At 36.5% G+C, this 57,671-nt stretch carries 45 protein-coding genes and 1 tRNA gene (2 of these 46 only partly in view); 27 read left to right on the top strand and 19 right to left on the bottom strand.

All coding sequences use genetic code 11. The features are described from left to right. On the top strand, positions 1 to 2,801 hold the 3' portion of the coding sequence (locus AO058_RS04280) for a phosphodiester glycosidase family protein (protein ID WP_075325398.1). It extends 994 nt beyond the left edge of the window; the window shows 2,801 of its 3,795 coding nt (coding positions 995-3,795); its start codon lies off the left edge, out of view; the stop codon is at positions 2,799 to 2,801. Positions 2,802 to 2,911: 110 nt separating this feature from the next. Here the strand turns inward: AO058_RS04280 and AO058_RS04275 are convergent, their stop codons facing one another. The 6 genes from AO058_RS04275 to AO058_RS04250 form a co-directional block, all read right to left on the bottom strand. After that, positions 2,912 to 4,138, bottom strand: coding sequence for a C40 family peptidase (locus AO058_RS04275; RefSeq protein ID WP_075325397.1), 1,227 nt, complete (start codon positions 4,136 to 4,138; stop codon positions 2,912 to 2,914). Positions 4,139 to 4,252: 114 nt separating this feature from the next. After that, positions 4,253 to 5,269: a dipeptide epimerase gene (locus AO058_RS04270; RefSeq protein WP_075325396.1), complete on the bottom strand. Its 1,017-nt coding sequence runs from the start codon at positions 5,267 to 5,269 to the stop codon at positions 4,253 to 4,255. A 12-nt stretch (positions 5,270 to 5,281) separates the two neighbouring features. Further along, on the bottom strand, positions 5,282 to 6,739 hold the full coding sequence (locus tag AO058_RS04265) for a sodium:solute symporter (protein ID WP_075325395.1): 1,458 nt from the start codon (positions 6,737 to 6,739) through the stop codon (positions 5,282 to 5,284). 6 nt (positions 6,740 to 6,745) lie between these two features. Next, complete coding sequence (locus AO058_RS04260) at positions 6,746 to 8,344, bottom strand: glycoside hydrolase family 10 protein (protein ID WP_075325394.1); 1,599 nt, start codon at positions 8,342 to 8,344, stop codon at positions 6,746 to 6,748. Positions 8,345 to 8,425: 81 nt separating this feature from the next. Then, positions 8,426 to 10,138, bottom strand: coding sequence for a RagB/SusD family nutrient uptake outer membrane protein (locus tag AO058_RS04255; RefSeq protein WP_075325393.1), 1,713 nt, complete (start codon positions 10,136 to 10,138; stop codon positions 8,426 to 8,428). A gap of 19 nt (positions 10,139 to 10,157) precedes the next feature. Further along, complete coding sequence (locus AO058_RS04250; protein WP_232228888.1) at positions 10,158 to 13,358, bottom strand: SusC/RagA family TonB-linked outer membrane protein; 3,201 nt, start codon at positions 13,356 to 13,358, stop codon at positions 10,158 to 10,160. Positions 13,359 to 13,657: 299 nt separating this feature from the next. Here AO058_RS04250 and AO058_RS04245 point away from each other — a divergent pair, with 299 nt between their 5' ends. Beyond that, positions 13,658 to 14,413: a DeoR/GlpR family DNA-binding transcription regulator gene (locus tag AO058_RS04245; RefSeq protein WP_075325392.1), complete on the top strand. Its 756-nt coding sequence runs from the start codon at positions 13,658 to 13,660 to the stop codon at positions 14,411 to 14,413. 77 nt (positions 14,414 to 14,490) lie between these two features. Here AO058_RS04245 and murQ read toward each other — a convergent pair whose 3' ends face one another. The 3 genes from murQ to AO058_RS04230 all read right to left on the bottom strand — a co-directional run bounded on the left by murQ (position 14,491) and on the right by AO058_RS04230 (position 18,304). Next, positions 14,491 to 15,306: an N-acetylmuramic acid 6-phosphate etherase gene (murQ, locus tag AO058_RS04240; protein WP_075325391.1), complete on the bottom strand. Its 816-nt coding sequence runs from the start codon at positions 15,304 to 15,306 to the stop codon at positions 14,491 to 14,493. 75 nt (positions 15,307 to 15,381) lie between these two features. Then, positions 15,382 to 16,956, bottom strand: coding sequence for a beta-N-acetylhexosaminidase (locus AO058_RS04235; protein ID WP_075325390.1), 1,575 nt, complete (start codon positions 16,954 to 16,956; stop codon positions 15,382 to 15,384). 82 nt (positions 16,957 to 17,038) lie between these two features. Then, on the bottom strand, positions 17,039 to 18,304 hold the full coding sequence (locus tag AO058_RS04230) for a sugar MFS transporter (protein WP_075325389.1): 1,266 nt from the start codon (positions 18,302 to 18,304) through the stop codon (positions 17,039 to 17,041). A gap of 320 nt (positions 18,305 to 18,624) precedes the next feature. Between AO058_RS04230 and lepA the strand changes: the two genes are divergently transcribed. The 4 genes from lepA (at position 18,625) to AO058_RS04210 (ending at position 21,820) form a co-directional block, all read left to right on the top strand. Beyond that, the gene (lepA, locus tag AO058_RS04225; protein WP_075325388.1) at positions 18,625 to 20,421 is read left to right on the top strand and encodes a translation elongation factor 4; all 1,797 of its coding nucleotides are present in this window, start codon (positions 18,625 to 18,627) and stop codon (positions 20,419 to 20,421) included. 49 nt (positions 20,422 to 20,470) lie between these two features. Then, positions 20,471 to 20,671, top strand: a complete 201-nt coding sequence (locus AO058_RS04220) for an addiction module protein (protein WP_075325387.1) — start codon at positions 20,471 to 20,473, stop codon at positions 20,669 to 20,671. After that, a complete protein-coding gene (locus AO058_RS04215; protein ID WP_075325386.1) occupies positions 20,671 to 20,973 on the top strand; it encodes a type II toxin-antitoxin system RelE/ParE family toxin in 303 nt (100 codons plus the stop codon). The genes AO058_RS04220 and AO058_RS04215 overlap by 1 nt, the downstream gene beginning before the upstream one ends. 85 nt (positions 20,974 to 21,058) lie before the next feature. After that, positions 21,059 to 21,820, top strand: coding sequence for a YebC/PmpR family DNA-binding transcriptional regulator (locus AO058_RS04210; RefSeq protein ID WP_075325385.1), 762 nt, complete (start codon positions 21,059 to 21,061; stop codon positions 21,818 to 21,820). Here AO058_RS04210 and AO058_RS04205 read toward each other — a convergent pair whose 3' ends face one another. Further along, a complete protein-coding gene (locus AO058_RS04205; RefSeq protein WP_075325384.1) occupies positions 21,821 to 23,737 on the bottom strand; it encodes a cation:proton antiporter in 1,917 nt (638 codons plus the stop codon). Positions 23,738 to 24,041: 304 nt separating this feature from the next. Here AO058_RS04205 and AO058_RS04200 point away from each other — a divergent pair, with 304 nt between their 5' ends. The 6 genes from AO058_RS04200 to AO058_RS04175 all read left to right on the top strand — a co-directional run bounded on the left by AO058_RS04200 (position 24,042) and on the right by AO058_RS04175 (position 32,874). Further along, positions 24,042 to 25,829, top strand: a complete 1,788-nt coding sequence (locus AO058_RS04200; protein ID WP_075325383.1) for a cation:proton antiporter domain-containing protein — start codon at positions 24,042 to 24,044, stop codon at positions 25,827 to 25,829. Between the two features lie 103 nt (positions 25,830 to 25,932). Beyond that, positions 25,933 to 26,796: an MBL fold metallo-hydrolase gene (locus tag AO058_RS04195; RefSeq protein ID WP_075325382.1), complete on the top strand. Its 864-nt coding sequence runs from the start codon at positions 25,933 to 25,935 to the stop codon at positions 26,794 to 26,796. 58 nt (positions 26,797 to 26,854) lie between these two features. Continuing rightward, positions 26,855 to 28,528 carry a S8 family peptidase gene (locus tag AO058_RS04190; RefSeq protein WP_075325381.1) on the top strand — a complete coding sequence of 558 codons (1,674 nt, stop codon included), beginning with the start codon at positions 26,855 to 26,857 and terminating at the stop codon, positions 28,526 to 28,528. 130 nt (positions 28,529 to 28,658) lie between these two features. Beyond that, entirely contained in the window at positions 28,659 to 30,509 is a 1,851-nt protein-coding gene (locus AO058_RS04185) for a M1 family metallopeptidase (protein WP_075325380.1), read from the top strand. 280 nt (positions 30,510 to 30,789) lie between these two features. Then, positions 30,790 to 31,170, top strand: a complete 381-nt coding sequence (gene rnpA, locus AO058_RS04180; RefSeq protein ID WP_075325379.1) for a ribonuclease P protein component — start codon at positions 30,790 to 30,792, stop codon at positions 31,168 to 31,170. A 69-nt stretch (positions 31,171 to 31,239) separates the two neighbouring features. Then, positions 31,240 to 32,874, top strand: coding sequence for a S41 family peptidase (locus AO058_RS04175; protein WP_075325378.1), 1,635 nt, complete (start codon positions 31,240 to 31,242; stop codon positions 32,872 to 32,874). On the opposite strand, the gene AO058_RS04170 is transcribed toward AO058_RS04175, so the two are convergent. The 3 genes from AO058_RS04170 to AO058_RS04160 form a co-directional block, all read right to left on the bottom strand. Then, on the bottom strand, positions 32,875 to 33,312 hold the full coding sequence (locus AO058_RS04170) for a GNAT family N-acetyltransferase (RefSeq protein WP_075325377.1): 438 nt from the start codon (positions 33,310 to 33,312) through the stop codon (positions 32,875 to 32,877). It lies immediately after the preceding gene. Positions 33,313 to 33,404: 92 nt separating this feature from the next. Next, on the bottom strand, positions 33,405 to 33,839 hold the full coding sequence (rpiB, locus tag AO058_RS04165) for a ribose 5-phosphate isomerase B (RefSeq protein ID WP_075325376.1): 435 nt from the start codon (positions 33,837 to 33,839) through the stop codon (positions 33,405 to 33,407). A gap of 660 nt (positions 33,840 to 34,499) precedes the next feature. Continuing rightward, on the bottom strand, positions 34,500 to 34,688 hold the full coding sequence (locus AO058_RS04160) for a hypothetical protein (RefSeq protein WP_075325375.1): 189 nt from the start codon (positions 34,686 to 34,688) through the stop codon (positions 34,500 to 34,502). Positions 34,689 to 34,952: 264 nt separating this feature from the next. Between AO058_RS04160 and rnr the strand changes: the two genes are divergently transcribed. The 3 genes from rnr (at position 34,953) to AO058_RS04145 (ending at position 38,692) form a co-directional block, all read left to right on the top strand. Further along, positions 34,953 to 37,142 carry a ribonuclease R gene (gene rnr / locus AO058_RS04155; protein WP_075325374.1) on the top strand — a complete coding sequence of 730 codons (2,190 nt, stop codon included), beginning with the start codon at positions 34,953 to 34,955 and terminating at the stop codon, positions 37,140 to 37,142. Positions 37,143 to 37,290: 148 nt separating this feature from the next. Then, on the top strand, positions 37,291 to 37,962 hold the full coding sequence (locus AO058_RS04150) for a head GIN domain-containing protein (protein WP_075325373.1): 672 nt from the start codon (positions 37,291 to 37,293) through the stop codon (positions 37,960 to 37,962). 31 nt (positions 37,963 to 37,993) lie between these two features. Beyond that, complete coding sequence (locus AO058_RS04145; protein WP_075325372.1) at positions 37,994 to 38,692, top strand: LysE family translocator; 699 nt, start codon at positions 37,994 to 37,996, stop codon at positions 38,690 to 38,692. A 57-nt stretch (positions 38,693 to 38,749) separates the two neighbouring features. Here AO058_RS04145 and AO058_RS04140 read toward each other — a convergent pair. Both AO058_RS04140 and folB read right to left on the bottom strand, forming a co-directional pair. Further along, positions 38,750 to 38,820: transfer RNA gene (locus AO058_RS04140), tRNA-Cys, on the bottom strand. A 147-nt stretch (positions 38,821 to 38,967) separates the two neighbouring features. Beyond that, entirely contained in the window at positions 38,968 to 39,324 is a 357-nt protein-coding gene (gene folB / locus AO058_RS04135; RefSeq protein WP_075325371.1) for a dihydroneopterin aldolase, read from the bottom strand. A 342-nt stretch (positions 39,325 to 39,666) separates the two neighbouring features. Here folB and AO058_RS04130 point away from each other — a divergent pair, with 342 nt between their 5' ends. The 4 genes from AO058_RS04130 to AO058_RS04115 all read left to right on the top strand — a co-directional run bounded on the left by AO058_RS04130 (position 39,667) and on the right by AO058_RS04115 (position 42,454). Next, positions 39,667 to 41,343, top strand: coding sequence for a glutamine--tRNA ligase/YqeY domain fusion protein (locus AO058_RS04130; RefSeq protein WP_075325370.1), 1,677 nt, complete (start codon positions 39,667 to 39,669; stop codon positions 41,341 to 41,343). Between the two features lie 136 nt (positions 41,344 to 41,479). Further along, positions 41,480 to 41,854, top strand: a complete 375-nt coding sequence (locus AO058_RS04125) for a YtxH domain-containing protein (protein WP_075325369.1) — start codon at positions 41,480 to 41,482, stop codon at positions 41,852 to 41,854. Positions 41,855 to 41,864: 10 nt separating this feature from the next. Then, a complete protein-coding gene (locus tag AO058_RS04120; RefSeq protein WP_075325368.1) occupies positions 41,865 to 42,215 on the top strand; it encodes a phage holin family protein in 351 nt (116 codons plus the stop codon). Between the two features lie 5 nt (positions 42,216 to 42,220). Then, positions 42,221 to 42,454: a DUF6327 family protein gene (locus AO058_RS04115; protein WP_075325367.1), complete on the top strand. Its 234-nt coding sequence runs from the start codon at positions 42,221 to 42,223 to the stop codon at positions 42,452 to 42,454. 169 nt (positions 42,455 to 42,623) lie between these two features. Here AO058_RS04115 and AO058_RS04110 read toward each other — a convergent pair whose 3' ends face one another. Together AO058_RS04110 and gltX are read right to left on the bottom strand one after the other, a co-directional pair. Beyond that, positions 42,624 to 43,583, bottom strand: coding sequence for an SPFH domain-containing protein (locus tag AO058_RS04110; protein ID WP_075325366.1), 960 nt, complete (start codon positions 43,581 to 43,583; stop codon positions 42,624 to 42,626). 234 nt (positions 43,584 to 43,817) lie between these two features. Continuing rightward, positions 43,818 to 45,335: a glutamate--tRNA ligase gene (gene gltX / locus AO058_RS04105; protein WP_075325365.1), complete on the bottom strand. Its 1,518-nt coding sequence runs from the start codon at positions 45,333 to 45,335 to the stop codon at positions 43,818 to 43,820. A 116-nt stretch (positions 45,336 to 45,451) separates the two neighbouring features. On the opposite strand from gltX, the gene AO058_RS04100 reads away from it, so the two are divergent. The 5 genes from AO058_RS04100 (at position 45,452) to AO058_RS04080 (ending at position 52,712) form a co-directional block, all read left to right on the top strand. After that, positions 45,452 to 48,712, top strand: a complete 3,261-nt coding sequence (locus AO058_RS04100) for a DUF4175 family protein (RefSeq protein WP_075325364.1) — start codon at positions 45,452 to 45,454, stop codon at positions 48,710 to 48,712. Next, entirely contained in the window at positions 48,705 to 49,124 is a 420-nt protein-coding gene (gene ybeY, locus AO058_RS04095; protein ID WP_075327876.1) for an rRNA maturation RNase YbeY, read from the top strand. The genes AO058_RS04100 and ybeY overlap by 8 nt, the downstream gene beginning before the upstream one ends. A 20-nt stretch (positions 49,125 to 49,144) precedes the next feature. Then, complete coding sequence (gene mnmG / locus AO058_RS04090) at positions 49,145 to 51,016, top strand: tRNA uridine-5-carboxymethylaminomethyl(34) synthesis enzyme MnmG (RefSeq protein ID WP_075325363.1); 1,872 nt, start codon at positions 49,145 to 49,147, stop codon at positions 51,014 to 51,016. 119 nt (positions 51,017 to 51,135) lie between these two features. Further along, a complete protein-coding gene (locus AO058_RS04085; protein WP_075325362.1) occupies positions 51,136 to 51,969 on the top strand; it encodes a class I SAM-dependent methyltransferase in 834 nt (277 codons plus the stop codon). Positions 51,970 to 52,196: 227 nt separating this feature from the next. Continuing rightward, positions 52,197 to 52,712 (top strand): OmpH family outer membrane protein, encoded by a 516-nt coding sequence (locus tag AO058_RS04080; RefSeq protein WP_317040666.1) that lies wholly within the window; start codon positions 52,197 to 52,199, stop codon positions 52,710 to 52,712. A gap of 148 nt (positions 52,713 to 52,860) precedes the next feature. Here the strand turns inward: AO058_RS04080 and AO058_RS04075 are convergent, their stop codons facing one another. After that, entirely contained in the window at positions 52,861 to 53,256 is a 396-nt protein-coding gene (locus tag AO058_RS04075) for a DoxX family protein (protein WP_075325360.1), read from the bottom strand. A gap of 4 nt (positions 53,257 to 53,260) precedes the next feature. Beyond that, complete coding sequence (locus AO058_RS04070; protein ID WP_075325359.1) at positions 53,261 to 54,415, bottom strand: DNA polymerase III subunit; 1,155 nt, start codon at positions 54,413 to 54,415, stop codon at positions 53,261 to 53,263. Between the two features lie 140 nt (positions 54,416 to 54,555). On the opposite strand from AO058_RS04070, the gene AO058_RS04065 reads away from it, so the two are divergent. The 3 genes in view from AO058_RS04065 to AO058_RS04055 are tightly spaced (at most 50 nt apart) and all read left to right on the top strand, a layout consistent with a single transcriptional unit that may run on beyond the window. Further along, complete coding sequence (locus AO058_RS04065) at positions 54,556 to 55,740, top strand: phosphoglycerate kinase (protein WP_075325358.1); 1,185 nt, start codon at positions 54,556 to 54,558, stop codon at positions 55,738 to 55,740. Positions 55,741 to 55,790: 50 nt separating this feature from the next. Beyond that, positions 55,791 to 57,374 carry a lytic transglycosylase domain-containing protein gene (locus AO058_RS04060; protein WP_075325357.1) on the top strand — a complete coding sequence of 528 codons (1,584 nt, stop codon included), beginning with the start codon at positions 55,791 to 55,793 and terminating at the stop codon, positions 57,372 to 57,374. A gap of 24 nt (positions 57,375 to 57,398) precedes the next feature. Then, positions 57,399 to 57,671 carry the start of a DUF4837 family protein gene (locus tag AO058_RS04055; RefSeq protein WP_075325356.1) on the top strand. The gene runs 708 nt beyond the window's last position, so 273 of the gene's 981 nt are visible here — the first part of the coding sequence; it begins with the start codon at positions 57,399 to 57,401; the stop codon falls past the right edge of the window.

Below are 57,671 nucleotides of genomic sequence, written 5' to 3'. Positions count from 1 at the left end.
CCACTTCAAACAATCTAAATAAAGCTTTTTATACTTTTGAAGATATTAAGCGAAATAATTACCAGTTAGCCGCCTGGTTTAGCGTAAACACTCAAAGAAATTCTGAATTTGTAAATTATATTTTACATAGCGAAGGCAAAATCGATACCCTTAGCATTAATCAAAAATCTCTCAATAATTTAGGGAAATGGAATGTATTGGGAAATTTTGAAATTGGCCCCAGGGATACCCTGGAGATTATAGGAGCTGCCGAAGGAAAATTTATTACAGATGCTATAAGGTTAGTCGCCAAAAAAGATTCTCCAGTACTACCCAAACGCGGAGATTTACGTATCGCTGTAATTTCAGATTTAAATTCTGGATTGGGTGCTGCTAATTACGAATGGCAGGTTGATAGCATAATAAATAGAATTCCGAAGGTTTGGCAACCAGATTTAGTTATTTGTGGTGGCGATATGGTAGCGGGAATGGGAGTTTCTGAAACAGCCCAACTACAAAAAATGTGGAATGGCTTTAAAAAACATATTATAGAACCCCTTCATAAAGAAAAAATTCCTTTTGCTTTTACACTGGGCAATCACGATGGCCCAAGAAGCTACCCCGTAGAACATAAATTTGCCAAAAACTTCTGGAAAGAAAATATTGACAAAACAGGCCTGCATTTTATAGATGAATCTAATTTCCCAAACTACTATTCGTTTATAGCCAAAAACAACTTTTTTGTTTCCTGGGAGGCTTCTTCTTCAAAAATCACGGAAGAAAACCTTGAATGGCTGAAAGAACAATTTCAAACCCCTGAAGCTAAGAATGCACCAAATAGATTTGTAATAGGCCATATGCCACTTTACAGCGTAGCCCAGGAAAGAGATTCAAAAGGTAATGTACTGGAAAATGCTAAAGAACTCCAGCATCTTCTTGAAAAATACAAGGTGAAGACCTATATAAGCGGGCACCAGCATGCTTATTACCCGGGGAAAAGAGGAAAAGTGGAATTCTTAAATACGGGCGCTGCCGGTTCCGGCCCTCGTTCCTGGTTAACCCAGAGCCGAGAACCCGTAAATACTATAACGATTATGGATATTTTTAATTCAAAAGATTCTATTGTTTATAGTACTTATGATATAAAAAAAGACAAAGCTGCAGAGATGAGCTTATTTGAAGAAAAGACTTTACCTTCTGCAATGATAGGTGTAAACGGCTATATGTTGCGTAGGGATATCCCAGACAGTCAAAAATTTAAAGCTTTCCTATCTTCTTTAAATTCCAATGCAGAAAATATTGCCGGCATAGCTCAGGTTGAAGCTAAAATTAAAAACGATAAGCTTAAAATTTCAGGAAGCTACTTCAATATAACTTCAAAATTTTCTGATAAAAAACCCATAGGTATCTATAAAGGAAGACATACCGAAAAGGGCGAATTGCTGAAAGAAGTGAAGCTCAAAGCATCTTCTCCCGGAAGTGGTACCTTTTCTACTGAACTAAAACTTACTGAAGAAATTAAGAGCTATCTTAATTTTGGTGGCATTTATATTCAAATAAATACCGAAAAAGGAAATTTAAGAGCTCAATTATTACCGACTCAAAATAAAGCACCAGAACCTGCTAAAATCACTTCTCATTACCCGAAGAACACTTATGCAATACGCGATATTGAGGCTCTCTACGAAATAAAATGGAGCCAGGCCTTAGATGAAAACGGGGATTTTGTAAGTTATATCTATCAACTATCACCTAATAAGGATTTTTCAGAAATAATTCTTCAGAAAAAAACAGGTAGGGAAACCAGTTTGAAAATGACAGAAAAACAATGGTATGACCTCCTTGAAGATTCTGAAATTGGTGAACAGGTAAGCTTTTACCATCGTGTGTTGGCAAGTGACGGTAGCAATTTTTCCTACTCTGCTCCTACCACTCTAAATTTGATAAAAACTAATGAAGCCTTAGATGATCTTGCGCAAATACCCGCTCCGAAATATGCCTACAAAGGAAAAACAGCTGAATCTGGTGCTGGCTATGGCGCCGAATGGGATCACGAAGGCAAACTATGGCTGGCTGATTACAACCGTGGGTTGATTATTCAAAATTCAAATGATAAAGAGACAGATTTTTCACCCTTAACTTCAGTAGAGATAAAGGGCGAGGTCTATAATTTAAATCCTGTCAACGGAATTGGAGTAGATGTGGACGGAAATATTTTAGTAGGAATTAACCGCAGATTAATTAAGATTGATTCGAAAACCGGGAAAGGGCTTGCTGTTTGGGAAGCACCTAAAGGCGCACGAGCAATTACAGCACCACGCGCAGCTAAAAATGGAGAAATATACGCGATGTCGCTCTTTGGAGAAGATCCAAACTATGTACTAAAACAGCAAGGAGAAACTTTTAAACTGCTAAGAACTCTTGAACTAAAAAATAGAAATTTATCGCGAACTTTTGCTATGACTCAGGATGGCAAAACACTTTTTTTTCCCGATCCTGGCAGCCCTAAGATCCAGGTTTATAGTAGCGAAAATGCTAAAGACTATACTAAGAAGGAGGATATTACCAGCATTTCTGCAGGCTCTAGTGCAATACAGGTTGTAGATAATGCCATTTATGCCGCTGTACGTTCCAGCGGAATTTCGCCTTCGAGTATTCACTATAGAAATGAAGAAAAACAGCAAATGTGGACTTTAGAATTACCTGAGGTTAATGGTGCAGAGCCTCGGGGCATAGGAGTTTCAAAAAATGGGAATACTATAATTTTCTGCAGCTGGGATAAAGGTGGCGGTTATTACGTATTTGAAAAGCTTGGAGAATAAATAGCAAAAAAAACCTCACAGGTTTCGGAAACCTGTGAGGTTTGAGTAAATAACATCGTAGATCTTGAAACGATTTCAGGATCAAAGCTATAAGAGCTTCTTTAAAAACTTCACATCTTCACTTCTTCAGCTTCTGAAGTAGTAAAAAGATCGGTATTTTTAAGGTAGATTAAGCCTTTATCTTCTTTGTTTAAAATCCGTTTGGTTCTTAAGTAGCGATTGTAATTATATTCATCAAAATCTTCGGCTTCGGTATCAAAATTACTAATATGAACCTCGCCCATTGAATGAATAAACTTGTTATCACCAATCCACATTCCTACGTGAATTACGCGTTCTGAAGTAGAATCGGTGGCCGGTTTTCCAAAGAAAAGCAAGTCGCCTTTTTCAAGATTTTCAAAGTTTTTATCGGTATCTACTACATCTCCGGTATGAATTTGCTGCGATGCATCACGCGGAATCACCATTCCGTTTAGAAAATATATGGTTTTAGTGTAACCGCTGCAATCTACTCCTTTAGGAGAAGTACCGCCCCATAAATAAGGTAATCCCATCAATTTATGTGCAGTAGCCACCAAATCTTCTTCAGTTTGATCTAAAGATGCCAGCCATTCTTTATAAGGCTGAGCGTAGGCTTTCTCTACAAAGGCTTTTTTCCCATTTGGATATTCTACCTTATAAAAATTATTTTGTTCGCTTATAAGCTCTAAAATGTTCCCAGCTACAAGATCTGAAACTGTTTGAGAGTCTGAATTTGCTTCGGAATAAGAATTACCCGTAGGCTCGGTAAAAATTAATTTTTCCTGAGATTTCCAATTAGCAAATTCTTCTTCAGTCATATTTTCAATTCCGCCGTAATCTACCCAGGCTAAATAACCTTCCGGAGTTTGAACAAAATACCAACTTCCTTCTTTTTTATAAACCTTAAGCGGCATTCCCAGGGTTGCCTGAGTTACCAATTGCGCCGAATGTTTTGGTTCATCTCTTAGATTTGCCACTGAAATTTTTACAACTCCACGAATCTTATCTTCCAAAGCTTCAGTATCTGGAAGTACCTGAATGCTATCGGTAAACTTGATATTTTCTGACTCTAGCTTTTCTTTTAAAGAATTTACCGCTTCAGGGTCATTAGATTCTCCTCTCAGAATATAGGTTTCTCCATTTTTTTCGGCTGTAACTTCAAAGAGTGCAACCCGTCCATCTGGTGCGTAGTTTTCTTCTACTTCTACTATTTGGTTTTGAAGCGGATTTTCTTCTTTTTTCTCTTCTTTCTCATCGCAGGAAGCGAATAAGAAAAGCGTTAGTAAAAAGGGTAAATAAGGTTTTATTAAATTCATTATTTCAATTTTAGTTTCTTGTTTTCGCCACAAATTCACGAATGATTTTTACTTTTTGGGAAGCTTAGATTCTGAAACGATCCCGAAGCTTCGGGACAGAATGACGTAATATTTCTATTTCTCATACAATTCAACCCCGGTGCCGTTTCTTTTAGGGAAATGTACTTTTTCGTCATAGACTTTTACGCCATCGGCGATATCATTTTTAATTAAAAGTCCGCCGTCCATATCTACATAATCCAAGAGCGGCAATAATTGTGCGATGGCTGAAATTCCCACGGTAGATTCGGTCATACAACCCACCATTACTTTTAAACCGAGTGATTTTCCCTTTAGAATCATTCTTTTTCCGGGCGTTAGTCCGCCGCATTTGGTAAGCTTAATGTTTATTCCGTGAAAATAGCCTGCGCACTTTTCAACATCGCTTTCTTCAATACAACTTTCATCGGCAATAAGTGGCAAAACCGATTCTTTATAAAGTTTTTCCATTCCCTCCCAATTATTGGCTTTTAAGGGCTGTTCCAAGAATTCAACATTTAATTCTTTTAAGGCTTTGGCATTTTCAATAGCCTGATCTACCGTCCAGGCGGCGTTAGCATCTACCCGGAAAATTGAATTTGTATGTTTCCGCAGTTCTCTAACAATAGCTACATCATCTTCGGTTCCGAGTTTAATCTTGTAAAGTGGCCACGGAAATTCTTTAATTTTCTGAACCATCTTTTCTACAGAATCTATCCCGATAGTATAGTTGGTAAGCGGAATATTCTTTAAATCCAGCCCCCATAATTGATAAAGCGGTTGGCGATTTCTTTTTCCGTGGAGGTCATGCATAGCCATATCCAATGCACATAGCGCAAATGGATTTTCTTTTAAATGCGGATAGGTTAACTCCCATAATTCCTCAGGTTCCAGGAGAATATTTTCAGCAATTAAGTCTTCAATATTAAGAATATCGGCCTGCATTTTTTTAATCGTAACCCCGTAATAGGAAGTTGCTGTAGCTTCTCCATAACCGGTAAACCCACGGTCGCTTAAGGAAACGATTAAAGTTGGCTGAACATCCCTGGAACCGTGACTTATGGTAAAGGTGTTTTTTAGTTCCAGGTTGTATGGATGAAATTTTAGTTCCATTTTCTTAAAAATTTAGTCAATAGAAACCTCATCGGTTTTAGCTTTGTATAGGGCGAAAAGGCCTAACATGGTAATTGCGGCGTTGACCAACAAAATTTCAAAACCAAACTGATAGCCGTTTAACCAGGCTTCAGAATTGAAATCTAAAATTACTGAAATTACCGGTGATAAAATGCATACTACGGGTACCCATTTATCCCTAACCGGATTTTTACTCAATAAACCATAAGCGAATAGCCCCAGAAGTGGTCCGTAAGTAAAGCCGGCAACTTTAAATACGGCGCTTACCACGCTGCTATCATTTAGCGAATTAAAAACTATAATTACAATAAACATTAATATGGTAAAGCCAATATGAACCAGTAACCTGGTCTTTTTCTGATTTTTTTCCTTTTTCTGAATATCTAAAATATCAACACAAAACGAAGTGGTAAGTGCTGTTAATGCTGAATCTGCACTGGAAAATGCCGCGGCGGTAATTCCTAAGAGGAAAACAACACCGGCGAGAATTCCAAAGTGATTTAAAGCTAGTAACGGATAAAGATCATCTGTTCTTTCGGGAATGGCTATTCCCTGGTCCATCGCGTATTTGTAAAGTAAAACTCCCAGGGCTAAAAACAATACAGTAGAGAAGAAAAATACGATAGAAAACCAAAAAATATTCTTTTGTGCTTCCCCTATACTTTTACAGGTTAAATTTTTCTGCATCACATTTTGATCAAGTCCGTTCATGGCGATGGTAATAAATATTCCCGCCAGAAAACTCTTGAAAAATGCATTATTAGAGCGCCAATTCCAGTCGAAAATCGTAGATTTTTCGCTGTTAGCCACCGTTGCGAATACATCGGTAAATTTAAGTCCCATATGGTCTACGATCATAAAAATACTGATCACCACAGCTAACAATAAGAAAGTGGTTTGTAGGGTATCTGTCCAAACAATGGTTTTAATTCCTCCTCGAAATGTATACAACCAGATTAAAGCAATGGTGATCATTACCGTTACCCAAAACGGAATTCCAAAAGCATCAAAAAAAGCGATTTGCAACACCAATGCCGCTAAAAATAATCGAAAAGAAGCACCTATTGTTTGGGAAATAAGGAAAAACGAAGCCCCTGCATAATAGGAGTTTTGCCCGAAGCGATCTTTTAAATATTCATAAATTGAAATTAATTTCAATTTATAGAACAACGGAATTAAAACAAGAGCAATCACCGCATATCCTACCATATTCCCCATCACAAATTGCAAATAGGTCCAGTTGGAATTACCGACTTCCCCGGGAACAGAGATAAACGTAACGCCAGAAAGGGTTGCGCCAACCATCCCATAGGCTACCAGGAACCAGGGCGATTGCCTGTTTGCGGTAAAAAAGGTATTGTTATCGGCTTGCCTTGAAGTAAAATGACTAATAGCCAGTAATAAAACAAAATAACCGGCGATTACTCCAAAAACGAGGATAGGGCTCATAAATGATTAATTTATTTCAATTTCTATAAATTCGCTCTGATTACCGGTGCGATCTACAGATGTAATTCCAATTTTTTGAAGTTTAGTTTTCTTCCCTCCTACTTCTTTCTGCAAATCCTGACTTCTTTTTTCGGAATTTAAAATTTTATAATCCCAGTTTCCGGTTTCGTATTTAAAGTATAGCACCCATTTGTGAATATCTTCATCATTTTCAACTCCCCAGGTCATTTCAATCTTATCAAGATTTTCATTCACCGTGACATTTGGAATTTCCGGTGGGGTGTTATCTAACCAGGGACTTGGCGGAACCAGGGTTTTCTTTCTGTAAGGTCCTTCTTTTATAGCTTTTGCCAATTCCTTATTTTTCAACAAGGGACCTATACTCCAATGCACGGCCCCTTTGCTCTGCGGAAGCATTCCGCGGGTAATCATAATTTGATTGATCACTTCGGTAATATGCATTTCGTCACCTTCCCCACCAACATTCATTCCCGGCCATAAATGGCGTTGTTTGGTGTTTTCACTTTGCCACCAGCCCAATAATTCCGGAAAACTCTGCCCAAGCTGACTTATTTTCCAGTATAACTGTGGGGTGTAGTAATCTATCCAACCTTCGTTTAACCAAAGTTTAGCATCGGCATATAACTTATCATACTGGTCGTAACCCTGAACAGATTCAGGATATCCCGGGCGCCAAATCCCAAAAGGACTTAAGCCGAATTTTACATGGGGTTTTTCTGCTTTAATTTCCTCGTAAATTCTTTTGATAAAAACGTTAACGCTTTCTCTACGCCAATCGCCACGAGAAAGTTCCCCGCCAGCAGCCTGGTAGGCCCTCCAGCTCTTATCATCTGGGAAATCTTTGCCGTTATTATAAGAATCGTAGGGATAAAAATAATCGTCAAAATGAATCCCGTCAACATCATAGCGCTTTACAATATCCATCACTACTGCCGAAGAACGATCTTGTGTTCCTTTTTGAGCAGGATCCATCCACCACATTCCATTTTCCAGTTCCACAACAAGACCAGGATTGGTTTTAATGACCGATTTTTCACTGATTTCTTTCCCGGTTGTATGATGAGCACGATAAGGATTTAACCAAACATGTAGCTCTAAACCGCGTTCATGAGCAGCATTAACCCAAAATTTAAGCGGGTCGTAATAAGGATCGGGAGCTTTTCCCTGTTCTCCGGTGAGATAATAAGACCAGGGCTCTATTTCACTGTCGTAAAGAGCATCGGCCTGCGGACGTACCTGGAATACTACTGCATTAAAATTGTGTTCTTCTAAAAAATCTAAAAGTTCAAGGGCTTCTTGTTGCTGTGCTGAAGTTGAAAGACCGGGTTTACTGGGCCAGTTGATATTGGCAACGGTGGCCACCCAGGCTGCCCGGAATTCTTCAATATTTTTTGGAGTATTTGGATCCCATTTAACCTCATCTTCTTCTGGAGTTGCTGGAGCTTCAATTTCCTCTGGGATTTCTTCAACAACCTCTTCAGGTTCAGGTTTTTCCTGTGGTTGAGGTTGAGGTGCATCTTTCGCAGTTTTACAGGAAAAGAAAAACATACATAGTACAAGGAGGCATAGAATGGATTTTTTCATAATTAGGGATTTGGAATAATTAAAGAAAAGTCCTTCAGAATTAATTCCGAAGGACTTTCTAGCTAACTCATATTAAATATATTACCAACCTGGGTTTTGTTCCAGTTCTACTCCCTGATCTCTATACAATGTAATTTGATCTAATGGAATAGGTTCAAGATAAACTCTGGGGTCGTCAAAAGTTCTTAAGGATTCTTCGGCTGAAGCTGGGATTAAATAACCTTCATCTCCTTCTGTTACTTCAAGGTTTTCAAGATCTGCATCAGGATAATTTGATTTGTCTATCCAGGCTCCACGATTGATATCCGGGTACTGAACCATATCTGTATATTCCAGTTTTTCCCAGCGCTTAAGATCGTCTAACCTAAATCCTTCAAATATCAACTCTACCCTTCTTTCTCTACGAATTTCCCAAAGAATAGGAGCAACATCTGGATCTCTTTGGGGATCATCGTAAGTTTGGCCGTTAACGGCCGGCTGATCTCCAGAAACTTCAAGATGCGGAATATTAATTCCAGGTCTGTCTCTTAATACATTAATAGATTTGTCTAAATCTTCCTGGGTAAATGCTGCCCCGCCTACTGTAGAAAGCTCGTAAGCAGCTTCTGCATAATTACCAAGGATTTCTCCATAACGAATAATTGGTGCATCAGTAGGGTTTAAGTTAGAGTTTCCTCTAGGCTCATCTTTAATATCTTCATTTAAGAATTTGTGAGCAGCATATCCTGTGGTAGAATAATTTGCATCTATACCATTAATTCTTAATTCATCTGAAACAAAAGTTTCATAAATTCTAGGGTCACGATTAGCCATTACGTTTTCTATACCTTTGTCTCCCTGATATTGATCAGAAATACCTATAGGTAATCCATCATCTGCTAAGTAAGCTTCAATTCCATCTTTAGAAACACCTGTTTGAGGCTCCATGTTATTGTAACTATTTAGAGCGTGGGTTATCATACCCTCTTCATATTCTCTGTAAAGTAGAACTTCAGGGTTTCCTGAAAGATCTAAAGAATTGAAAACTTCTCTATAATTTCCTAATGAATAGTTGCCGGATTCAATAACCTGTTCAGCTGCCCATTTTGCTGCTTCCAGATATTCAGCGGCTTTTTCATTATTATTCTCATGGTATTTTTGCCAGGTTCCTTCATATAAGAAAACTCTTGACATAAAACCTAATACCACATCCCTGTCCACTTCAAGACCATCATTCTCCACATTTTCTCTTACATTTTCTGCCGCAAACCGGAAATCTTCCAAAACCCGATCCATAACAAAGGTTCTATCATCACGTTTTTTATATAAAACCTCATCTTCATTTTCAGAAAGTTCTTCTTCATAATAAGGAACATCTCCAAAATCTTTTACAAGGTCATGATATTCTAAACCTCTAAAAAATCTACCAATACCTGTCCAGTGGTTAATGGCTTCTTCTTCCATATCTACCCCCTGTACACGATCTATAAAAATGTTTGCTTTACGCACCCAGGCAAAGGTCCACCCTCCACCGGAAGTTGGAACCTGAAGCGTAAACCTTGGTGGATTTGTAGGTGCAAAATCATCATTTAACGATTGTCCTGTAAAATATTTTCCCCAGGTATAACCTGAGCCATACCCTGAAAAATATGCGGTATAAAATCCGTAAGCAAAGGTTTTCACATTCCCCTCACTAGACCAGTAAGTCTCGTCTACAAGGACATCCTGTGGAGGAGTATCCAGAAAATCTTTTTCACAACTTGCAACACCTACCGCAAGAAAGAAAAGAATGAATATTTTATTTGTTATTTTCATTTCAACTAAGTTTTTAAAATTAAAGCGTTACCTGAACTCCAATAGAAAATGATCTTCTAAAAGGATATACACGGCCAAAAGTTGATGTATCATTTAAACCTGCTGTAGTATAATCTACTTCTGGATCTACAGGTATCTGAGCTCCTGTAAATTCAAACAGGTTTTCACCACTTACATAAAGTCTAAATCTTTCTACCTCAAATTTTTCGGTTAGAGAAGTTGGAATGGTATACCCAAGGGTAATGTTCTTCATTCTCAAATAAGACATATCCAACAAATATTTAGATTGTGGTAAAAAGTTCATAGCGTTATTAGACTGTCCCTGGTCATTAGGTCTTGGATAATATGCATTTGGATTTTCTGGTGTCCAATAGTCTAACTGATGCTCATACCAGGCTTCTCCATAACGATATCCCGGAATGAAAACTGGTCCATTAGCCCAGAAATCACGTTTTCCAACACCTTGCATAAACATATTAAAATCAAAACCTTTCCAGTTTGCTCCTAATTGTAATCCATATTGGTATCGAGGTGTAGAATTACCAATTCTTTTCATATCCCCGCTATCACCTACTGTTCTAGAACCAAAATCTACAACGCCATCACCATTTAAATCCTTGTATTTTATGTCACCGGGTCCATACTCAAACCAACCGTTTGTTTCAAAAATTTCCTGAGAAGGAATTCCATCAACTAAATTTCCATCTGAATCAAAATCGTCTTCGGTAAAAAATCTATCGGTTTCGTAACCCCAAATTTCTCCAAGCTCTTTACCTTCATAATAAGAATTAATTCCTTCGGTAGTATTGGCAAATTTGGTTACTTTTTCAGTGAAATCGGTTAAATTTCCTTTTGCATTAATGCTAAGTCCGTTATCAAAAGTATGATTAAAATCAACTTCCAATTCCCAACCGCGGGTTTGGATTTCACCAAAATTCCTTATTGGAGCCGAAGTTCCAAATGAACTTGGTAAAGTTACACCGGCACTATGCATATCACTTATGGTACGCTCATACCAGCTAAAACTTGCTCCTAATTTATCTTTAAAGAATCTGGCATCAAAACCAAGGTCTAAAGTAGTAACAGTTTCCCAAGTTAAATCTGCCGGTAATGCACCCGGTGTACCGGTAGCTAACTGGTTTTCACCATCTATTAACCATCCAGAATTATACGAAGACATTGTTCTGTAAATATTAGAAATTAATGCATTTTGATTACCTACAGAACCATAAGAACCTCTTATTTTAAAGAACGATAAAGTAGGCTTTAAAGAATCCATAAAGTCTTCCTGGGTTACAATCCAACCGGCAGACATTGATGGGAAAAAAGCCCATTTTTCATCTGCAGAAAGCCTGGAAGAACCATCATATCTACCATTAAGATTTAAAAGATATTTATCTTTATATGAATAGTTTATACGAGCAAAAGCACCTAAAGTGGTCCAGTGTTCTCTGTCTCCACCTACAAACTGATCACCTGTAGCTAAGTCTAACTCTCCCTGTTCAGGATTTAAAAGGTCTCTTCTTTGAGAAGATTGAGCCCATAATTCAAATTCTTCAGCATCACCACCCACTGTAACTTCAAAATCGTGATCATCAGCTATATTAAGATCATATGTGGCAAAAGCTTTTGCCGTATTCCTTCTACTCCAGGAAGAATTATAAACTACCCTGTCATAAGCAGGACTGGTGTAAGGTTCATAAACCAAATTTGGACCAGTAGCCCAGAAGTTATAAGCCGAAACAGAGCCTCCAACCTGGTGTTCATGTCTATCTACACCATCATGAGTATAATCAAAATTAATTGCCAGATTTTCTATTGGATTAATAGTAGTTCCTAAATTAATTCTGGTTAGTGCCCTGTTATTCTCGTTCATATTAGCTTGGGTAACTTCATTAATATGGCTTCTAAAAGGATTACCTTCATATGTTCCATATGGATAGTATGCCGGCCATCTGGTAGTATAATACCAGGCATCATAAGTTGCAGAGCCAAAAGCAAAAGGCTCTGTAGTTCTGGTATTTGTGTAAAGGACCTTAGCCCTTACATCCATCCAGTCAGTAATAGAAGTGTTAACACTTAAGTTAAGGTTATATCTTTCAAATTCATCAGGGTTTGTTTTATAAACACCTCCCTGTTCTAAATAACCCAAACCTACGTAGTAATTTGTTTTTTCACTACCTCCGGAAACTGACACATCATGTTTTTGTTGTGGAGCCCATTCTTTAACAAACATTTCCTCCGGGTTCCATGGTCGATAGAAAAATAATCTACCATCCCTAATTTCAAAATCACGTCCTTCTACCATTTCTGGTCCAAGATCCTGACCTCCATAATTAGTTTCCCAATCCCTCATTCTTTCAATAGCGGTATCATCTAAAAACATATTAACCAGTCCAAATGCATCCAAGGAAGGGATTCTTCTTCTCACCGCAGCAAAAGCCATTTCAGCTCCCTCAGCCGCAGGTGCTACCGTGGGTGTATTAGTTGGTGTAGACCAGGAAATGTTATTTGAGTAATTTACAGTTGGTGCCTGGCTTCTTCTACCATTTTTAGTAGTAATCAAAATAACCCCCCAGGCAGCTCGCGCTCCATAAATAGAAGTGGATGCCGCATCCTTTAAGACAGAAATATCTTCTATATCCTGTGGGTTAATAGATTGAAGGCTCGAAACCTCTACGTTATCTACTAAAATTAGAGGTTGAGCTCCACCACCACCGGGACTTAAGGTTCCTACATTACCACGTAGTCTAATGGTTGGGTTCTGACCTATTTGACCCGTTGGAGCAGTAATTGTAACCCCGGGGCTTGCACCCTGCAATCCTCGTGCAACATCTGTAATTGGTCTTGAATCTAAAACCTCTGCATCTACAGTAGAGATTGCGCTTGTTACATTACTTCGTTTTTGACTACCATAACCAACTACTACAACCTCATCGAGGCCTTCGGTATCGGTTTGCATAGTAATGCTAAAGTTAGTTTGATCTTCTACGGTAATTTTTTGTTCTTGAAATCCCAAAGACGAAAAAACCAGTACTATACTGTTATCATCTGGAATACTCAAAGAAAATTGTCCGTCAAAATTTGTAACAGTTCCTGTTGAAGTGTTCTCTACAAATACATTTACCCCTGGAAGAGGTATCCCGTCTGTATCAAAAACTTCACCAGTAACTTCTCTCTCCTGTGCCCAAGCCTGAATTGAAAATAAGCAGACTAACACTAAAATAGATTTACGAAAACGTTTTCCCATCATAATACATTAACAATTAATTATGAAACAAACATATCATATAAATTTTTTAATAGCAACTAAAAATTGCAATAATCTACTTATTTTGCCGTTTTTTTTGCTCTAGTATCCTAATTTTTGCTATTTTTAATTGCACACACGGAATTTTAATAAAAAAATAGTTTTATTTTAAAAACTCTTAATTCAGAAATTTTAACATATTAATTTGATTCAAATTAATTTTGTTATATACTGTTCTTTAATCCAAAAACCAGTTTCAAAGATCTAATATGAAAAAAACAGAGCGCCATCGAATTATTCTTGACGAAGTACATTTACATAACAGGGTTCTACTAAGTGATCTAACCAGGACTCTTAATGTATCTATGGATACTGTACGAAGGGACCTTATGGAACTGGATAAATTAAAACAGCTTAAAAAAGTTCACGGAGGAGCGGTTTCAAATGGATTTAATATTCATTCCGATAATACTCGGGAGGTGTACGAATATGAAAATAAATCTATTATTGCAAAGAAAGGAGTCGAACTTCTAAACCATCGCGATGTGGTGCTTATTAGTGGGGGGTCTACTAATTTAGAACTTGCAAAATTGCTTCCTAAAAAGATGAATTTAACTTTCTTTACTCCAAGTCTCCCTATGGCTGTAGAACTGCTTAATAACACCTCCAAAAATGACGAAGTACATCTTATTGGAGGAAAATTATCCCGCGGCTCGCAACTTGCGGCAGGAGGAAGTGCAATTAACCTTTTATCGGAAATCACAGTCGATATCTGTTTTTTAGGCACAGGTTATATGGATATAAAAAAAGGTGTTACCGAACTGGATTGGGAGGTCGCCCAAATGAAAAAGGCAATGGTTAAATCTTCCAAAAAATTAGTTTCACTTACCATTTCTAAAAAGCTAAACACCTATAACCGTTTTAAAGTTTGTGATACGATTGCTGTAGATACACTAATTACAGAGTTAGAACCTAACTCACCAGAACTACAAAAATATAGAAGTATAGGCCTGGACTTATTATAGAGATATTAAAAACAATTAATACCTGAAATTAAGTAATGCCATTGTAGAAAAGTTACAACATTATATTTCGTAAAATATTAATTTTCATATTTTGCCAGTACATTTCGTACACTTTTGTATGTTTGAAGCAATCGTGCGGCTTCAGCTTCATCTACATTTAGTTCCTCCATGATCATCCTAGTTCCGCGACCTACCAATTTCTTATTGGAAAGTTGCATATCTACCATTTTATTGCCTTTTACCCTACCTAGTTTTATCATTACACTGGTTGAGATCATATTCAATACCAGCTTTTGCGCAGTACCTGCTTTCATTCTTGTACTGCCGGTTACAAACTCAGGGCCAGTAACCACCTCTATAGGGAATTCGCTTGCTTTGGCCAAGGGACTTCCGGAACTACAGGTTATACACCCGGTAACAATTCCTTTAGATCGCGCATCCTTAATTCCGCCAATAACGTATGGAGTAGTACCTGATGCAGCGATCCCTACCAACACATCTTTTTCTGAAACATCAAACTTCTGAAGATCTTTCCAGGCCTGATTGGTATCATCTTCAGCATTTTCTACAGCATTTCTTAACGCAATATCACCCCCAGCAATTAAGCCAATAACTAATTCATCTGAAACACCAAAAGTAGGAGGACATTCGGAAGCATCTAAAACACCCAGTCTACCACTTGTTCCAGCTCCAATATAAAGTAATCTCCCACCGGCCTCCATTTTAGGTACTATAGCATCAACTAATCTTTGAATTGCAGGAAGTTCTTTTTCAACACTTTCTGGAACGGTTTTATCTTCCTTGTTTATATTGTGAAGCAGAGTTGAAGTACTCATTTTCTCTAAATCATTATATTTAGAAGTTTTTTCAGTTTCGGGATTATTATTCTCCATTTTTTAGGTTTAATTATAATATACCTCGATCTATAATTCGAGGGTAAATTTTTTAAATAAAATATCTAAAATAATTTAAAATTTAGATTTAGGCATAAATTCTGAAAAAACACCTTTATTTCTATCGCTGTTCCATTCTACCTCTGGAGTTCGAAAGTAATGCACATCCATAAGGTCCAGTCGCAATCCATGTTCACTTAATCTTTTTATAAAGTTTTTATAATCTTTATTTTCTTCTTCACTCCAACCCACTTCTGCCATCGCAATTGTTCGCGGCCAAAACCTATCATCGGCAGCTTCATTAGAAAGTACCATCTCGGTCCAAACCGGAGCCTCTACCCCTATTGTATTTGGGTTTTTCACCTTAAAGGTATAAGCATCTTTTAAAGAAACTCCATCTTCCTTGCACCAGTTATTGGTCATTTCCTGTCCCGGCACGTTGGCGTGATCATAATAAAAACTTGAACAAATAGATTCTATTATAGGCGTATTCACTACACTATTGGTTTTCCCATTCCAACGCTGACTAATCAATGTACTATCTACCTGTGCCTGGGTTACTTCTTCCCATCCAATGGTTGTTTTTCCTAAACCTCGAACAATAGAATCTGCTTTTATCACAAATTCTTTATAGCGTTCATCTTCAATTTCATCTCCTCCAATATGCAAATAATCTCCCGTAGTAATTTCGGCCATTTCGCTTAAAACCGTTGCAACAAAATCGTAGATCTCCGGTTTATCCAGGCATAATTTGCTCCAGCCCACTGTGTACTCGTGGAAAAGTTGTGGAGGAGTTGCCAACCTGGGTTCAATATTTGCAAATTCGTCGCAATTCAATTCAGGATACGCCATTAATGCAGAATAAATATGGCCGGGCATATCAATTTCAGGAACTATTACAATATTTCTCGCTGCGGCATATTCCTGGATTTCTTTATATTCTTCCTGGGTTAAATACCCGGAACGACCGCCTTTTACAGCGCCTTTACTTCCCAGTTCAGTTAGTTTGGGTTTTTGTTTTATTTCTATTCGCCAACCCTGGTCATCGGTTAGGTGCAAATGAAGTCGGTTTAATTTATAAAAAGCCATTCTGTCTAGATGCTTTTTAATATAATCTGGGCCAAAAAAACTACGGGCAATATCCAGCATGGAACCACGCCACTCGTATTTTGGACTATCTGAAATACTACCCTGCGGAAGTTTAATTTCTTCTGAAACTTTTTTATTTTCAATTTCAGCCGGGAACATTTGTCGTATGGTTTGAATTCCATAGAAAAGTCCTGCTTCCGAAGCTGCTTCTAAACTAACCACACTAGAAGATATATTCAAATTATAACCTTCTTTCCCCAGGGTTTCTTCAAGATTTGGATCAAGATTAAGGCTAAAACCGTTACAGTTTTCGCCTTTCATAGTATAACTTTGCGTATAAGTATTTTTCAACAATCGCTGCAGCCAGGCAGCCGATGCTTCTGCACCGGAATTAAAACAAACCACTGTTCTTTCCTGGAGTGTAAAGAAACCTTCTTTCCACTCAATTTCTGCCGGCTGCGGAATGATTGCCGGTTTTTCAGTTTGGGATTCTTGTGCGGATAAACCCCACTGAAATAACACTAAAAAAACTAAACTAACACTTAACTTTAAACTTTTCATTATAACAATATTTTACTCGATAATCGAAATTTATAAACTCCAGGACCAACCCAGAAATCAGAGATTATTTCTCCGAGGTAATTTACTTTATTTTATGCCCTTTTGCAGCAAAAAACCAGATATAAAGGTAACTTGGGATAACTATCCAGTAAGCCGATTGCGGATCAAAAGTATCTGCCAGGTAACCATAAATTAGCGGTAAAATAGCTCCACCGGCAAGGGCCATAATTAAAAATGAAGATCCCATTTTAGTAAATCTTCCCAGGCCGTGAAGTGCTAAAGGCCAGATAGCCGGAAATACCAAAGCATTTGCCAAACCTAAAAGGGAAATACAAAGCACTGAAATATACCCATCAGTAAAAATTGCAGCTAACCCGAGTATAATTCCAAGTATCCCCGAAATTTGCAAGGCTTTCTGCTGACTTATATATTTTGGAATAGTTACCGTACCAATTAAGTAACCTACAATCATTGCAATTAAAGTATAAGTGGTAAAATATTTAGCCACATCTGTTGCAATATCATGCCCATCACGTGCATAACTTATTACAGTATCTCCTGCAATTACCTCTACTCCCACATACAGGAACATCGCCAGAGTTCCTAATAATAAATTTGGAAACTGAAGCACACTGGTCTTGCTTTTATTAGCAGCAGCAAGGGTATCATCTTCTCCATCGGTTTCAATTTCAGGCAAAGCTGAATAATAAATAAGCACCGATAATCCTACCAAAATTACAGCCATAATTATATATGGTGTAATCACGAGTGAAGCGAGTTCATCTAATTCAGCAGCTTTTGCGGCGGCACCCATTCCTTCTAGCCTTGCTTCTACCGCATCCATATTTTTCAGCAAAATTGCACCGAAAATAATTGGAGCTAAGGCACCTGCAACTTTGTTACAAATTCCCATAATACTAATTCGCTTCGCTGCACTTTCAATTGGCCCCAGAATAGTGATATACGGGTTGGCAGCAGATTGTAGTAACGCCAATCCTGTTCCCTGAACAAATAATCCAAAAAGGAACATTGCGTAGGTTCTGGACATTGCAGCTGGAATAAAAATTAAAGCACCTATGGCCATAACTATAAGTCCCAGGGACATTCCGTTCTTAAAACCTATTTTCTTTAAAACCCAGGCTGAGGGGATTGCCATTACAAAGTAAGAAATGTAAGATGCAAAAGCTACGAGGTAAGATTCAAAATTGTTTAACTGGCTGGCTGTTTTTAAAAAAGGAATAAGCACAGAGTTTAGCCAGGTAACAAAGCCAAAGATGAAAAATAACACCCCAATTATAACAATAGATCTACTGGTGTTGTTCTGGTTGGTTGCGGTTTTAGCTGCCATAGGTATTTATCTTATATAAGTTGAGAATTTATTTTTGGGTTAAACTTAACGCCTTTTAGCAAAATTCTAACATAATTGTTTCTTACAAAAAAAAGAAACTTTTTTACAACCACTACACACTTAAGTAAGTTTTTTTATAATTAACTAAAAGATTAACCATTTTTTTATTTAAATGAATTATTCGAAAAGCGATAATTTCTAAAATCGGTTTTCCATATTCTTATTATCTATCTTTCTTTTTAGGACTATGAAATAAACTATATTTGTAAACTTAAATTTGTTGATTACCTTTTAAGGCATTCAATTATTAAAAATACCCGATGAAGCATATTAGAAACTTCTGTATAATCGCCCATATTGACCACGGAAAAAGTACCCTGGCAGACCGTTTACTGGACTTTACCGGTTCTGTAACCGATCGTGAAAAGCAGGAACAGCTCCTGGATAGTATGGATCTGGAACGTGAACGTGGCATTACTATTAAAAGTCACGCCATACAGATGGATTATGAATATGAAGGAGAAAAATATGTTTTGAATCTTATTGATACTCCGGGACACGTAGATTTTTCTTACGAAGTTTCCCGTTCTATCGCAGCTTGTGAAGGTGCTTTATTAGTGGTTGATGCTGCTCAAAGTATCCAGGCACAAACTATTTCTAACCTTTATTTAGCCCTGGAAAACGACCTTGAGATAATTCCCGTACTTAACAAAGTAGATTTACCAAGTGCAAACCCAGAAGTGGTAAGCGATGATATTGTAGATCTTCTGGGGTGTGAATATGAAGATATTATTCCTGCAAGTGCAAAAACAGGGCTGGGAATAGAGGAAATTCTGAAAGCGATTATAACCCGCGTTCCGGGCCCACGCGGGAAAGTAGATGCTCCTCTAAGAGCGCTTATTTTTGATTCGGTTTACAATCCATTTAGAGGTGTAGAAACCTATTTTAGAGTTATTAACGGATCGATTAAAAAAGGCCAGAATATTAAATTTGTAGCTACCCAGAAAAATTATTTCGCCGATGAAGTAGGAACTTTGCGTTTAAAGCAATTCCCGCGGCAGGAAATAAAAACGGGCGATGTAGGTTACCTTATCACAGGAATTAAAGATGCCCGCGAAGTAAAAGTTGGGGATACTATTACCGATGCTAAAAATCCTACTACCGAAGCTGTAGCAGGGTTTGAGGATGTAAAACCTATGGTTTTTGCCGGTATTTATCCAGTAGATACAGAAGATTATGAAGAACTAAGAAGTTCTATGGAGAAACTTCAGCTTAATGACGCTTCCCTGGTATTTTTACCGGAAAGTTCTGCTGCATTAGGTTTTGGTTTCCGTTGTGGATTTTTAGGAATGTTACACCTGGAAATTATTCAGGAACGGTTAGAACGTGAATTTGATATGACGGTAATTACTACCGTACCCAACGTATCTTACCACGCTTTTACAAATAAAAACCCAGATGAATTAATCCTGGTTAATAACCCATCTGATCTGCCGGAACCTTCGTCACTTAACCGTGTAGAAGAACCTTATATTAAAGCTACTATAATCACTAAAGCTGATTATGTAGGGAATGTAATGTCGCTTTGTATTGAAAAAAGGGGTGAAATTACTAACCAAACGTATCTTACTACAGAAAGGGTTGAACTTTCTTTTGATATGCCTTTAGCTGAAATTGTTTTCGACTTTTACGACAGGTTAAAAACCGTTTCCCGAGGTTACGCTTCCTTCGATTATTCGCCAATAGGAATGCGCCAGTCAAAACTGGTTAAAGTAGATGTTTTATTAAACGGAAATGTTGTAGATGCGCTCTCTGCACTACTCCACGTTGATAATGCTTACGATATTGGTAAAAAAATGTGTGAAAAACTGAAGGAGTTAATTCCAAGACAACAATTTGATATTCCAATCCAAGCTGCAATTGGTGCAAAAATTATTGCTCGTGAAACCGTAAAAGCGCTTAGAAAAGATGTTACCGCAAAATGTTACGGGGGTGATATTTCCCGTAAACGTAAACTTCTAGAAAAGCAGAAAAAAGGTAAAAAACGTATGCGCCAGGTAGGAAATGTGGAAATTCCTCAGGAAGCATTTATGGCAGTTTTGAAGCTAAATGATTAGAAAATTAATTATAAGCTAATTTTGTATCTTTAGTTTAAAATGAAGGACTATGGATCTTGTTACCAGAAAATATAACTTAATTCAAGAGCTCACTAAAGTCAAAGATGAGCATGTTATAGAAGTTATTGAAAAAATTCTATGTCCAGAAATTACAACTTCTCAAAAAGAAGAACTGGATAAGAGAATTAAAAGTTTTGAAAAAAATCCCGAAAATCTTTCAGATTGGGATAGTTTTAAAGAAACCTGGTAATGGCTTTTTCGGTTAAATTCTTACCTGAGGTTAAAACCGATCTGACGGAAGCCAAAAAATACTACTTTAAAAAAGGAGGAAATCCACTTTCAGAAGATTTTAAAGCAGAAATAAATTCTGAAATCGAATATATCCGCAAATTCCCTGAACATTATCAGGTTCAATACCAAAATCTAAGGCGAGCTTTGGTTACAAAATTTCCTTATGCAATTTTCTATCAAATTTCAGAAAATACATTAATTATTTTCGCAGTTCTTCATACAAGTCAGGAGTATAAAAAAGTTCACAAAAGAAATGATTAATTTCAAATCTCCCTGAGAGCAGGGATGTTTTTCTGTTTTATACATTTTCTTAATTTTGTAAGTCTACCATCTAAAAACTAAAAAAATGGCCGGACATAGTAAATGGGCAAATATAAAGCACCGCAAAGGTGCACAGGATAAGAAACGTGCAAAGCAGTTTACCCGAGCAATTAAAGAGATTAGTGTGGCTGTAAAAGAAGGCGGCGGACCCGATCCTGAAGCTAATCCCGCGCTGCGTAATGCCATTTCTAATGCCAAGGGTGTGAATATGCCCAAAGACACTATAGAACGCGCTATAAAGAAAGCCAGCGGCGCTGATGCCGATAATTATGAACTCGTAACCTTTGAAGGTTACGGACCCAACGGAATCGCGTTCTTTATTGAATGTACTACCGATAATACCAATAGAACCGTGGCTTCAGTTCGATCTACTTTTTCTAAAAATGGTGGAAATTTAGGAACCAATGGTTCACTGGAATTCCTATTTGATAAAAAAGGAGTATTTACCATTGAACGGGAGAAAATAGAGATGAATCTCGAAGAATTTGAACTCGAACTTATTGAAGGTGGCGCTTCAAAAATTGAAAAGGAAGATGATTATATCACTATTTATACCGATTTTAATGATTTCGGCTTAATGGCTTCTAAATTAGAAGAATTGGAAATTGAAGTAAAATCTTCTGAAGTTCAAAGAATTCCTATGAATACTGTAGAATTACCTGTGGAAGACGCCAAAAAAATCCTGAACCTCGTTGAAAAATTTGAAGACGACGACGATGTTCAAAACGTTTATCATAACATGGAAATTACCGATAACTTAATGGAAGAAATGGAAAAAGAAGCTTAATTATTTTTCCTGCTCCTGTTCTTCTCTATCACCCTCTAAAGCGTCAACCGTTTCCTCTTCATCTATGGTTTCGTTGTAATCTTCTTCTCCTTTTTCTTCACGCTGAATTTTCTTTCCTAGGTAAACTAACTGAAATCCTTCCTCAATCTCCACATCTGAGCTGTGCGAAGGTATAATAGTTAACCCTCCCTTGTTATTTTTTACAAATAGCGGAATAATATCAGGATCGGTCTTAGAAATTTCAATTAAGCCTTCATAATGTTCCTTACTGTTAAGTACTAATTCATGGATCTTAGGATAACTTCTGGAAACTTCGGTTAGCTTTATATAATCATCGGTATGAGAAAATAAACCTTCAGCCGGGTTCTTCTCGGGATTATTCATTTCATCGGCAGTAATAACCCTAAACGACCCGTTTTCTCCAAACTGCTTTTTAAATTTTGTTATCGCCGTTTTATTAATATCACTGTTTCCGGTCATGGCCATTAAATAACCAATATCATTCAGTTCAACATTATTCATTAGATCATCTGAATAAACGCTGCCTTCAATGGCATCAATCCCCAAATCCCGGGCTTTCTTTACATTATCAGAATTATTATCCAGGAGCACTACGTGCCGCTCATTATCGTGTAAATATTTTCCTATTAATCTTGCTATAGATGAAGCTCCAATAATTAAAATTCCCTGTGAATCTTTTATAAAAACTCCTACCAAACGTGCAAAAAGCCTTGCCGTGGCTGCATTTAATAAAACCGAACAAAGCACGATCATAAAAACTAAAGGAGTAATATATTCGGCGCCGGCAATACCTTCACGCGCCAATCGTAAGCCGAATAAAGAGGCAATACCGGCGGCTACAATACCGCGAGGTCCCACCCAGCTAACAAATGCAATTTCATTGACTTTTAAACCTGAACCCAGGGAACTTAAAATTACTCCCAGGGGCCTTATTAGTAAAACCACCACTCCAAAAAGAATAAGAGAATTCCAGTTAAAAACCAGCAACAGCTCTTCAATTTCAATATTTGCTGCTAATAAGATAAAGAGTATAGAAATTAATAAAACACTTAGTGACTCTTTAAAATACAGTAGTTCTTTTATATTGGGTAATTTTTGGTTTCCCATAACCATTCCCATAATAACCACAGCCAGAAGTCCGCTTTCGTGGGCAAATGTATCGGCTAATACAAAAACTCCCAGTACGGTTGCAAGGATAAAAACATTGAGTAAATAGTGCGGAATTATCTGCCTTTTTATTAAAAAAGCCAACAAATGGGCGAATGTGAACCCAAATGTAAATCCAAAAAGTAAAATCTTACCAAATTCAATTAATGCTGTTTGAGTAAAATCCTGTCCTCCTTCAACCCTAATAAATTCAAACATTAAGACCGAAATAAGCGCACCAATGGGGTCAATTAGAATTCCTTCCCATTTTAGAATCGAGGAAACATGTGATTTTAAAGGAATATTCCGAAGAATTGGGGAAATAACCGTAGGACCGGTTACAATAATTAAGGCTGAAAATAAAAAGGAAATTTGCCAGGAAAGATCAAATATAAAATGCGCGGCTAAACCTGCACCTAAAAAGGTGACCACTGACCCAACGCTGATAAGTTTTAAAATTACCGGACCAATATTACCAACTTCACTCCTTTTAAGGGTTAATCCTCCTTCAAAAAGAATAACTGAAATGGCTAGAGAAACGAAATAAAACAAACTTTCCCCAGGGAATAAGCCTTCAGAGCCGTTCCAAATAGGTTCTACCCATTTGGTACCATCTTCACTAATTAAAGTTGAAATGGGCCCAACTAAAAGGCCAATTAAAATAAGTGGTAAAATTGCCGGGGTTTTAATCTTCCAGGCTAACCACTGGGCCAGGATTCCCAATATTACCAAACTTGCAAGTTCTAACATGCGTTAATTATTTGAGCTATAAATTGCTATTTACAAAAATAGGTTGATTTAATGGCAACTCTCTAAGGATTTCAGGCTTTTTACTGAATAATTGAGTTTTAAATGTTTCACTTCCTTCCTCAATCTTTCAATATTTCTTGCTTCGAATCAGATTATTTTTCTTTGAATATCTCTTAGAGGTACTCCGTTTAGTTTAATTTCAGAATATCTAATAAATACGATTTATAGTCATTTAACATAAATAAATATCTGTAATTAGTGAAAATATTGATATTTTGTAGGTTCAACCACCAAAATATTCTTTATGGAAGAATTAAATATTCTTAGTCTCCTAATTATTTTATTCAGTGCATGGTTAGGAGGCTCTGCCGCAAAAAAATTAGGATATCCCGCAATTCTGGGAGAGCTGATTATAGGAATTTTACTTGGTCCCGCCCTATTGGGAATAATGGAAACTTCTGAAATGATTAACGTCCTGGCCGAAGTCGGTATCATCCTGCTTATGGTTTATATAGGGATGGAAATTAATTTTAGGGACCTTGGAAAAGCTTCCTGGCCCGGGCTTTTAGCCGCTATTGGTGGTTTTATCGTGCCTTTTGCACTTGGTTATTATTCCATAATTTATTTTGGAGGGACGCAAATGGCAGCAATTTTTGTGGCAATTGCGGTTGCCGTCACCTCGCTCGCAACTAAAAGTAGAATACTCGTAGATTTAAAACTTCTCAATACCCGAATTGCTTACGTTCTTATGGCCGGTGCCCTTATTTCTGATACGCTCGCTCTGGTGATTTTCGCAGGAATTGTAAGTTATGTAGACGCCGGGAGTATTGATACTCTTGGCTTGGTTTGGGTTGCGGGCAAAGCAATCTTATTCTTTGTTTTTACCGCACTTGCAGGAATTTATTTATTACCGCTATTAGGTAAATTTTTAATGAAGTCTAACTATACCAGTAGAACGCTACATTTTACCATAATTCTAATTATTGTACTGGGTTTTTCTGAATTAGCAGAAGTAGCTGGATTACATAGTATTCTTGGAGCTTTTATGGCCGGTTTGTTTATTCGTGACGGTGTTTTTAACAGGCAAATTTCAAAAGATATTAACCATATATTTCACGATATTTCTATAGGTTTTCTGGCGCCTATCTTTTTTGTTTCAGCAGGATTTAATGTCACCCTTGAGGTCTTTCAAACAGATTTACTTATGCTTATAGTTGTAACAGTGGTTGCTATGGTAGGTAAAATCCTTGGTACTGCACTTTTTTACCTTCCCAGCGGTTATGGTTGGCGAGAAGGTATTGCCGTAGGGACCGGAATGAATGGGCGTGGCGCCGTAGAAATTATAATTGCAGGAATTGGCTTACAAATGGGCATTATTACAAGCGAAATTTTCTCTATACTCGTTTTTATGGCCATTTTCACCACCCTTACAGTCCCACTTTTCTTAACCTGGACTACAACCTGGCTAAGAAATAGAAACGAATTAGTACATCAGGAATCAAGATCAGGTTACATAATTTTAGGTGCCAATCCGCTTGGTTTGTATATGGCGAAACAACTTCAGCAAAAAGATGATGATGTGATTATTATAGATGCCAACCGCGAAATGGTTGCCGAAGCTAAAAAACAGGGCTTTAATAGTATGTACGGTAACATTTTAAAAGAAGAAACCCTGGAAGATGCCAAAGCCATAGAAAAAGGCACTTTTATAGGACTTACCGGCAATAGCGAAATAAACTTCCTGGCCGCACAACTGGCAGACGATGCATTTTATATCCCAAATAAAATTGTATTGGTTTCCCCAAGTGAAAGCGGCACCGATGTAGATATGCTTGATAAAATTAATGCTACATCCCTTTTTGCCAATAAAACTGAATTAAAACCCTGGGCAGCAAAAATTAGCAATGGTAATTTTGAAGAGAAAACATACACGGTAGAAGAAGAAATTTCTACTCGTGAGTGGGTAAAACAGCATAAAGACGATAAAAACTCTATTCTTCCATTTTTTATTGTTAATACCGAAGGAATTAAAAGACCTTTCCATTATAACGATACTATAGATGAAGGAGAAAAAATAATTTACCTGGAATAGCATAAATTTTAACCTCTTAAATTTTTGAAACATGCCTGCTAATAGAAATTTAGCAGCGCATGTTTTTTGCTTTTAGTAATTTGCAGAACCTAAACTGAATATTATGAAATTATACCCTATAGAATCTGGTAATTTTAAATTAGATGGTGGTGCTATGTTTGGTGTAGTCCCAAAAAGCCTGTGGAGCAGAACAAATCCTGCTGATTCTAATAATATGATAGATATGGCAGCCCGTTGCCTGCTTATAGAAGACGGGGATAAATTAAGTCTTATAGACACCGGAATGGGCGATAAACAAAGCGATAAATTCTTTGGTTTTTATTATCCCTGGGGTGATCATTCTTTAGATAAGTCGCTTAAAAAGTACGGATTGCACCGTGATGATATTACCGATGTTTTCCTAACACACCTTCATTTTGACCACGTTGGAGGCGCCATAAAATGGAATAAAGACAAAACCGGGTATGAACCGGCTTTTAAAAATGCGAAATTCTGGAGTAATAAAGATCACTGGGAATGGGCAACAGAACCTAATGCCAGGGAAAAAGCTTCGTTTCTTCCTGAAAATATCCTCCCTATGGAAGAAAGCGGTCAGCTACATTTTTTAGATCGAACTGAGAACAAAAATTTCATACAATCTCAGGAATTTGATTTTGACGTGCTGTTTGTTGATGGACATACCGATAAACAAATGATTCCGCATATTCAGTATAAAGATAAAACCCTTGTTTTCATGGCAGATTTATTGCCCACAGCCGGACATATTCCTTTACCATACGTTATGGGATTTGATACCCGGCCGTTACTAACTTTAACCGAAAAAGAGACAATTTTAAAACAAGCGGCAAATAAAGGTTATTATTTGTTCCTGGAGCACGATGCTCACAACGAAATTATCACTTTAAAAAACACCGAAAAAGGAGTTAGGTTAGACAAAACCTTTACTTTTAATGAACTTTTTAATTAAGTTGAATTCTGTATAAAATCAAATTAATTTTTCAGATAAATTAAATTCAATAGAATAAATGAAAATACCCTTTTTAAAACCAGCATTAATAATGGGAAGCGCCCTTATTTTAGCTTCCTGCGGAAGCGGCTCCCCAAAAATTGTTTCTACCCCAATTGCGAATATAGATTCTATTCCGCTTAAAATTACAGATCTTACTGATACTCAACTCCAGGGTTGGGGCGGGGCCGATCTTGTAAATGATACTATTCCGGGAATGAGCGTTGATAAAGCTTATTCAGAAATTATTAAAAATAACAAAGGACAAAAAACTATCGTTGCCGTTATAGACAGCGGCGTTGATATTGAGCACGAAGATCTTGATGGTGTAATCTGGACCAATACCGATGAAATTCCCGGTAATGGAAAAGACGACGATAATAATGGCTATATAGATGATATGCACGGCTGGAACTTTCTTGGTGATGCTGTAAAAGAAAATATGGAATACACCCGTATTTATAAGCGTTTAAAGCCAAAATATGAAGGTAAATCGGCTAGTTCTATAAGTACAGCAGATCGTGCCGAGTATATATACTACCAGGAAGCTAAAGAAGAATACGAGAAAGAATACGCTGAAACGGTACAGAGCAAAAACCAGTACGAGCAAATTAAAAAGCAATTGGTAGCAGCCCACCAGGCTGTTTCTTCGCAACTTGGTAAAGAAGATTATACTAAAAAAGAGCTTAATGAAATGGAAGCTACCGGGCAATTGGCACAGTATAAAGCCATGTTGCAGCAAATTCAAAATAATGTAAACGAAAATATTCCTGAAGCCTTAGATGAATTGGATGAAGGTATTGACTATTATGCCGGTCGTTTAGATACTCATTTTAACTTAGAATTAGATGGCCGCGCGCCGGTAGGTGACGATCCATATGATATTACCGATACAAACTATGGGAACGCCAATGTTATGGGACCTTCACAAGATAAAGAAGATCTTAAGCACGGCACCCACGTTGCGGGAATTATCGCTGCAGAAAGAAATAATAATATGGGTATTAACGGTGTAGCCAATAATGCTGAAATTATGGTTTTACGTGCCGTACCAGATGGTGATGAATACGATAAGGATATTGCCCTGGCAATTCGTTATGCCGTAGATAATGGCGCAAAAGTGATTAATACTAGTTTTGGAAAGTATTTTTCACCTAATCCAGAGTGGGTTACAGAAGCCATTCAATATGCTGCAGAAAACGATGTTTTAATAGTAAATGCCGGAGGAAATGAAGGTCTTAATTTAGACGAAAACACCGTTTATCCCAACGATCAAACCCCTGAAGCACCCCAGGAAATTTCCGATAATTTCTTAACGGTTGGTGCTCTTAATTTTGACTACGGTTCTCAACTGGTAGCCGATTTTTCTAACTACGGAAAAACAAATATTGATGTTTTTGCTCCGGGAACTAAGATCTGGTCTACAACGCCAAATAATGAATACGAATATTTACAGGGTACCTCTATGGCTTCACCAGCCGTGGCCGGGGTAGCTGCAATTATTCGTTCATTTTATCCAAAATTAAGCGCTGCGCAGGTTAAACAAATTATTATGGACAGTGGTTTAACCACTAATGCCAATGTAATTGTAGGTGGCGATAGAAGCAATACTAAGGATTTTAAAGAATTATCTACATCAGGTAAAATGGTAAATCTTTATAATGCCCTTATTTTAGCTTCACAAACAAAATAGAATTCAAGTAAACTACCTCTGTGCAAGCCAGAGGCATAAATAGGAAAAAATATTTTAATTTCGAGGCAAGCCTCGGAGCATTTAAATCTCGATTATCGAGTAATATTTTGATCATAAAAACCACAATTAAATGAAGAAATTATTATTAAGTCTGGCCTTTGTTGCAACCTCCCTGGCCAGCGCCCAAAACAACACCAGCTACTGGCAACAGCACGTAGATTATAAAATGGAGGTTAACATGAATGTTGAAAACTTTCAATATACCGGTACACAGGAATTGGAATACACCAATAACTCACCTGATACTTTAGATCGCGTTTTTTATCATTTATATTTCAATGCTTTTCAACCCGGAAGTGAAATGGATGTGCGCTCTACAAGCATACAAGATCCAGATAGAAGGGTAGGAGACCGTATTTCTAAATTAACCGAAGATCAACAGGGTTATTTAAGAGTTTCCAGCCTTAACCAGGATGGAAATGAGCTTTCCTATGAAGAAGTTGGAACTATTTTGGAAGTAGAACTGGACGAACCTATTTTACCGGGAGAAAAAGCTACTTTTAATATGGAATTTAAAGGCCAGGTGCCCGAGCAAATTCGCCGTTCCGGTAGAAATAGCTTAGAAGGTGTAGCGCTTTCTATGAGCCAGTGGTTTCCAAAAATGGCAGAATATGATTTTGAAGGCTGGCACGCAGCGCCTTACATTGGCCGTGAATTTCACGGAGTTTGGGGCGATTTTGACGTAAAACTTACGATTGATAAAGACTATACTGTAGCTGCTTCAGGATATCTTCAAAATCCAGATGAAATTGGTCACGGCTATTCAGATGAAGAAATAGAAGCAAAAGGTGACACGCATACCTGGCATTTTGTAGCACCAAAAGTGCACGATTTTACCTGGGCCGCAGATCCTGATTATATTCACGATAAAAGAACTGCTGAAGACGGAACTGTACTTCATTTTTTCTATAAAGACAATGATGAAATAAAGGAAAACTGGAAAAATCTTCAGGAGAAAACCGAAGATTTACTAATATTTTTCAATGAAAATATAGGCCCTTATCCGTGGGATCAATATACCGTAGCACAAGGTGGCGATGGGGGAATGGAATATGCCATGTTAACCTTAATTACAGGAGAACGTAACTTTGGAAGTCTGGTAGGTGTAACTGCTCACGAACTTGCACACGCCTGGTTTCAACATTTAATGGCTACAAATGAAAGCAAACACGAGTGGATGGACGAAGGTTTTACCAGCTATATTTCCAGCCGCGGAATGAACCAGGTTATGGAAACTTATGCTGAAAACCCACATACCGGTTCTTACCGCAGCTATATGGGATTAGCAAATTCCGGGATGGAGCAACCACAAACCACCCAGGCAGATCGTTATGCACTAAACGCCGCTTATGGAGCATCAGCTTATTCTAAAGGCGCTGTATTTTTAGCGCAATTAGGTTATGTTATTGGAGAGGATAACCTTGATAAAACCCTAAAACGTTACTATGACGAATGGAAATTTAAACATCCAACGCCAAACGATTTTATAAGAATTGCCGAGAAAGTTTCAGGAGCAGAGTTAGACTGGTATTTAAACGACTGGACGCGTACTACTAATACTATAGATTATGGAATTAAAGAAGTTACCGAAACAGATGAGAATTCGACTAAAGTAACTTTAGAAAGAAAAAAATTAATGCCTATGCCTATAGATCTTACCGTTCGTTATACCACTGGCGAAGAGGAAATGATCTATATCCCGTTGCAAATAATGCGTTGGGAAAAATATGCAGAACACGAAAACTGGACCGTAGCAAAAGATTGGGCCTGGGCCTATCCAACTTACGAATTGAACATAGATAAACCACTTAGTGAGATTGAAAGTATAGAAATAGACGAATCTCAACGAATGGCCGATGTAAACAGAGATAATAACCTTTATACTGCCGAAGAAACTTCAGAAGAAGAAGAACAGGAGTAGTTTTTCGAAATATTTAAATTAATATTTAGACCTCACAGGTATAAAACTGTGAGGTCTTTTTTTATATCAGTTTTCCAATCGTCCTTCTGTCCCGAGGCTTCGGGATTATTTCAGAATCTAAGCCTGTTAGAACTCCGAACAAATTTCGGAGCAGGCTCTGAAACAAGTTCAGGTTGACGTAGAAAATAACTATAACTAAATAGGCTCTGAATTCTATTTATTTCCGCTTAAATTCTTCATTTCATCATAGAGAACTTAAAACTATCCTTACTTTTGAATTATGGATGAAAGTTTTGGAAAAGACGAAAAATTAAAGAGCATAAAGCTCATAGATATATTATTTCAGGAAGGGAAATCGGTTAAAAAATATCCTTTAAAACTCATCTATCTTCCTATTACCAATCCTGAAATTAAACATTTTAAAACCGGGGTTTCAGTACCTAAAAAGCTGGTAAAAACTGCTGTTGGCCGCAACCGTATTAAACGTTTGATGCGGGAAGCTTTCAGAAAAAATAAGTATCTTGTAACCAGCAACTTCACACAACCTTATGCTTTGATGTTTATTTATATTTCCAGGGACGAAATTAGTCTGGAAGACCTAAATAAAGCAATGATGAAAGTAATGGAGAAGTTTAATGAATCGGAAAATAAAATAAGCTGAATTTCTATAAATCGGCTTAAATCACCTCAGGAAATTTAATCTCGATTATCGAGTAAAAAATATTGAAAAATGAAAAAGAAACTCGCCAAAAAAATTGCGGTAGTTACGATGGGTGCTACATTAATTTTCAGCAGTTTTGGTTTTAAATCTGATTTCTTTGAGATCGCCAAACAGATTGAAATTTTTACCACGCTTTTTAAGGAAATCAACATGAACTATGTTGAAGAAACCAATCCCGCTGCTTTAATGGATACCGCGATTAAAGCGATGCTGGCAGATTTGGATCCTTATACCAATTACTGGAACGAGCAGGATGTAGAAGCCGCAAGAATCAATAATTCTGGTGAATACAGCGGTATTGGAGCCACAGTACAGGTAATAGAAGATGCTTTATTGATTATGGAACCTTACAGAGGTTATCCCGCCGATGAAGCCGGTTTAAAAGCCGGGGACGAAATTATTGAAATTGAGGGAATAAAAGTAGCCGATTATACCGATGATGTTGGAGAATTACTCAATGGCTCTCCAGATTCGCAAATTAATATCAAATATCGTAGACAGGGAGAAATAAAGTCAACCGAGCTTACCCGGAGTGCCATTAACTTAAAAGCAGTGCCTTTTTATGAACTTTTGGACGAAAAAACCGGGTATATAGTACTTTCCCGCTTTAACGCCAAAGCTTCTTCAGAAACAATAAGGGCTTTAAAAGATCTAAAAAACCAGGGTGCAGAAGAAATTATCCTGGATCTTAGAGGAAATCCCGGAGGCTTATTAACTGAAGCTATAAACGTGAGTAATATTTTCCTACCAAAAGGTGAATTGATCACCACCACCAAATCGGTTATAGAAAAATATAACAAAGCTTACCAAACCCAAAAAGAACCTATAGATACGCAAATTCCGTTGGTGGTTTTAGTGAACGGACGTAGTGCTTCCGCTAGCGAAATTGTTGCTGGCGCTATTCAGGATCTGGATAGAGGAGTGGTTGTAGGTGCCAGAAGTTTTGGAAAAGGCCTGGTGCAGCGCCCTAAAGAACTCGCTTACGGTACCCAGCTTAAAATTACTATTTCCCGTTATTATACGCCTAGCGGAAGGTGTATACAGGCTTTAAATTATGCTGAAAGAGATGAAGAGGGGAAAGCGATAAAAAGAGCTGTAGAAGATTATAACGAGTTTAAAACCCGTAATGGACGCAGCGTTTTTGATGGCGGCGGAATTTCTCCCGATGTTAAACTGGAAACCTCAGAATACAGTAATATTACCAATGCACTGCTAGCACAGAATGCCATTTTTAATTTTGCTACCGAATATTATTATAAAAATGACTTGAAAGATCCTGAATCATTCGAGTTCACCGATGCAGATTTCAACAATTTTAAATCCTTCTTGAAAACCTCTAATTTCGACTATAAAACCGCTACAGAACAGGAACTTGAAGAACTACTTGCCATTGCTTCCAAAGAAGGTTATGAACAGGATATTTTAGGTCATTATAAAAGTATTTCTACTGAAATTGAAGCTCAGAAGAAGAAAGAATTAGACGAGAAGAAACACGAAATAGTAAGTATTTTAACCGATGAGATTATAAAGCGCTATTTCTATAAAGAAGGCTTGTATGAGTATTATGTAGATCACAATCCTGAGATCCTGGAAGCTAAATCTATTTTAAACAATAACCAGCGTTATTCAGAAATTTTGCAATAATTATTTTACCATCGCGATATGTGGAATTCCATCTTCAAGATAGCCTTCGCCTATTTGTATAAAACCATGGCTTTCGTAGAAATCGGTTAAATATTGTTGCGCAGAAAGTTTGATATTATCGGTTTTAAAACGCTCTTTAATAGCTTCTACAGAAGCTTTTAGAATAAGATGCCCATAAGCATTTCTACGTTCCGATTCTTTAACCAGAACCCGGCCGATAGCGGCTTCTTCAAAATAAAATCCTTTATCAAAACAGCGAGTATAGGCAATTACTTTTCCATTCTTAACTCCTAAAATGTGTAATGCATTTTGATCTTTACCATCTATATCCTGGTAAACACAGTCCTGTTCTACTACAAAAACTTCAGACCGAATTTGTAATATCTGGTAAAGCTCTTCAAGACTAAGTTCGTTGAAATTTTTAATAAGAATCTCCATATGTTTCTAATGAATATTTTATTCAGAAATAATAAAAGAAAAGACTGTTTAAACAGTTTTAAACAGTCTTTTCTATACATAAAATAATATATCTATTTTTCAACCGGAATCTTATCCACTCGTTTTTGATGTCTTCCACCTTCAAAAGAAGTTTCCAAAAAGATTTGAACCATATCTACTGCCTGGTGTTCTGAAACAAAACGAGCGGGAATACTCAAGATATTAGCATTATTATGTTCTCTGGCCAGTTTAGTGATCTCACCCGTCCAGCACAAAGCAGAACGCACACCCTGGTGTTTATTAGCAGTCATATTTGCACCATTACCACTACCACAAATAATAATTCCAAAATCTACCTTATTGGTTTCAACATCATCGGCTACGGGATGTACAAAATCTGGATAATCTACACTATCATCACTGTTAGTACCATAGTTAATAACTTCTATACCCTTGTTTTTCAGGTAATCAACAACTCTTTTCTTGTATCCGGTACCGGCGTGATCGTTTCCTATTGCAATTTTCATAATTAAGTTTTTAGCTGTCACAAAGGTAAAAAAACCTCTTAGTAACAAGGTTATTTTCAATTGTTAATTACTTTTTAAATATCCTTTAGTATCAAGGGTTTAGTATTGACATAGCATTGTGGATAAGCATTGATGAGAAACTGAGAAACTTATTTGCGGTATTCAAATTAAATTTCAATAGCAAAATATCTACGAGTAAATCAAATTATAAGTCTGTTATTTTTAGCAAAGTTATCAGCATATAAAAACAGGTTGTGAACACTAAATTCATTTCAATTTATCCCGATTAGATATTAAGATTTGGTTATCAACTTTTGTTAAGTAAATATTAAAATAGTAAGATTTCCAGTCTTTTAGAACTTTAGAAGTATGTTAATAAGTTGTTATCAAAATAAGCTAACTTAAAAACCAAATAAACCTCAAAAAAATTATTCTACAAGTTAACAGACTATAATAATCATTAGTTTTAATTTTTATAAAAAGAAGAAAAAAGAATAATAATATATAATGTTGATAACATTGAATGCTATCTGTAAAAATTGAAATTTGAGTTTGGAATTTTAAAGTTTAACCTTATAAAATATAAGCCTCTGGAAATGAGTTAAATTGGGAATTATAACTTTTAAAATAAAAAAGCTTAAAAAACTAAAAATCAGTTATTTAAATGTATTTTGTATAGGATATAGTTTCTACTGAAAAACTTATTTTTTCATCCGTATAGAGCTTGGCAGATTTAATATCTACCTGGCTTTTTTTATTTAAGGTGAGGTTTATAGAAGCTATAAAACCTATTAATCCAAGTAGGAAGATTAAAACGAAAAGGAGCGATATTTTATGGGCTTTTTTCATAGCAACTTGATTACCAAATGTTGCAAATATATCGAATATGTATTGCAGCAACTTTAAATTAAAATTAAGAAAAAATTAAGATTTGAGATATGTAATTTATTTGAAGTATCAAAAAACGGGGGATTTTACCCAGTACGAAATTTATGTTAAGGAAATGTAAAAATATTTTGTAATAGAATAATTTTCAGAGCGCTTAACAAAACTTTAATCGCAAATAGATGTCATGTAATGCAGAAGCCGTAATTTTATACTTTAAATATTGAAATGAGTAAAAAGAATAAAAATAAATCCCAACACCAGGGTGACCTTGCCAAAAGTATAATAGATATCCTTAGAAAGGAACCTGGAAAAACCTTTAATCATAAGCAAATTGCCGCTAAACTTGGAGTGAATGATGCTACAAGTAGAAATAATATTATTAAAAAATTAGCCCAGTTAACTGCAAAAAAACAGATTGAAGAAGAGGAACGTGGAAAGTTTAAAATAAGTAAGAAAAGTAACGATTATTACAACGCCGTGATAGATATGACCACAAAGGGTTATGCCTATGCCCTGGTAGATGAGTTAGAAGATGATGTTTTTATCTCTCCCAAAGATCTTAATACGGCTTTTAACGGTGATGAAGTAGAAATATATATTTATAACAGAAAGCGAAATAAAAAATCTGAAGGAGAAGTAACCCAAATTTTAAAGCGTAAAAGAACCGAATTTGTTGGTGTGCTTGATATGCAAAAAGATTTTGGTTTTGTTGTTATTGGCGATCCAAAAATGTATACAGATGTTTTTGTGCAGAAAAACAAAGTGGGCGATGCTAAAAACGGCGATAAAGTAGTTGTGGAAATTGAAGAATGGCCAGAGAAAGCCGACTCTCCTTTTGGTAAAATTATTCAGGTTTTAGGTACTCCCGGTGAACATCATACCGAGATACATTCAATCCTGGCACAATACGGTTTGCCTCACGAATTTCCGAAAGAAATAGAAGATTTTGCCGATGAAATTGATACTTCAATTCAACCCGAAGAAATTAAAAAACGTCGCGATATGCGCGATGTTTTGACGTTTACCATAGATCCTGCAGATGCAAAAGATTTTGATGATGCCCTGAGTTTTAAAAAACTGGATAATGGAAATGTGGAAATAGGAATTCATATTGCCGATGTTTCGCATTACGTACAACCGGGAACCATTTTGGACGACGAAGCTTACGAACGTGCAACATCGGTGTATTTAGTAGATCGTGTGGTACCAATGCTGCCTGAAGTACTTTCAAACAACGCCTGTTCTTTAAGGCCAAACGAAGAAAAATATACTTTTTCGGCAGTTTTTGAAATCGATAAGAGTACAAAAGTGGTGAATGAGTGGTTCGGGAGAACCGTAACATATTCTGATGCACGGTTTGCTTACGAAGAAGCTCAACAGATCATAGAAACGGAAAAAGGAGAAATTTCTGAAGATATTTCTATCCAGGATAAAGCTTATACGGTGAAAGATGAAATTGTTGATGCTGTTTTAACTATGAATTCAATGGCTAAAAAGATGCGTTCCGCAAGAATGCGTCAGGGTGCAATTTCTTTTGATAAAGTGGAAGTTAAATTTCAATTAGACGAAGAAAATGAACCTGTAGGTGTTTATTTTAAAACAGCCAAAGATGCCAATAAACTTATTGAAGAATTTATGCTTTTAGCCAACCGAAAAGTGGCTGAATTCATTGGAAAACGAGAACAAAAGAAAACCTTTATTTATCGTTGTCACGACGAACCCGACGAAGAAAAACTTGTTTCTTTAAATAGCCTGGTTTCCAGGTTTGGTCACGGATTAAACCTTAAAAACAGGAAAACTGTTTCTTCTTCATTAAATCAATTGCTACAGGATGTTCAGGGTAAAAAGGAGCAAAACTTAGTAGATACACTGGCCATTAGAACAATGAGTAAAGCCTATTATGGCACCGAGAATATTGGTCATTATGGTTTAGCTTTCGATTATTACTCGCATTTTACTTCGCCAATTAGAAGATATCCAGATGTGATGGTGCATCGTTTATTGCAGCGTTATTTAGATGGGCAACCTTCAGCAAAAGAAGAAGAATATGATGAAAAATGTCATCACAGTAGTGAAATGGAGAACCTTTCTTCTAATGCCGAAAGGGATTCTATTAAATATATGCAGGTGAAATTTATGATAGATCACCAGGATAAAGAATTTGTGGGTGTAATTTCTGGAGTAACCGACTTCGGGATATTTGTGGAAATTATAGAAAATAAATGCGAAGGAATGATTCGTCTTCGCGATATAAAAGGCGATCATTATGATTTTGATGCCGATAATTACGCTATTGTAGGTAGAAAAACCAAAAAGTCTTACCAATTGGGAGATGAAGTAATAGTAAAAGTGAAAAATGCCGATTTAGTAAAAAGACACTTAGATTTTACACTTATCGGAAAAAATGAAGAGTAAATAAATTTCAGAAAAAATAGAACCTTATCCTGTCCCAAAGTTTCGGATTATTTTAGGATCTAAGTTGACGAACATCTTAGAATTTAAAAATAAATTCAGGATAAAGGAAAAGACCTTCGGGCAGACTTAACTATAAAATTTTTTAAAGATGAAAAAATATCTTTTTATACTGTTTTTAATGAGTGTTGGTATGCTAAGCGCCCAGGAACTCACCCAGGATTTAGAAGATTTTAATGAAATTAAAGTCTATAATGGTTTGGATGTGATTTTAAAAGAAGCAAACCAGAATAAAGCCACCATAACCGGTGAAAACCGCACCGATGTAAAATTCAAAATTGATAATGGCGTTTTAAAAGTGCGAATGAGTATTGATGAAATATTAGATAATGATAATACTCAGATCACAATTCAGTTTAAAAAACTTGATAAAATTGATGCCCGCCAGAATGCTTCCATAAAAGTTGATTCTAAATTAAAACAGGATCTTCTTCATTTAAATGCTTCAGAAGGGGCCGATATTTTTGCTGATGTAAAGCTTAATAAACTATATGTTGATTCAAATACTGGAGGTGAAATTGAGGTTGAAGGTAAAACCGAAGATCAGGAAATAGCTATTAATACCGGTGGAAAATTCTTCGCAAAAAATTTAAAGTCTGTAAATACCAAAATTAGTATCAAAGCCGGTGGTGTTGCAGATATTACTGCCAGCGGAAATGTAGAAGCAAAGGTAAGGGCGGGAGGTACCGTAAACGTATATGGTAATCCTAAAACTTTAGATCAAAATACCCTGTTTGGCGGCAAAATAATTAGAAAAAACTAAAAAGTCTACATTTGTAAAATAATACAATTGTATGTTTCAGGATGTATTAGCAGCCCTACCCTTAGGTCTTTTTTTGGCATTTTTACTTGGTCCGGTATTCTTTGTGTTACTGGAAACTGCTGCTATTAAAGGCTTTAGAGCCGCTTTTGCATTTGACTTAGGTGTTATTTTAGCCGATATTGTATTCCTTTTTGTCGCCTATTTAAGTACTACCAAACTACTCGCCAGCATAAAAGATGATCCTGCACTGTTTATCTTTGGTGGTATGATTCTAGCCACTTACGGGGTAATGAGCTTTGTACAGACCAAAAAAGTACTTAGGCAAGAAGATGATACCCCAGAGATAAGAAAACTCAGTAAAAGCGATTATATGGGTTTAGCAGTAAAAGGATTTCTGTTGAATTTCATCAATATTGGTGTCCTGGGTTTTTGGTTAGGATTAATTATCGTTTTTGGGCCAAAACTGGATATGGAACAGGATCGTATAATGGTTTTCTTCGGAAGTGTTTTAGGAACTTATCTCGTTTTAGATGTTTTTAAAATTTTACTCGCCAAAAAGTTAAACCGAAAATTAACCCCAAACCGAATCTATCTTATGAAAAAGGGGATTAGTATAATGCTTATCGTTTTTGGCGGAATGCTTATTTTCCAGGGACTCTTTCCTAACCAGGTTAATGGAATTAAAGATCAAATTGAAACGATTACTCCAAACGATACCATTAAGAATTAAGTATAAACCTTGAATTTTGCGTATAAAAAAAGCCCCTTAGAAAAGGAGCTTTTTTTGAGGCATCGAGCGGATTCGAACCGCTGTACAAGGTTTTGCAGACCTCTGCCTAGCCACTCGGCCACGATGCCCTGTTTATTTAAGGGTTGGCAAATGTAATAAAAATTTATAGTTTAAAAAATAAAACTAATCAGTGCTATTCAGGAAGATTTAGTAAACTAAAATTAATAAAATTTAGTTCTTAAAATAATCTTTTCTAAATATTGAAAACCAAAAAATTAGCGTGATTTACTTCTAATTACACTAACCATTGCCACATTCCCACCAATAGGCGGATTTATTTTTGAAACTTCAACCTTTGCTTTTTGTACTAAAATTATTTCATCTAAAACTCTTTTTAAAATACGTTCGGCTACGTTTTCCAGAAGTTTAGACCTAATTGCCATTTCTTCTTTAACAATTTTGTTTAAATGTACATAGTCTATGGTATCTCCAAGAGAATCGGTCTTGGCAGAATGAGATAAATCGCCTTTCACCTTAAGATCTACCCGATAATCACTTCCTATTTTTCCTTCTTCATCAAGACAACCGTGATAGGCAAAAACCCTGATGTTTTTTAATTTTATACTTCCCAAAAGATTATTTTTTACTCAATTATAGAGATTATCTTATTTAAATTATTCCTGAAATTCAGGGATCCTCAGCTTGCGCGATGGAGTTTACAAAGATAAGCGGGTAGGTGCTTTAATTCAATTTTATTGCCCTGGATTTTATTATTTTCCTCAAAGATTTGAATTTGAGTTCTACTTAATCAAAATATATTATTTCTTGTCTGGCAAAGCTTGGGTGCGGCGACCTATTTTTTGGTAACTTTGTGGCTTATACCATGTAGGGTTTAATATTTTGAACCCGGATCGAATCTAAAAATAAATGTCTGATTTTAACCTCTTTTACGAGGTTTTTGATTTTAATAAATTATGGCTGAAGAAAAAAGATCGCTCAATTTTATTGAGCAAATTATAGAAGAAGATCTTCAAAATACCCACAAAAAAGAAGAACTAAAATTCAGGTTTCCGCCTGAACCCAATGGTTATCTTCATATTGGGCACGCGTCTTCTATTTGCTTAAATTTTGGTTTAGGAGAAAAATACAATGCGCCCGTAAACCTTAGATTTGATGATACAAATCCTATTAAGGAAGAGCAGGAGTTTGTAGATGCTATAAAAGAAGATGTTTTGTGGCTTGGCTTTAAATGGGAAAAAGAATGTTATGCTTCAGATTATTTTCAGCAGTTGTATGATTGGGCTGTAGAAATGATAAAAAATGGAGATGCTTATGTAGATAGCCAGACATCAGAAGAAATTGCGCTTCAAAAAGGGACTCCAACCGATCCAGGGAAGGAAAGTCAATATAGAAATCGTTCTGTAGAAGAAAACCTGGACCTATTTGAGAAAATGAAAAACGGGGAAACTCCAGAGCGAGGTCACGTTTTACGTGCAAAAATAGATATGACTTCCCCAAATATGTTAATGCGCGATCCTGTAATGTATCGCTGTTTGCATAAAAATCATCATCGTACTAATGATACCTGGAAAATTTACCCAATGTACGATTGGGCACACGGCGAAAGTGATTTTATAGAAAATATTTCGCACTCTTTTTGTACGCTGGAATTTTTACCGCACCGCGAATTATATAACTGGTTTGTTGAAAAAGTAAGTAAGGAAGGCGAATTAAAACCGAAACAAAGAGAATTTGCTCGCAGAAACCTAAGCCATACAGTTGTTAGTAAACGTAAACTGATGCAATTGGTAGAGCAAGGCGTGGTTAACTCCTGGGACGATCCCAGAATGCCAACAATTTCGGGTTTAAGAAGACGAGGTTATACACCAAATTCAATCAGGAAGTTTGCCGATTCTATTGGGGTTGGAAAGCGTGAAAATATGATTGATGTTGCACATTTAGAATTTTGTGCGCGGGAAGACCTTAATAAAACAGCACCAAGAGTTATGGGTGTTTTAGATCCTGTAAAATTGGTGATTACCAATTATGAAGAAGGAAAAGAAGAATGGTTAGAAGCAGAAAACAACCCGGAAGATGAGTCGGCCGGAAGCAGGGAAATTCCATTTTCAAGAGAACTTTATATTGAAAAAGAAGATTTTAAAGAAAGCGCAAATCGAAAATTTTTCAGGTTAACCCTTGGGAAAGAGGTGCGATTAAAGAACGCTTATATTATTAAAGGTGAGGAAGTGGTAAAAGATTCCGAAGGAAATATTACCGAAATTCATTGTACTTACGATCCTAAAAGTAAAAGTGGTAGTGGCACCGAAGAATCTAAGCGAAAAGTAAAAGGAACCTTGCATTGGGTTTCTGCTAAGCACGCATTAGAAACTGAAATAAGGCTTTACGACCGCTTATTCAGCGTAGAAAATCCCGATGGCGATAAGGAAAAAGATTATATGGAATTTGTAAATCCAGATTCACTGGAAGTAATTAAAGGTTTTGTAGAACCTAGTTTAAAATCGGCAGGAATTCAGGATAAATTTCAATTTCAACGTATAGGATATTTTTGTGTAGATAAAGATTCAAAAGAAGGGGAACCAATATTTAATCGCACCGCTGGCCTAAGAGATTCGTGGGCAAAAATTAAATAAGCTGTAATCCATTTGGTTAAGTGGCTTTTTAAGAATATTTTAGTAAAGCATTTTAACATATTAACCGGTTATTAACAGCATAGCCTTAACCCATCTTGTATCTTTGGGTTTAGTATTAACTTAACTAAAAACTATTATGGCAAATACAGGAAGTACACTATTAGCATTAATTACCGGAGCTGCAATTGGAGCAGGAGTAGGTTTATTATATGCTCCAGATAGCGGTGAAAAAACCCGTAAAAAATTAAAAGACGAGTCTAAGAAAGCTCAGGATAGATTAAATAAAAAGTACACAGAGACTTCTTCTAATCTAACCGAAAAAGCTAAGCAGGCTCGTGTAGACTTTGAAGCAAGATTAGAAGAAACTCTTTCTTCGGCAAGTCATAAAGCAGATGATATTCTAACTGCAATGGAAACTAAATTAGAAGAGCTTAGAAAGCAAAACGCCAAATTACAGAAAGATGGTAAAGGAGGCGATTCTAAAGACAAACCAAATAAAGCAGTAGTATAGAAATAATTTTATGGCATTTGAAAAACTATCCAGAAGTATTGACGAGCTAAATTATAATTTGAAGGCATTTGCCCACAGCAATGCTGAATATTATAAACTTGAATTCTTTAAACAAGCCATGAAAGGGGCCATTGGTCTTGTTCAGGGGCTTTTGTTGGGTATTTTTTTCATCTTTGCCTTAATTTTACTCTCAGTAGCTGTCGCTATACTTATTAGTGAGGCTATTGGTACACCAAGTTCCGGTTACTTTATTGTAGGCGGATTCTATTTTCTATTATTCCTGGGAATATTATTCTTCGGAAGAAAACCAATTGAGAAGATTCTGTTAGTAAAAGTTTCAAGAAAATTTTTTAACGATTAAGCACTATGAAGGAATATAGTTCATTCAAAGAAATAGATCGGGATTTAAAAATTCTGAAACTTCAAACCAAAATAGACCAGGAGGAGATCAAATTGAATATAGAGCGTACTAAAAGTGCTATGTCTCCCTTATCTCTTATGGGAAGTATGGCAGGATCTATTTTGCAAAAAGCCTTTATCCTTAAAGCTGTAACAAAGCTTACAGGGCTAAAAAAGGTAACTGCTAAAGTAAAAGGTTAGAAAACTTCTTATAGATATTATAAGGGTTAGAAAGTTTGTTTATTATTCCCGTCAACCAGAACTTGTTTCAGGTTCTAAAATGTTAGATTCTGAAATAAATTTAGAATGACGTAGGATTCAAAAACAAACTTTCAAACCTTTTTTTTTAGGCAGGAAGAGGTTTTAATTATTACCTTCTCGAATCATCCTGATTCTTTTTCTCCTGTTCAATTTCTTCGTTTTTCTTACGCATAGCTTCCCCGATCTGGTTAGAAGCCGTAAAAGAAGCCACCATATTATTTAGCATATCGCTACCGGCCTGGGGCGAATTCGGTAATAAAATAAGGTTACTGTTGGTTTCTTCACCAATGGCTTGCAGTGTATCGTAATGCTGCGTCACCACAATTAAAGCCGAAGCTTCCTGGGAGTTTATCCCTACATTATTCAGCACATCCACGCTTTCTTCAAGTCCGCGGGCAATTTCCCTTCTTTGATCGGCAATTCCCTGTCCCTGTAAACGTTTACTTTCTGCTTCAGCGCGTGCTTTAGCAACAATTCGTATTCTTTCGGCCTCTCCTTCATATTCTGCAGCCACTTTCTCGCGTTCTGCCGAGTTTATTCTGTTCATAGCATGTTTTACCTGCTCATCTGGGTCAATGTCTGTTACAAGCGTTTTAATGATGTCGTAACCATAATCCTGCATAGATTCGTTGAGTTCTCTATTAACAGCGATGGCGATATCGTCTTTTCGTTCAAAAACATCATCTAAGATCATTTTAGGAACTTCAGCCCGCACCACATCAAAAACATAAGACGTGATCTGGTCTGACGGACTTTCAAGTTTATAGAAAGCGTCGTAAATATTAGTTCTAATTACCTGGAATTGCACCGATATTTTCAGCTTAACAAACACGTTATCCTTGGTTTTGGTTTCTACCAGAACATCCAGCTGTTGTACTTTTAAATTGATTCTACCGGCAATTTGATCTATTACAGGAATCTTTAAATGAAGACCGGAATTTTTAATGCTTTTAAATTTTCCAAATCGTTCAAGGATCGCAGCTTTTTGCTGGCGCACAGTGAAAATTCCGCTGAAAAGAATCACCAGAAATAAAACAATAATAATGGGGATGAAGACGTAGCTAAGCATAATTTTTAGGAGATATAAGTTGATTCTCCCAAGATAGTGAAAGTTTGCTTAGGTATACTGTAGAGGTGATAACAAAAAAGGCTGTTTAAAAAATATATTAAGACGTCATCCTGAACTTGTTTCAGGATCTAACATGTTATAATTTGAAACATATTAGAAGCTGAAACAAGTTCAGCTTGACGAAGTTTTATAACCCCTCAAACAGCCTACTTTTATAAGTATACCTAAATTATTTTAACCTAAAGTTTTTATCGCTTTTTCCAGACGGGAAATGGTTTCTTCTTTTCCAATCATTTCCGCGATTTCGTAAAGGTCTGGGCCTTGCATAGCCCCAACTAAGGCTAATCTAAAAGGTTGCATTACTTTTCCAAAACCAACTTCTTTTTGTTGGATCCAGGCTTTTACTTCGGCCTGAACGTTTTCAGCCTTAAAATCTTCCTGTTTTTGTAAAACCTGAATTAATTCCTGCATTAGATCGGCTGTATCATCCTTCCATGCTTTTTTTGCATTTTTAGGATCGTAAGAAGTAGGGGCGAGGAAGAAAAAATAACCCTGGTCCCAAATATCGTTTACGAAAACAGCGCGTTCTTTCATCAAACTAACTACCTTTAAAACGTAGTCTGAAGAAACTTTAATTTCTTTTTTCTCAATTATTTTTTCCAGCTTTTCAGCGACTATTTTTTCATCTGCCTCGTGCATATAATGTTGCTGAAACCACTTGGTTTTTTCAGGATCAAATTTAGCTCCGCCTTTATGCACACGGTCTATTTCAAAAGCTTCAACCAGTTCGTTCAGTTTAAAGAATTCCTGTTCTGTTCCCGGGTTCCAACCTAAAAAGGCCAGCATATTGGTAACGGCTTCGGGGAAATATCCATCTTCTCTATAACCTGAAGAAATTTCTCCGGAATTAGGATCTTTCCATTCCAGCGGAAATACTGGAAAACCTAATTTATCTCCATCTCTCTTGCTTAATTTTCCTTTTCCCTGCGGCTTCAAAATGAGCGGTAAATGCGCAAATTTAGGAGCGTCCCATCCAAAAGCTCTGTATAACATAAAGTGAAGCGCCAGCGAAGGCAACCACTCTTCCCCACGTATAACGTGGGAGATTTCCATTAAATGATCGTCAACAATATTGGCCAGGTGGTAAGTTGGCATTCCATCACTTTTAAATAAAACCTTATCATCTAAAGTGCTTGTGTCAATTTCCATTTCACCACGAATTTCATCTTTAATATGAAGATTTTCGTCTTCAGGAGATTTAAACCTGATCACGTAATTCTCATCGGCATCTAATTTTTCTCTAACCTCGTCTTCAGAAAGTGCAAGGGAATTTTGCAATTTCATTCTATTATGCCAGTTGTAGATAAAGGTTTTGCCTTTCTCTTCGTGGTCTTTTCTATGTGCGTCTAATTCTTCAGCGGTATCAAAAGCATAATAAGCCTGGTCTTTTTTCAGGAGTTCTTCGGCATATTTTCTATAAATATCTTTGCGTTCACTCTGGCGGTATGGGCCGTAATCACCTTCTTTTCCGGGACCTTCATCAAAAGGAATTCCGCACCAATTAAGAGATTCAACAATATAATCTTCGGCACCTTCAACGTATCGGTTTTGATCGGTATCTTCTATACGCAACACAAAATCTCCCTTGTGTTTTTTGGCAAATAAATAATTATATAAAGCTGTTCTTACCCCGCCAATATGCAAAGGGCCGGTTGGACTTGGCGCAAAACGCACGCGAACTTTAGCAGACATATCTAGTTTTGTTTTTAACCACAAAGATACAACCTTATTAAACGAAACCTAATGAGAGTCGCATCAATACTCCGGAAATCACTCCGCCAAAATTGTTGTATTTTTAAGCTTCAATTATGGAAAATTACAATCAAATAAAAAGAAAGCTGGCGGCCTTTATCAGGAAGTTTTACCTGAATAAATTGCTGAAAGGAATTATCTTATTTCTGGCCATTGGCTTGCTTTATTTCCTAAGCGTCTTGGCGATAGAACATTTTCTATGGTTAGAACCTTCAGCAAGAACCTTTTTATTCTGGATTTTTGTTGGAGTTGAGGTAATGCTGTTGGGATATTTTATTATAATTCCGTTGACGAAACTTTTTAAATTTTCCAGCGGAATAAATGATGAAGATGCTTCAAGAATTATCGGCGCGCATTTTCCTGAAGTAAACGATAAATTGCTGAATATTCTTCAGCTTAAAAAATATTCGCAACAATCTGAATTATTATTAGCGGGGATTGAACAAAAGTCGGCCGAACTAAATAAAGTTCCATTTACCCGCGCTGTAGATTATAAGGAGAACCGGAAATACTTAAAATACGCCTTATTTCCAGTAATATTAATTTTAGGACTTTTAGTAACCGGAAATATTAAGTTGATTGCTTCGCCATTAGATAGGCTCGCAAAATATAATACCGAATTTGAAGCACCGGCGCCTTTCCGGTTTATAATTTTAAACGATTCTTTGAAAGCCAGGGAGAATTCAGAATATAAAATAATAGTAAAAACAGAAGGAAATATCACTCCCGAAAAGCCTGAAATTTCTTATAACGGACAAACCTATTTTTTAAAGCAAGTTGCCCCGGGAAGTTTTGAATATACTTTTAAAAGACTTCAGAATAGTGTGAATTTTAGGTTGAGTGCCAACGGCATAAATTCTAAAGAATTTACCCTTGAAACCCTAAAAGTACCTAAACTTTTAGATTTTAAAATGAAGTTTGACTATCCTAATTACATAGGAAAGCTTAACGATAGTTTAAGTGGTTCAGGGAATGTAAATGTACCGGAAGGCACAAAAATCACCTGGAATTTTAATACAAGAAATACCGAAATTCTCAATTTTAAGACTGAAGATTCTTTAATAAAACTTTCTACTGAAAACTCAGATTTCCAATATTCCCAGGCGGTTTATTCCCGCTTGGATTATAGTGTTAGCACTTCAAATAAGGCTATTAAAAACTTTGAGGCTTTAGATTATTCCATAAACGTGAACAAGGATGAATATCCGGTAATTGAAATTCAACAGAAACTGGATAGTATAGATAATAGTACACAATATTTCTATGGAAAACTTTCTGACGATTACGGATTAAATAGGTTGAATTTGGTTTATTACATTGAAAATAAAGAAGATAGCCTTCGAAAAGATGAGGTTTCGATCTCCAAAGCCGCTTTTGATGATTTTCATTACACATTTCCCGGAAATTTGGATTTGGAACCCGGAGAAACCTACAATTTCTACTTTCAGCTTTGGGATAATGATGCGTTGAATGGAAGTAAAAATACAAAAACTTCAACCTTTAGTTTTAGAAAGAAAACAAGTGATGAAATAGAAGAGGAGAAGTTAAGACAACAAGGTGAGTCTATAAATAATTTGAGTGAAAGTTTAAAAAACATTAAATCTTCAGAAGAAGAATTAAATGAACTAAACCGCTTACAAAAGGAAAATGAAAACCTGGATTATAATCAGCGTAAAAAGCTTCAAAACTTTATTCAACGACAAAAGCAGCAATCTGAAATGATGCGTAATTATTCTGAAAAACTTAAAAATAGTTTTGAAGAAAATGAGCAGGAATTAAATTCAGATTCTCCTGAAAAAGATGAACTCAAAAAACGGTTGGATAGAAATGAAAAACGCCTTCAGGAGAATGAATCGCTATTGAAAGAGTTGCAAGAAATAGCCGATAAGATTAACCGGGAAGAGTTGGGAGAAAAACTGGAAGAACTTTCTAAAAGAAATCAGAGTGAAGAAAGAAGTTTAGAGCAGCTTTTAGAATTAACCAAACGCTATTATATAGAAGAAAAGCTTCAAAAATTGGCGAGAGATTTGGACAAACTTTCTGAAAAGCAAAACCAATTGTCAGAAAATTCTGATGCAGAATCTTTAGTAGAACAAAAGAAAATTTCTGAGGAATTTGAAAAATTTCAGCAAGAAATGGATCAACTGGAAGATGATAATAATGATCTACAAAAGCCGACAGATTTACCGCGTGAGGAAGTTGATGAAGAAAGTATAGAAAAATATTTGAATGATGCCGAGGAAAATTTAGATAAAGGAGACAGGGAAAAGGCAAAAGAAAAACAGAAGAATGCTGCGCAGCAAATGAAGGAAATGAGCCAAAAAATGCAACAGCGTGCTATGCAGCAAAGTGGAGAAGAACTAAAGGCCGATATTGAAACCCTTCGACAAATATTAGATAATTTGGTAACATTTTCATTTCAGCAGGAGGAGCTTTTGGAGGATTTCAGTAAAATAGATATCAATAATCCGGGATATGCTGCCAGGCTTAGAAGACAAAACGATCTCAGGGAAAACTTTAGCCATATTGATGATAGTTTATATACCCTTGCGCTTAGCAATCCTATGATCACCGAAAAAATTACTAAAAGCTTAACCGATATTGAATTTGATATCGATAAATCTCTTGAGCGGCTTTCCGAGAATCAATTACCCCAGGGAACCGCGAGCCAGCAATATGTGGTAACCGGCGCAAATGATTTGGCTTATATGCTAAGTGAAATTCTGTCGATGATGCAACAACAGGCCAATCCGCAGTTAGGAAAAGGGCAGGGGGAGAATTCGGAATTTCAGCTTCAGGATATTATTAAGAAGCAGCAGGAAATTAATAAAGAATTTCAGGAGCAGGGAAAACAGCAAAAAGGAAAGCAGAATGAAGGGAAGACACCCGGAGAAGGAATGGGAGAAGGGGATATGGAAGGCTTGTTTGAGATTTATAAGGCTCAGCAGGAACTGCGGGAAAGCTTACAGGAATTAAATGAGAAAGAAGGTTCGCAACAGGGAAAGCAAATTGAAGAGCAAATGAAAGATGCCGAGAAACAACTTTTGGACAAAGGTTTTGATCCTGAAAACCTTCAGAAATTGCAGCAATTGGAACACGAATTGATGGAATATGAAGACGCGCGTTTGCAACAGGGAGAAAATAATAAGCGAGAGTCTGAAACCAATCTTCAGCAGTTTGATAACACGACTAAAGATCAAAGTATTAAGGCTAAAGAATATTTTAATTCTATAGAAATTTTAAATAGACAAAGCTTACCTTTGCGCGAAATTTATAAACAGAAAGTAAGAACCTATTTTGAGCGAACAGATAATTAATTTTTATTCGGAAAATGATTTCGAGTTTCAGGAGGAAAAATCTTTTGATACCTGGATTAGAAAAGTAATCTCATCAGAAGAGAAACAGCTTGGCGAGATAAACTATATTTTTTGTGACGATCATTATTTGTATAAGATTAATCTCAAATTTTTGGACCACGATACTTATACCGATATTATCTCTTTTGATAATTCTGAAGGAGATGAATTGAACGGTGATATTTTTATTAGTACAGATCGTGTTACTGAAAATGCAAAGGAGTATAATGTTGATTTTTCTGAAGAACTTAAAAGGGTTGTGATTCACGGGATTTTGCATCTCTGTGGTTATCCAGATAAAACTGAAAGTGAAGCCGCTTTAATGCGACAGAAGGAAGACGAAAAGATTGCATTGTTCCACGTGGAACAATAAATTTAGAAAGAAGAATTTTTATGTTCGAAAGTGAATATGATGTTATTGTAGTAGGTGCCGGTCACGCTGGAAGTGAAGCCGCGGCCGCAGCCGCCAATATGGGTTCTAAAACCTTGTTGGTGACGATGAACCTGCAGAATATTGCGCAAATGAGTTGTAATCCTGCGATGGGTGGGATTGCAAAAGGTCAAATTTTGCGTGAAATTGATGCGATGGGTGGTTACAGCGGATTGGTTAGTGACACCAGTGCCATTCAGTTTAAAATGCTTAACAAATCTAAAGGGCCTGCGATGTGGAGTCCAAGAGTGCAAAGCGACAGAATGATGTTTGCCGAGCATTGGAGACTTAGATTGGAGCAAACACCTAATCTAGATTTTTATCAGGAAATGGTTGCTGGTCTGATTTTAGAAGGCAACGAACTTAAAGGTGTAAGAACTTCTTTAGGGTTGGAAATTCGTGCTAAATCTGTGGTGCTTACCAACGGTACCTTTTTAAATGGATTAATTCATATTGGAGATAAAAATTTTGGTGGTGGTAGAGCGGGAGAAAAAGCTGCTACTGGAATCACAAAAGATCTTGTGGATGCAGGTTTTGAATCTGGTAGAATGAAAACCGGAACACCTCCTAGAGTAGATGGCAGATCTTTAGATTATTCTAAAATGGTGGAACAGCCAGGGGATGATGTTCCTTCTAAATTTTCTTTTTTAGATGAAACCCAACCATTAAAAAAACAGCGTTCCTGTTATATGACTTACACCTCTCCAGAGGTACATGAAATTCTTAAAGATGGCTTTGAAAGATCGCCAATGTTTAATGGACGTATTCAAAGTATTGGACCTAGATATTGCCCAAGTATAGAAGATAAAATAAACAGATTTGCAGATAAGGACAGGCATCAACTTTTTGTGGAACCCGAAGGATGGAATACGGTAGAAGTTTATGTAAATGGCTTTTCTACTTCGCTTCCCGAAGATGTTCAATTTAAAGCTTTAAAATCTGTAGCCGGATTTGAAAATGTGAAATTTTTCAGACCTGGTTACGCTATAGAATACGATTATTTTCCACCAACACAGTTGAAACATACATTGGAAACCAAGTTGGTTGAGGGACTGTATTTCGCGGGTCAAATTAATGGAACTACAGGTTACGAAGAAGCCGCTTGCCAGGGATTAATGGCTGGAATAAATGCGGCTCTAAAAGTTCAAGAAAAGGAGGAATTTATCATTAAGAGAAATGAAGCATACATAGGTGTTCTTATAGATGATCTTATTACAAAAGGTACAGAAGAGCCTTATAGAATGTTTACTTCCCGTGCTGAATACAGAACTTTATTACGTCAGGATAACGCCGATTTCAGATTGACCGAACGCTCTTATAAATTAGGTTTGGCTTCGGAAGAACGTATGCGAAAAATGGAAGAGAAGAAAGAAAAGTCTTCTGATTTTGTGAATTTCCTTAAGAATAAAAGTGTTTCTCACGAGGATGCAAATCCTATTTTAGAAGAGAATAATTCCTCTCCAATGAAGCAGAGTGATAAGATCTTTAAAATATTTTCTCGTCCAAATATTACGATGGAGGATGTTCGAAATTTCCCCGGAGTAGAGGAATATATTCAGCAGAATAATTTGAATACCGAGATTTTGGAACAGACCGAAATTCAAGTAAAATATTCTGGATATATTGAAAAGGAAAAGAACAATGCCGATAAATTGAATAGGCTGGAAGATGTAAAAATCCCTAATAGTTTTGATTATTCTAAGATCAAATCTATGTCTTTTGAGGCACGGGAAAAACTAAATAAAATTCAACCAACATCAATTTCACAGGCATCAAGAATAAGCGGGGTAAGTCCTAATGATATTTCCGTTTTATTGGTTTATATGGGAAGATAATTTTAAAAGTTCCACGTGGAACAATTTTCTTTTTATCAATTAAATCGCTATCAGATTTTAAAATAATTCGAGAAAGCTTTTAATTTTTTTAGTAATTATACTTTGCCAAATTCCTTTTAATGAGCGATAAAAATTTTCATTTAACCTGTAAAGATCATTTAGTTTCTGGGGAAGAATTTCAATTACAAAAGAGAAGTGATTTTGAAATATTAGAAACGATTCCAAAACCCGAAAATCTTTCGGCTTACTACGAAAGTGAAAATTATATTTCTCATACAGATTCGAGTAAAAGTCTTACCGATAAAATTTACCAGGCGGTTAAGAATTTTATGCTGCTGCAAAAATTGAAATGGGTCAATAAAGTTGCTAAAGGAAATAACTTATTAGATATCGGTGCCGGAACCGGAGATTTTTTACAAACTGCCAAAAGAAAGAAATGGAATATTGAAGGCATTGAACCAAATGCACAGGCAAGAAAGTTAGCGGCTGAAAAAGGGATTGAGCTTCAGCAAGAATTATCTTTCTTTGATGAAAATTCTTTTGATATAATTTCTATGTGGCACGTTTTAGAGCACGTTCCAAATTTCGATTTTCAGGTAAAAGAATTGTATCGCTTATTAAAACCAAATGGGGTAGCGGTTATTGCGGTTCCGAATTTTAAAAGTTTTGATGCCGAATACTACAAAGAATTTTGGGCGGCTTACGATGTGCCCAGACATCTTTGGCATTTTTCTCAAACTGGAATTACCTGGTTGTTCGAAAAACATAATTTTGAAAAGATTAAAACCAAACCTCTTCTTTTTGATTCTTTCTATGTGAGTTTACTTTCAGAAAAAAACAAAACAGGAAAATCAAATATGCTAAAAGCTTTTAAAACTGGTTTGGAATCAAATTTAAGAGCACAACGCACTTCAGAGTATTCTTCTCTTGTTTATTTCTTCCAGAAAAGCTGAAAAACGCATTTTAAGCTCATTTAAGCCTGTTTCGGCTTCATTATAATATACAATCAGGTTTATTTTGAGAAACAAGTTTATTTCTAAGCTATTTAATTCATTTTTCATCTATTAAATTTATCATTATAATTTTATATATAAGAATTTCTTATACATACTTCATAAGTCAGTTTTGATTTAAATCGAAAATTTAACTTTCATACATTTGCGGCAAACAAATTCAATTAATGATGAAAAAACTTTTAATGATTTTGGTAGTTGCTGTTTTGCTTACTTCCTGTGACCAGGAAAAAACGGCTTATGTAGATACCACAAAACTTATCCAGGAGTACAAAGAAATGAAAGATGTTGAAGCTGACTTTACTTCTAAATCAGATTCGGTAAAAAAACAATTAGATTCTATTGCCAGAGGGTTTCAGCAGGAAGTTCAGGCTTATCAACAGGAAATGAATTCTATGTCCCAGGCGCAACGCCAGGAAAAAGAGCAGGAATTAATGCAGAAGCAGCAAAGAATCCAACAGCAACAGCAAATGCAAGGCAATCGTCTTAGAGAGCAGAGCGATGCTGTTATAGATTCTATTGTAGATAAAGTAAAGGAATATGTAGCAGATTACGGCGAAGAGAATGGCTACACCTACATTTTTGGTTCTAACGAGTCTGCCAACATTATGTATGCGAAAGATGGGAAAGATCTAACCCAGGAAATACTTGATAATTTGAATGAGACTTATAACAAGAACTAGGCTTAAGTTCTGAGTTTTTAAAAAAGGTCTGAAAAGTAATTCTTTTCGTCAAGCTGAACTTGTTTCAGCTTCTAAGTTAATTTTAACCTAGATCCTGAAATAAATTTAGGATGACGAGTTTAGAAAACTTCTCAGACCTCTTTCTATTTTAAGACATTAAGTAAACTCCAAAGATCACTACGATAAAGTAGCCGGTTAAAGTAAAAGCACCAGCGTAATCTTTAGCAATTCTTTGTCCGAATAATAACATTAAAAGCGTGATAGCAGCCAGGACGCAAGAGTAAAGCGCTATTGTAGGATCATTATAAGCGATTAGCCAAATTATTCCCAGGATAGTGGCAAAACCTGTAATGATTTCAATTATCATAATTATTCCCACCATAAGCGGCACCTGCCCGGCAAGAAATGTTCCTGAAAAATGCTCTTTTAACCAGCCGGTATTTCCTTTGCAGTCTGCAGCTTTATCTATCCCAGATTGCAAAAATGTAATTAGAATAAATAATAGAATAAGAATTTCGGTAATATTTGCGTAAAGGTTCTCCATAATTTTAAGCGGCTTTTTTATGTAAATATCGGGTTAGTCTTATAGAAAGATCGGTGAGTATAATTTTTGCATTTCCGTTTCTTTCAATATGATAAATGGCTTCTTCAAGAGCTTCTATAATATCTTTTATATTATTTCCGTGAACAAAAGGCGCAAATTTCTCCAGTTTAAATCCAGGCGTTGCCGGTTCAAGATATACCAGTTTTTCGGCTTTATAATTCAGCATTAGGGCCTGGCGGAAAAAGTCTATACAATACAATAAAAAGTTCTTTTGAGATTCCCTGCCCATTCCTGCAATTTCTTCGCTCCAGGCGATAAGTTCAAGAACCGTAGATCGATTTCCTTTAGCTTTAAATGCACTACGTACCCAATTGATAAACCAGGTTTCAAATTGCTGATCTCCGCTATCTTTTTGCAATAAATGCAAAGCGCGGGTATAACTACCGTTGGCCTGGTGGGCAATTTTTAAAGCTTCGGGCTTACTACAATTTTCATTTTTTTCTAAAAATGCGGCAATTTCATCTTCCGGTAAAGGAGGGAAGTGTAATTTCTGGCAACGAGACCTTATGGTTTGTATAATTTGCTCTTCATCTTCGGTAACTAAAAGAAACAGCGTATTGTTTGGTGGTTCTTCTATTAATTTCAGCAATTTATTGGCAGCCGCGGTATTCATCTTTTCGGCCATCCAAATAATCATAATTTTAAATCCGCCTTCATAAGCTTTTAAGGAAAGAGATTTAACTACTTCCTGGGCTTCATCTACACCAATTTGACCTTGTTTATTTTCTATTCCAAGTTTTTGGTACCATTCAAATAAACTTCCGTAGGGATTGGTTTTTACAAATTCCCGCCATTCTTCTAAAAAGTGGGAAGAAACAGGATGTTTTTTTATTTTTTGATTGGCAGCGACTGGAAATGCAAAATGAAGATCGGGATGCGCCAATTTTTTAAATCGTTCATTACAATTGCTGTTTCCAGAATTGTTTTCTCCTTCCTTATTTTTGCAAAGTATGTATTGCGCGTAAGCAATAGCCAGAGGTAAAGTACCACTACCACTTTTTCCTACAAACAACTGTGCGTGGGGAACACGGCCATTATCTACCGTTGTGGTAAGATGTTTCTTTAAATGCTGTAAACCTATTATTTTTTCAAAAAGCATAAGCAAATATAAAATTTATATACACTTTAATGTCTTCGGAAAAATTTATATTTGTAAATAGCGTATGCTGAATAAAAGCCGATTGGGCTTAATCTTAATCAACCAAACCATATTTTTGGTTCTAAAAAATGAAATGAAAAATGAAGACTTTAAACGATTTTAATTTTAAAGACAAACAGGCATTAATAAGAGTAGATTTTAATGTTCCATTAAATAAAGATCAGGAAGTAACTGATGCTAATAGAATTGAAGCTGCAAAGCCTACTATTCTTAAAATTTTGGAAGATGGTGGGAGCGTTGTTTTAATGTCGCATCTTGGCAGGCCAGAAGGCAGAGAAGAAAAATATTCTTTAAAACATATTGTGAAAAAAGTCGCAGAGGTTATTGGGGTAGAACCCAAATTTGTGAACGATTGTGTTGGAGATGAAGTTAAAACTGCAGCCGATAATTTACATCCAGGTGAAATTTTATTACTGGAAAACCTTAGATTTCATAAGGAAGAAAAAGGTGGGGACGAAGATTTTGCAAAACAACTCTCGCAACTTGGAGATATTTATGTAAACGATGCCTTTGGTACCGCACACCGTGCTCACGCATCTACTACTATTGTTGCCAAATATTTTGACGATAAATGCTTTGGATATTTATTGGAAAAAGAAATTAAAAACCTTGATAAGGTACTTCACAGTAAAGAAAAGCCGGTAACTGCGGTTTTAGGTGGCGCTAAAGTTTCGTCTAAAATCACCGTAATTGAAAATATTCTTGATAAAGTAGATCATTTAATTATTGGTGGGGGAATGGCCTATACTTTTATCCTTGCCAAGGGAGGTAAAATAGGAAATTCTCTTGTAGAAGAAGATAAACAGGAATTAGCTCTGGAGATTCTTAAAAAAGCCGAAGCCAAGAATGTACAGGTTCATCTTCCCGTAGATTCTATAATTGCCGATAGTTTTTCTGAACAGGCTTCTACAGATACCGCTAAAATCAATGAAATTCCCGATGGTTGGATGGGACTTGATGCCGGGCCAGAAAGTATCCAAAATTTTGATGCAGTAATCCAGGAATCAAGAATTATTCTTTGGAATGGGCCGCTTGGTGTATTTGAAATGGATAAATTCTCAAAAGGAACTATTGCTTTAGGAAATTCTATTGCTGAAGCTACCCAAAATGGTGCTTTCTCTTTAGTAGGAGGTGGAGATTCTGTAGCCGCGGTTAAAAAATTCGGTTTTGAAGATAAAGTAAGCTATGTTTCTACAGGCGGTGGTGCTATGTTAGAAATGTTAGAAGGAAAATCATTGCCCGGTATTGAGGCAATAGGGAAATAAAACGTACTAAAATCTAAGATTTTACGTTCTTTTTTAAATATTGAATAATTATGGGCAGGTATATAATTTTATCTCTTGTATTCCTTTTTGGGATTAGCCTTCAGGCGCAGGAAGAGGAGAAGGGGAAGCAGGTAGAGAAAGCTAATTTTAGGGTGCAGATCTTCCAGAAGGTAGATAGCAATGAAATTATTCTTGCTCATCCCGACCCGGAGTTCAAAAATAAGTTACCAATTTCGGCTGTGATCAGGGATTCTTCTGCGGTTTCGTTAGAAGATCTTCCCCGCGCAGCCAAAATTGATTCTGTTTGGAAAGCACAGCTAACCAATTCAGATCTTTTTGATGAGATGTATAAAAGCATCAGGGAACAGGATTATGAAGATGAAGTAAACAAAGAGCTTCCCACCGATACTTTAAAAGCCAGGTTAGCGAAATTAAATGCCCGCACGCCGTTTAACGTAGAATACCATCCCGTACTGGAAAGTGTTATTAATTCCTATTTAAAACGCAATAAGAAGGCTATGGAGCGTCTTATGGCGTTAAGTGAATACTACTTCCCAATGTTTGAGCAACAGCTGGATCGTTATGATATTCCGCTGGAGATAAAGTACCTGGCCATTGTAGAATCGGCTTTAAACCCAAGAGCAAAATCCTGGGTGGGCGCTACGGGCCTTTGGCAATTTATGTACAGAACAGGAAAAGCTCACGGACTTGATGTAAGCAGCTATGTTGATGACCGTATGGATCCGCAAATGTCTACGGAAGCCGCTGCAAAATACCTGGCAAACCTATATAAATCTTTTGAAGACTGGGATTTGGTTTTGGCTTCTTATAATTCTGGTCCGGGAAATGTTTCAAAAGCAATTAGACGTAGTGGTGGCTCGAACAATTATTGGGAGTTAAGACGATTTTTACCACGAGAAACTGCAGGATACGTTCCTGCTTTCCTAGCCACACTTTACCTTTTTGAGTATGCCGATGAACACAACTTCCAGCCGCAAGGGCCGGACATTGCCTTTTTTGAAACCGACACAATAAAAGTAAAAAAGTTGATCACCTTCGATCAAATTTCTAAGGTTACCGGGGTAGAAAAAGAAATGCTTCAGTTTTTAAATCCTAGTTACAAACTGGATGTTATTCCATTTGTAGAAGATGAAAATTATATGCTAAGGCTTCCGGCCACCGCAAGCGGTGCTTTTGTAAGTAATGAAGCTGCTATTTATAATTTTGCCGAAGAAGATATTAAAAATAAAGCAGCAGCTTTTCCTGAGTTTGTAAAAGCAGATGAACAAATAAGGTATCGTGTAAAAAGCGGTGATTATTTAGGAAAAATTGCAGAACGTTACGGGGTTGGAGTAAGCAGTATTAAGCGATGGAATAATTTAAGAGGTAATAATTTAAGAATAGGGCAATATATTACTATTTATCCGCGAAAACCCGGTACAGAAGCTCAAAATACATCTACGGCAAGTAGCCAAAACAATAAAGAAAAAACCTATACCGTGAAGAAAGGAGATTCGCTTTGGAGTATTTCCCGTAAGTTTCCGGGAGTTACGGTACAGAATTTGAGGGCTTGGAATGATATGGGTAATAACAGCCTAAAACCCGGGATGGAACTTAAACTTTCCAAGGGTTAATCATTTCAAACCAAACTAATAAAAATGAAAAAAACATTATTCCTTCTATTCAGTTTAGTTTTTCTCGTTTCATGTAACGAAAACGGCGATAAAACAGAAGAACGTATCCTTTCAGACTCTTCCGGAAATATTAATCAAATCACCCTAATTATTGAGAATGAATTATGGGAAGGCCCGGTAGGCGAAGCCATTAGAGATAATTTTGCAGCTATGGTAGAAGGATTGCCCCAGGAAGAACCATTGTTTTCTTTAAGCCAGATACCGCCAGAAACCTTTAGCGGATTTGTTAGAAAAAAT

It is taken from the genome of Salegentibacter sp. T436, from assembly GCF_001932675.1.
In the GTDB taxonomy this organism is placed as follows: domain Bacteria; phylum Bacteroidota; class Bacteroidia; order Flavobacteriales; family Flavobacteriaceae; genus Salegentibacter; species Salegentibacter agarivorans.
The sequence above is the reverse complement of the archived record's forward strand: the minus strand, read 5'-3'. Positions and strand labels throughout refer to the sequence as shown.

What these genes read in the sequence shown, in the direction of transcription:
- AO058_RS04275 (WP_075325397.1), bottom strand. Translation starts at nt 4,138, where the DNA reads ATGAATTTAATAAAACCTTATTTACCCTTTTTACTAACGCTTTTCTTA.
- AO058_RS04270 (WP_075325396.1), bottom strand. Translation starts at nt 5,269, where the DNA reads ATGGAACTAAAATTTCATCCATACAACCTGGAACTAAAAAACACCTTT.
- AO058_RS04265 (WP_075325395.1), bottom strand. Translation starts at nt 6,739, where the DNA reads ATGAGCCCTATCCTCGTTTTTGGAGTAATCGCCGGTTATTTTGTTTTA.
- AO058_RS04260 (WP_075325394.1), bottom strand. Translation starts at nt 8,344, where the DNA reads ATGAAAAAATCCATTCTATGCCTCCTTGTACTATGTATGTTTTTCTTT.
- AO058_RS04255 (WP_075325393.1), bottom strand. Translation starts at nt 10,138, where the DNA reads ATGAAAATAACAAATAAAATATTCATTCTTTTCTTTCTTGCGGTAGGT.
- AO058_RS04245 (WP_075325392.1), top strand. Translation starts at nt 13,658, where the DNA reads ATGAAAAAAACAGAGCGCCATCGAATTATTCTTGACGAAGTACATTTA.
- murQ (WP_075325391.1), bottom strand. Translation starts at nt 15,306, where the DNA reads ATGGAGAATAATAATCCCGAAACTGAAAAAACTTCTAAATATAATGAT.
- AO058_RS04235 (WP_075325390.1), bottom strand. Translation starts at nt 16,956, where the DNA reads ATGAAAAGTTTAAAGTTAAGTGTTAGTTTAGTTTTTTTAGTGTTATTT.
- AO058_RS04230 (WP_075325389.1), bottom strand. Translation starts at nt 18,304, where the DNA reads ATGGCAGCTAAAACCGCAACCAACCAGAACAACACCAGTAGATCTATT.
- lepA (WP_075325388.1), top strand. Translation starts at nt 18,625, where the DNA reads ATGAAGCATATTAGAAACTTCTGTATAATCGCCCATATTGACCACGGA.
- AO058_RS04220 (WP_075325387.1), top strand. Translation starts at nt 20,471, where the DNA reads ATGGATCTTGTTACCAGAAAATATAACTTAATTCAAGAGCTCACTAAA.
- AO058_RS04215 (WP_075325386.1), top strand. Translation starts at nt 20,671, where the DNA reads ATGGCTTTTTCGGTTAAATTCTTACCTGAGGTTAAAACCGATCTGACG.
- AO058_RS04210 (WP_075325385.1), top strand. Translation starts at nt 21,059, where the DNA reads ATGGCCGGACATAGTAAATGGGCAAATATAAAGCACCGCAAAGGTGCA.
- AO058_RS04205 (WP_075325384.1), bottom strand. Translation starts at nt 23,737, where the DNA reads ATGTTAGAACTTGCAAGTTTGGTAATATTGGGAATCCTGGCCCAGTGG.
- AO058_RS04200 (WP_075325383.1), top strand. Translation starts at nt 24,042, where the DNA reads ATGGAAGAATTAAATATTCTTAGTCTCCTAATTATTTTATTCAGTGCA.
- AO058_RS04195 (WP_075325382.1), top strand. Translation starts at nt 25,933, where the DNA reads ATGAAATTATACCCTATAGAATCTGGTAATTTTAAATTAGATGGTGGT.
- AO058_RS04190 (WP_075325381.1), top strand. Translation starts at nt 26,855, where the DNA reads ATGAAAATACCCTTTTTAAAACCAGCATTAATAATGGGAAGCGCCCTT.
- AO058_RS04185 (WP_075325380.1), top strand. Translation starts at nt 28,659, where the DNA reads ATGAAGAAATTATTATTAAGTCTGGCCTTTGTTGCAACCTCCCTGGCC.
- rnpA (WP_075325379.1), top strand. Translation starts at nt 30,790, where the DNA reads ATGGATGAAAGTTTTGGAAAAGACGAAAAATTAAAGAGCATAAAGCTC.
- AO058_RS04175 (WP_075325378.1), top strand. Translation starts at nt 31,240, where the DNA reads ATGAAAAAGAAACTCGCCAAAAAAATTGCGGTAGTTACGATGGGTGCT.
- AO058_RS04170 (WP_075325377.1), bottom strand. Translation starts at nt 33,312, where the DNA reads ATGGAGATTCTTATTAAAAATTTCAACGAACTTAGTCTTGAAGAGCTT.
- rpiB (WP_075325376.1), bottom strand. Translation starts at nt 33,839, where the DNA reads ATGAAAATTGCAATAGGAAACGATCACGCCGGTACCGGATACAAGAAA.
- AO058_RS04160 (WP_075325375.1), bottom strand. Translation starts at nt 34,688, where the DNA reads ATGAAAAAAGCCCATAAAATATCGCTCCTTTTCGTTTTAATCTTCCTA.
- rnr (WP_075325374.1), top strand. Translation starts at nt 34,953, where the DNA reads ATGAGTAAAAAGAATAAAAATAAATCCCAACACCAGGGTGACCTTGCC.
- AO058_RS04150 (WP_075325373.1), top strand. Translation starts at nt 37,291, where the DNA reads ATGAAAAAATATCTTTTTATACTGTTTTTAATGAGTGTTGGTATGCTA.
- AO058_RS04145 (WP_075325372.1), top strand. Translation starts at nt 37,994, where the DNA reads ATGTTTCAGGATGTATTAGCAGCCCTACCCTTAGGTCTTTTTTTGGCA.
- AO058_RS04130 (WP_075325370.1), top strand. Translation starts at nt 39,667, where the DNA reads ATGGCTGAAGAAAAAAGATCGCTCAATTTTATTGAGCAAATTATAGAA.
- AO058_RS04125 (WP_075325369.1), top strand. Translation starts at nt 41,480, where the DNA reads ATGGCAAATACAGGAAGTACACTATTAGCATTAATTACCGGAGCTGCA.
- AO058_RS04120 (WP_075325368.1), top strand. Translation starts at nt 41,865, where the DNA reads ATGGCATTTGAAAAACTATCCAGAAGTATTGACGAGCTAAATTATAAT.
- AO058_RS04115 (WP_075325367.1), top strand. Translation starts at nt 42,221, where the DNA reads ATGAAGGAATATAGTTCATTCAAAGAAATAGATCGGGATTTAAAAATT.
- AO058_RS04110 (WP_075325366.1), bottom strand. Translation starts at nt 43,583, where the DNA reads ATGCTTAGCTACGTCTTCATCCCCATTATTATTGTTTTATTTCTGGTG.
- gltX (WP_075325365.1), bottom strand. Translation starts at nt 45,335, where the DNA reads ATGTCTGCTAAAGTTCGCGTGCGTTTTGCGCCAAGTCCAACCGGCCCT.
- AO058_RS04100 (WP_075325364.1), top strand. Translation starts at nt 45,452, where the DNA reads ATGGAAAATTACAATCAAATAAAAAGAAAGCTGGCGGCCTTTATCAGG.
- mnmG (WP_075325363.1), top strand. Translation starts at nt 49,145, where the DNA reads ATGTTCGAAAGTGAATATGATGTTATTGTAGTAGGTGCCGGTCACGCT.
- AO058_RS04085 (WP_075325362.1), top strand. Translation starts at nt 51,136, where the DNA reads ATGAGCGATAAAAATTTTCATTTAACCTGTAAAGATCATTTAGTTTCT.
- AO058_RS04080 (WP_317040666.1), top strand. Translation starts at nt 52,197, where the DNA reads ATGATGAAAAAACTTTTAATGATTTTGGTAGTTGCTGTTTTGCTTACT.
- AO058_RS04075 (WP_075325360.1), bottom strand. Translation starts at nt 53,256, where the DNA reads ATGGAGAACCTTTACGCAAATATTACCGAAATTCTTATTCTATTATTT.
- AO058_RS04070 (WP_075325359.1), bottom strand. Translation starts at nt 54,415, where the DNA reads ATGCTTTTTGAAAAAATAATAGGTTTACAGCATTTAAAGAAACATCTT.
- AO058_RS04065 (WP_075325358.1), top strand. Translation starts at nt 54,556, where the DNA reads ATGAAGACTTTAAACGATTTTAATTTTAAAGACAAACAGGCATTAATA.
- AO058_RS04060 (WP_075325357.1), top strand. Translation starts at nt 55,791, where the DNA reads ATGGGCAGGTATATAATTTTATCTCTTGTATTCCTTTTTGGGATTAGC.